The organism is Brevibacterium siliguriense (assembly GCF_900105315.1).
GTDB classification, from domain to species: Bacteria; Actinomycetota; Actinomycetes; order Actinomycetales; family Brevibacteriaceae; genus Brevibacterium; species Brevibacterium siliguriense.
The window spans coordinates 1,896,045-1,952,274 of sequence record NZ_LT629766.1 but is presented as its reverse complement, the minus strand read 5'-3'; the positions used below and the strand labels follow the sequence as shown (position 1 = coordinate 1,952,274).

Here is a 56,230-nt window from a genome sequence, read left to right as displayed (position 1 = left end):
CGGAGAGGCCGGAGCCGAGTTCGCGGCGGGCGAGGATCTCGTCGATGTCGTCCTGGCGGACGCCGAGGTCTTCGCCGAGGGCCCAGTAGGCGTGCATGATCGGGTTGATGTCGACGAGGAAGCGTTCGAGGACGTCCCTGGCACCGGGCGCGCGGGGGTCGAAGTCGATTCCGCCCTTGGCTCCGCCGACGGGGACGTAGCTGCGGCCCTTGCGCAGGTGGATCGCCTCTTTGCGTGTCATCCCCTGTGCGAGTCCGCGCACTTCCTCGAGTGTGCAGCCTTTGCGCATGCGCAGTCCCCCGAGGCGGTGCCCCGCACGAGAGTGTCGATGACGACATAGCCTGCCGCGCCGGTGGCGGGGTCCTGCCAGGTGATGTCCATGAACATGGGGCCTCCAGGGAGAGTCGGGAGCAGATGGCATCTGATCGTTACTGAATCGCGGTTCAGTAACGCATATGACTCAAGTCTGACGGCACGATGGTCACCGCGTCAAGGGCGCTAGGATCAGGGCATGCCTACAGTGCTCATCACCGGCTCAGGCCGAGACAGCAGCATCGCCGCGGGAGTATCCGCACGGCTGGCCACCGACGGCTGGACGGTTTGTACGAGTGACCTGGATGCCGGTGACTATCCGTGCGATCTGTCGTCTGCACAAGAAGCAGAGAAGCTGGTCGGCAGGGTGCGCAGAGATCACGGCACCATCGACGGGTTGGTGCTCAGCCACGCTCACGGTGAAGAGTCCGGAATCCTCGACACCACAGCGAAGAGCTTCGACCGCCACTTGGCCGTGAATGCTCGTGCGTCGCTGCTGCTCATCGCGGCCTTTGCCAGGCAGGTCAGCGAGTCGGGAGGCGCGATCGTCGCCTTCACCAGCGATCACACGACAGGCAATCTGCCCTATGGTGCTTCGAAGGGTGCGCTCGATCGCATCGTCATCTCAGCCGCACGAGAGCTCGGGCCGAAGAAGATCTCGGCGAACGTCGTCAATCCTGGGCCGATCGACACGGGTTGGATGGATGACGAGACGCGGACCGGGCTGGCTCCCTATCAGCCGCTCGGCCGTATGGGCACTCCCCATGACGTAGCTGGAGTGACGGCGTTTCTGCTCTCCGCAGAGGGCGGGTGGATCAACGGCCAAATCTTCTCAGCGGACGGCGGCTTCTCCGCTCGCTACTGATGGAAAGTTGATAGTGGCAGAAAGTCTGTTCTCGTCGACCATTCCGGACCTTTCGCCACTATGAACTTCCGAGCATGTGCGACGATGAAAACATGTCCTCACCTCGCTTCGAGCCATCGCTCGTTCCGGAACTGCTCGTCCGCGATCTCGGTGAGAGTCTCGACTTTTAGTGTGAGCTCTGCGGGTTCGTGGTCGACTGCCAACGACCAGAAGAGAGATTCGCCTACATTTCCCTGGACTCAGCTCACGTCATGCTGGAGCAGACAGGTGTAGGCCGAAATTGGGTCGCCGGTGACTTGGAAAGGCCGTTCGGACGGGGACTCAACCTTCAGGTCACAGTCTCAGATGTTCGGGACATCGAGTACTCTCTCAACGAAGCCTGCTATCCCCTTTTCATGCCGACCGAATCAAAGTGGTATCGAATCAGCGACAACGAGGAAGCCGGTGTTCGACAGTTCGTAGTTGCAGATCCTGACGGATATCTCGTCAGGTTCCAAGAGTCGCTTGGTCACCGAAGCACTGCGTCGTGCATCGATGTTGAAAAGGGAGATGCGTGATGTCCGGAATCCATCATGTCGAAGTCTGGCTCGCGGAGTCAACAAATGACTTTCGCGAATGGCGCTGGCTGCTGGAGAGAGTCGGCTTCACTCTCACGGCGGAATGGGAGAACGGGCAATCTTGGGAAGGCGACGGCGCTTATCTGTCGCTGACAACTTCACCGAACACGACAGCAGAAACCCACGACCGAAGACGACCGGGAATCAACCACCTTGCGTTCAAAGCAGGAAGTCCGGCGGAGGTCGATTCGATCATGGACGACGCGGAATCACAAGGCTGGTCACCGCTCTATCACGATCGCTACCCTCACGCTGGCGGACCGGGCCACTACGCCGGATGGTTAGTAAACACCTCAGGCTTCAAAACCGAAGTCGTTGCCGACTACTAGCCAGTCACCTCAGCACCATCCGGAGGCGATTGTTGGGTCAATCCACGGCGTTCTGGACGCGTAGAACGCCGCAGAGCGACCCAACAATCGCCCTCACCCGAGTTCACGCGAGAGGAAGTCGTCGACCCACGTCGTCAGCACTGCGGTGTCGACGGCGGCGGGATTGACCATCACCTGGATCGCCAGGCCGTCGAGGAAGGCGAGGACTCGAGTCGCGCACGCCTCGGTGCCGCCCGTCGGGGCTGAGCACTCGCCCCCGGCGATGGCTTCGTCCATGAGGCGCACGAGGATCGACTTCCACTCCTGGTCGAGAGCGGCGAACGTGGACCGCAGACCGGCGTCGAAGAGTCCGGCCGACCAGGCATCGATCCAGATCTTCCAGCTGCGCGAAGAGCCGCTGGGCAGGTACCAGCCGACGACGTCCCGCAGCTGCCCGAGCGCCGATGATCCTCGCCTCGCCGAGGCGACTCCCGCCCTGGGATCTGCGTCGCCGTCCCCCTGCGCCTCCGTCCCGGCGGCCAGCTGCCGGGCATGGTCGATGTCCTGTCGACCCGCATAGTCGAAGGCCTCGGCGACGAGGGCCTCCTTCGTCTCGAAGTGGTAGATGACGAGGCTGGCGCTCAGGCCCAGCCGTGCGGCAACGTCGGAGACGCGCAGCGCGCGCAGACCCGTGGCTTCGATCTCTTCGACCGTGGCAGCCAGGATCTCCTCCCGGCGGACCGCTGCGCTCTTCCTCGCCATCTCTCTGCTTCCCTTCACGTCCCTGCCAACGGGCGTCCCGCGTCCGAGGCCGAAACCCTGAACGCGGTGACGCGCTCAGGGCAGTTCGACCTCGGCGGCCGGCCCGACCAAGGCCAGAGCTTTGGGCCGCGACAGCAGTCGTCCGGCCATCTCGCTGACATCCTCGGCGGTGACCGAGCGGACACGTTCGATAAGGTCCATCGGCGATTCGAGCGGCAGCCCGAAGATCTCCGACCGCGCGAGACGATTCATCCGCGCCGCAGAGGACTCGAGTCCGAGCACCATCGACCCCGACAGTTGGGACACGATCTCGTCGAGCTCGAACTGGCTCGGAGTCTCCTGTGCCAACCGATCCCATTCGCTCACCGCCAGGTCGACAACGGCTTGAGCGTTCTCGGCCGTGCAGCCGGCGTAGATGCCGAAAGTGCCGGTATCCGTGAACTGGCTGGCAACGCAGTTCACGGCATAGGCCAGTCCGCGCTCCTCTCGCACGCTCTGGAACAGTCGCGACGACATTCCGCCGCCGAGCATCGTGAGCATGACCGAGTAGATGAACCGGTCGTTATCACCTTCGGGCAGGCCCTCGCAGCCGAGCATGATGCCGAGCTGCTCGATGTCTTTGACGGTGTGCGACTTCCCGGAGTGGAACTCCGGACGCACTCGGGCTGCGCCGCCCAGGTGCGAGCCCTTCTCGACCACAGCACCCGACCACACATCGGCACGGGATCCGAGCCCCGCCTCGGCGAGGGAATCCTCAACCATCGCGAGGACCTCTTCATGGGTCGCGCCACCTGCGGCAGCGATGACCAGACGAGGCGGAATGTACGTCGACTGATAGTGATCGATGACCGTGTGGTGGCCGAGCACGCGGATCTGATCCTTCGTCGCACCCACGGGCCGGGCCAGCGAATGCGAACCGAAGACCAGGGAATCGAAGTTGTCGAAGAGGACGTCTCCGGGATCATCGGCGGACATGGCGAGCTCTTCGATGATGACACCGCGCTCGCGTTCGAACTCCTCAATATCGAGTTGGGAGTTCGAGACCATATCGACGAGCAGCCCAGTGATATTCGGCAGATCCGTCACGAGGCACCTGGAGTAGTAGCAGGTGAGCTCCTTGGCGGTGATCGCGTTCGAATCCCCGCCGGTGCGGTCGAAGGCCGCGGCGATGGTCTTCGCATCGCGGCTGCCGGTGCCCTTGAACAGCATGTGTTCGAGGAAGTGCGTCGACCCAGCGGTCTCGGCGGATTCGTCACGGGACCCGGCTGCAACCCAGATCCCGATCGTCTCCGAGGCGAGGCCCGGCATGTGTTCGGTGGTCAGCGTCAAACCACCGGGGAGGACAGACCGATCGATTCGGCTGCCCTCCCCGATGTGCGAACTGCTCAGTATCAGTTGTCTGATCCCTCTTCGTTCTCGTCTTCGTCGGTGACCGGAGCCAGCGAGAGCTTGCCCCGGTCGTCGATCTTCGTGATCTCGACCTGGACCTTCTGGCCCACTCCGACGACGTCCTCGACGTCCTCGACGCGCTTGCCGTCATTGAGCTTCCGCAGCTCGGAGATGTGCAGCAGACCGTCCTTGCCCGGGGTCAGGGAGACGAATGCGCCGAAGCTCATCGTCTTGACCACGGTGCCCAGGTAACGTTCGCCGACCTCGGGAACCTGCGGATTCGCGATCGCGTTGATCATCGAACGGGCGGCCTCGGCGGCCGGTCCGTCGGTGGCACCGATGAGGACGGTTCCGTCGTCTTCGATGCTGATGTCCGCGCCGGTGTCCTCCTGAATCTGGTTGATCATCTTGCCCTTGGGCCCGATGACCTCACCGATCTTGTCGACGGGGATGTTCACGGAGATGATCCGCGGTGCCGTCGGTGCCATCTCGGCCGGGGTGTCGATGGCCTCAGCGATGACGTCGAGGATGACCATGCGGGCTTCGCGGGCCTGCTTGAGCGCGGCACCGAGCACCGAGGCGGGAAGGCCGTCGAGCTTGGTGTCGAGCTGGATCGCGGTGATGAAGTCACGCGTACCGGCGACTTTGAAGTCCATGTCGCCGAAGGCGTCTTCGGCACCGAGGATGTCGGTCAGAGCCGCGTAAGCGGTCTGCTCGCCCTGATCGGTGGAGATGACGTCGGAGACGAGACCCATAGCGATGCCGGCGACGGGCGCCTGCAGCGGCACACCGGCCGAGAGCATGGCCAGCGTCGAGGCGCAGACCGAGCCCATCGAGGTCGAACCGTTCGAGCCGAGAGCCTCGGAGACCTCGCGGATCGCGTACGGGAAGTCCTCGCGCTTGGGCAGAACGGGCACGAGTGCGCGTTCGGCGAGAGCACCGTGGCCGATCTCGCGGCGCTTCGGGCTGCCCACACGACCGGTCTCACCGACCGAGTAGGGCGGGAAGTTGTAGTGGTGCATGTAGCGCTTCGTCGTCTCGGGTGAGAGCGAGTCGATGGTCTGCTCGAGCTTGAGCATGTTGAGCGTGGTGACACCCAGGATCTGGGTCTCGCCGCGTTCGAAGATGGCCGAACCGTGCACGCGCGGGATCACGTTCGTTTCGGCGGTGAGCGGACGGATGTCCTTGAGCCCACGACCGTCGATGCGGACCTGCTCGGTCAGGATGCGCTTGCGCACGACCTGCTTGGTCAGCGCGTTGAGAGCGTTCGCGATCTCCTTCTCACGGCCTTCGAAGCGCTCACCGAGCTTCTCGAAGAGCTCGTCGAGGAGGACGGCGCCTGCGGCTTCGCGCTCCTGCTTGTCAGCGATCTTGAAGTTCTCGGCCTGCTTCGCCTCGGCGAGTTCCCTGACGGCCTCGAAGACGTCGTCCTCGTAGTCGCGGAAGACGGGGAACTCGACGGTCGGCTTCGCGGCACGATCGGCGAGTTCGGACTGCGCACGGCAGAGCTCGGCGATGAACGGCTTCGCAGCTTCGAGACCTTCGGACACGACCTCCTCGGTGGGGGCCTGAGCGCCGGTCTTGATCTTGTCGATGGCGTTGTCGGTGGCTTCGGCCTCGACCATCATGATGGCGACGTCATCACCGACCACGCGACCGGCGACGACCATGTTGAACACGGCGTCCTCGAGCTGCGAGTAGTTCGGGAACGCGACCCACTGGCCGTCGATGAGCGCGATGCGCACACCGCCGATGGGGCCGGAGAACGGCAGACCCGAGAGCTGGGTCGACATCGATGCGGCGTTGATGGCCAGGGCGTCGTAGATGTGGTCGGGGTTGACCGACATCACGGTGACGACGACCTGGACCTCGTTGCGCAGGCCCTTGACGAAGGACGGGCGCAGCGGGCGGTCGATGAGGCGGCAGGTGAGGATCGCGTCGGTCGAGGGGCGTCCCTCGCGACGGAAGAACGAGCCGGGGATGCGGCCCGCGGCGTACATGCGCTCTTCGACGTCGACGGTCAGGGGGAAGAAGTCGAAGCCCTCACGGGGGTTCTTTCCGGCCGAGGTGGCCGAGAACAGCATGGTGTCGTCGTCGAGGTAGGCGACAGCGGAGCCGGCGGCCTGCTTGGCCAGCCGACCGGTTTCGAAGCGAATGGTGTGTTTGCCGAAGCTGCCGTTGTCGATATGGGCAACGGCGGATTCAGGGTTGAGTCCCACGTAGTCTCCTAGTTTGTGCCGGTGCGCGGCGGTCATCTTCAGACCTGCGGTGCACGAAGGAGGTCCCTCGACGCGATGAGGCAGCGCTCTGCATTGCGCAGTGCGAGACCCCGCGCCCTTCCGGCGGAATATTGGCAGTGGACGATGCATGGATCCACGCCGGTCATCGATCGGGGCCCACGGAACCGGTGCCGGCAGCCGCTTGCATCTGCAAGCCGGTGTCGGCGCGCATTCCTCCGGAGGCCACTACCGAAGACCGAAACGTCCATGGCATGTGCGTCCACGCATGAGTCTACCGCAGAAGCACGAAAGCGCCCCACCGAGAGGTGGGACGCTTCCGAGCAGCTATCGACGGTGATCGGGCGGTGCCGATCAGTCGACTCGAATCAGCGGCGCAGGCCGAGGCGCTTGATGAGCGAACGGTAACGCTCGATGTCGACCTTCGCCAGGTACTTGAGCATGCGACGACGCTGGCCGACGAGGAGCAGCAGGCCACGACGCGAGTGGTGGTCATGCTTGTGATCCTTGAAGTGCTCGGTCAGGTCGGTGATCCGGCGGGTCAGCAGTGCAACCTGAACCTCGGGAGAACCGGTGTCGCCCTCGTGAGTTGCATATTCCTTGATGATCTCTTGCTTCACAGCGGTATCGAGAGCCATGGAGTTCTCCTTCGTGTCGTTGCGCGGCGCAGGGACCGGAAGTCTCTGCACTATGGGACCGCGGCCGGTGAAAACGGCAGAGATCAGCTTATCAGGTGTGCAGGACTTCGCGCACATCGGCGATGTCTTCATGCATCTGCACGATGAGGTCATCCAGCCCGGTGAACGCGACCTGCCCGCGGATGCGGGAGACGAATTCGAGAGTCATCTCACGGTCATAGACGTCGAATTCTCCGAATTCCTTGTCGAGCACGTACGCCTCGACGCGTCGGACCTGCCCTTGGAAGGTCGGATTCGTACCCACGGAGATCGCGGCCGGGTACGACTGATCCTCACCGGAGAACGTCGCCCATCCGGCGTAGACGCCGTCGGCGGGAACGAGCCCGTCGGGATTCTCGGACAGGTTCGCCGTCGGGAATCCGAGGTCGCGGCCACGGGCATCGCCGTGGACGACGGTGCCGTGGAGTGCGTGGTAGCGCCCGAGCTGATCAGCCGCCTCGGCGACATCACCGGCGGTGAGCTGCTCGCGGACCCGGGAGGACGAATACCGTCCCCCGCGCCCGACCTCATCGATCGTCTCGGTCCGGAACCCGAATTTCTCGCCGAGGCGGCACAGAGTTTCGATCGTGCCTTCATTGTCCTTGCCGAAGCGGACATCGTCGCCGACGACGACGATCTTCGCCCGCAGGGCTTCGACGAAGTATCTGCGCACGAACTCCTCGGCCGACTGTGCGGCGAAGTCGAGGTCGTAGGGCTGGATGAGGAGGCCGTCGATTCCGGTGGCGGCGATGAGATCGGCGCGCTGCCGAGTCGAGGTGATCATCACGGTCGGTTCCTCGGGGCGGTGGACCGTGCGCGGGTGCGGGTCGAAGGTCATCGCGATCGAGCGCAGGCCCTCCTGCCTGGCCAGGCCGGCGACAGTAGTCAGCACCGTCTGGTGCCCGCGGTGCACGCCGTCGAAGTTGCCGAGGGTGACGACGGTGCCGATAGCATCGACCTCGACTTCACCGAGTCCGTGATACAGCTCCACCAGACATTCGCTCCTTCCGTGCACCGATTCAGATTATCGCAGAGATCTTCTGCCTCCTAACCGGCACCTCGCCGAGCCAGGAGGACCGGGGAGGACTCGGTCAGGCCACGATCGCCCAGCCGATGACACCGAGGAGGGAGGCCAGGGCGATCGAGACGAACGTGCCGATGATGAACCGCTCACCCGCAGCCGCCGAGGACTTGATCTCCGCGAAGCGTCCGAGCCCTTTGACCGCAATGACCACGGCCATGAGCTCGGGGCGACCGAGCACGATCGCTCCGGCGATGAGAGCGCGTTCGACGATGCCGATCCACAGCCCTCCGCGCAGGACTTCAATGTCCTCGGCTCCCGTCCGTTCGGGTTTGGCCCCCGGGCCCTTGTGGGTCAGGCGGAGGAAGAGCGGAACGAGGGGCCAGCCGATGAGGGCCGCGACGAGCGCGGCCGCAACGGCAACGAGCACTTCAGTCCACACGTGCGGTTCCTTCCGACTGAGTGACGCGGTGGCGGGAAAGGTGGTATTGAGCCAGATGCTCGGCACCGGCGACGATGTCGGCGGGGCCGGCTGCCAGCACGCGGGAGACGGCCTGCTGTGAGACGTCGAACTCTGCGGCGATCTCGGCCTGAGTGGCATCGGGATTGTCGAGCCGGAGGCCGACGTAGCCCCGGGAGTGACTGCGCAGCTCGGACAGTGTGCTGACGAGGAGGCGCAGGGCCGCCTCCGCCAGACCACGGTGCTCTCCGTCCGAGTCGGCACTCACAACGAGGTGGGCGGGGGCGGATTTGGCCGCCTCGACCGCCTGCCGGGCTGCATAGAAGGCCGCTCCCCTGCCCTCAGTGGTCGACTCCGGCAGGGGCCTTTCGACTTCACCGATCCCGATGCCGATATGCCAGTCGGAGTCGATGGCGATTCGGCGCACCGCCTCGGCGACGGCATCGGGAGCATCCAGGACTCCCTGGACCTCGTCACCGATGGTGCGGGCGAAGGGAACGACCGTGTCGATCGGAGTCAAGACGTCGAGGATCCGCGGCACCGCGTCGGCGGTCGACCGCGAATCCTGCTGGTCGATGGTCAGGACGAACATAGGACAAGTAGACCAGATGACAGAGCAAGATACAAGAGTTTAAGTTGTAATCGACTGATACAACTGATTTCGTTGTCCTTCTGCCGGCGATTGGCGCCGGCTCAGGCGAGGTCGATGGCGAAGGCCGTCAGCGACTTCAAGCCACCGCTCCGACGCACTTCCGCCACGGAGACGAGCTCATCGTCACAGACCACGGCGACTTCTCGGTTCTCCGTATCAGCGGCGACGGTGTCGGTGCTCGGGTCCGAGCTGCCGAAATCGGTACGCGGGTCGGCACGCCAGTCGCCGGCGGCAACGGTCTTGCCCTGCATGAGCGCTTTGGCCCGATCGGCATCGACGGTGACGACGGGCAGAAGGGTGCGGGCCGCCTCGGCGAGTGAGATGAGGGTGGGTGCGGGAACATCGAGATCTTCGGGAAGTGTCACAGCCTGGTCGATGTGGAAATCGCCGACGCGAGTCCGCCTGAGCGCGGTGAGGTGGCCGAAGATGCCGAGGTCGGTGCCGATGTCGCGAGCCAGGGCGCGAACGTACGTCCCGGACGAGCAGTCGACCTCAACATCGACATCGATATGACCCTCTTCTGCAGCGAAGCGGATGTCGATGATCTCGAAGGCCGAGACCTCGACGCGGCGAGCCTTGAGTTCGACATCCTCACCGGCGCGGACGCGGGCATAGGAGCGCTTGCCGTCGACCTTGATCGCCGAGACGGCGCTCGGCACCTGGTCGATGGGTCCGCGCAGCTTGGCCACAGCGGCCTGGACGGCCGCAGCGTCGATCCGAGCGAGATCGGTCGGGTCGGCGAAGCGATCGGGTTCGGAGTCGGCGTCATCCGTCGGGGTCGACGACCCCAGACGGATGGTGGCGAAATAGGTCTTCGAGACCCCTGTGATATAGGTCAGCAACTTGGTGCCGCGGCCGAGGCCGAGCACGAGGACGCCCGTGGCCATCGGGTCGAGAGTGCCGGCGTGGCCGACCTTCTTCGTCCCGAACCAGCGGCGGATGCGGGAGACCACGCCGTGGGAGCTCAGTCCCTGCGACTTGTCGCAGACTAGGACGCCTTGTGGGGAAGAGTCGCTCACTGGGTCAGACGATCAGTTGAAGGACGCGTGCACGTGGTCGAAGTGGTTGGCGGTCGCGGACCCGCGATCCTCCATGCCCTTCCACCCCTGTCCGGGCATCCAGATGCGCTGCTTCCAGATGACGTACTTGACGTTCAGCGCGCCCTGGTTCTGGATGAGGTAATCGGCGATGCGGTCGCCGGTGGAGCCGGTGATCATGATATCGACGGCTTCACCGGTGTTGTGATCCGAACCGGTGCCGGGGCGACGTCCGCCGAAGGTCTTGACCTCGGGGAACTTCGCGCAGACAGCACGGTAGCCGTTGACGGCGTTCGGCAGCAGACCGGATTCGATCGAGGAGGAGACGCTGCACGGCGGAGCCGAAGTGTCCGAGGAGGTGCCTTCGCCTTCGCCGGATGACTTCTCGTCGCTGGACTTCTCGTCGGAGGACGAATCATCGCTCGCCTCCGAGGTTGAGGACTCGGCGGTCGGACTGGGCTTCGGCGGAGCCTTGACCTCGAGGTCGGTCTTCGAGGTCTTGTTCTTGTACTTCGGGTCGTCCTTGACCTTCTCCAGGTACTCTTCGCCGGCCTTCTTGCGTTCGGCGTCGAGCTCCTTCTGGCTCACGGACGAGGAAGTGGTCGACTCCTCGGGAGTCGTCGTTGCGGCTTCGGTCGTGACGTTGCCGGACTCGGGCGGTCCCATGACAACGGTCGAACCGACGACAGCGGCGGTCGCGGCCGCCGGAACGGCGATCGCGGCGACGACAGGACGCTGCTTGACGGTCGCCAGCACGGAAGTCGCCGAGGACGGCGCATTCGCTGCGCGTCGGCCAGCGGGGCGCTTGCCGGGAGTCAGGTCCCGGATCAGCTGCTTCGCGAACGACGGCTTCGGTGAGGAGTGCTTACCCAATGCAGAATTCCCTTAACAGAGTCGTAATCATTTCGTTACCGCAAAAAGTCTACGACATCTCGGAAAGATAACAAAACTGTTACGAGAACTTTTTTTTCTGACGTGACGAAGCTCAGATCGGGCCTCAATTCGCCGATCGGCCGTTCTCCCCCGGTGACCAGGTGCGAAGCCGGGATCGGCCAGATGGGACGATCAGTCCTCGTCGGCGGCGTCGTTCTTCTTGTACGGGTCGGATTCACCTGCATGCTGTGCGTTCTCGGCCAACCCGGCCACACGAGCGTCGTCGGCGGCGGCCTGAGCGAGCAGTCCGTCCAGACGGGCGGCCGCCTCGGGGACGGCATCGGCGATGAATTCGAGACTCGGGGTCAGACGGATCGTCAGTCCCTTGCCGACCTCCGAGCGGATGAAGCCCTTGGCCGATTCGAGGGCATGACCGGTGCCGACGAGATCCTGGTCATCGCCGTAGACGGTGTAGAAGATGGTGGCGTGCTGCAGATCGCCGGTCACACGCACATCGGTGACGGTGACGAAGCCGAGGCGGGGATCCTTGAGCTTGCGCTCGATGGTGCTGGCGACGATGACCTTGATCTGGTCGGCGATCTTGCGGGCCCGTGTCGAGTCTGCCATGGTGCGTGTCCTTCTGTTTCGGGGCCGAAGCTTCTCTCCGGCCCTATATTAGCTGTGGAATCGAACCGGCTCCGGCCGGTCCCCATCTCCTGGGGCCGACCGGAGCCTCCGACTCACGGTATGAGTCCCACCCCCGCCCTCGTCTGCGCTGCTGCGCTGAAGATTCATCGGGGGCGACTCTCTCCGCGACCGATCAGTCGCGCGGCTTCTCCTGCATCTCGAAGGTCTCGATGATGTCGCCGACGCGCAGGTCATTGAACTTGCCGAGTCCGATACCGCACTCGTAGCCTTCGCGGACCTCGGTCGCATCGTCCTTGAACCGACGCAGCGATTCGATGTGGACGTTGTCGCCGATGACGATTCCGTCGCGGGTGACGCGAGCGGTCGAGTTCCGCTTGATGAGGCCGTCGCGGACGATCGAGCCGGCGATGTTGCCGAACTTCGACGAACGGAAGACCTCGCGGATCTCCGCCGTACCGGTCTGGACCTCTTCGTACTCGGGCTTGAGCATGCCCTTGAGCGAGGACTCGATATCGTCGATCGCCTGGTAGATGACCGAGTAGTAGCGGACGTCGACGCCTTCGCGGTCGGCCAGGTCGCGAGCCTTCGCTTCCGGACGGACGTTGAAGCCGAGGACGATCGCGTTGTCGACCGTGGCCAGGTTGATGTCGTTCTCCGTGATCGCACCGACGCCGCGGTGGATGATGCGCAGGTCGACGTCGTCGCCCACATCGATCTTGAGCAGCGAATCCTCGAGTGCTTCGACAGCACCGGAGACATCGCCCTTGAGGATGAGGTTGAGCATGTCGACCTTGCCCTCAGCCAGAGCCTTCGTGAAGTCTTCGAGGCTGATGCGCTTGCGGCCGCGGGCCTGAGCGGCGTTGCGCTCGATGGCGTCACGCTTCTCAGCGATCTGGCGAGCCGTGCGATCGTCATCGGTGGAGATGAACGAATCACCGGCGCGCGGCACGGACGACAGACCGAGGACCTGCACGGGACGTGAGGGTCCTGCCTCCTCGACGACGTTGCCGTTCTCATCGAACATCGCACGCACACGTCCGTAGGCGGTGCCGCAGACTATGGCGTCGCCCTGACGCAGGGTGCCGGACTCGACGAGGACGGTGGCAACCGCACCGCGACCCTTGTCGAGCTTGGCTTCGATCGCGATGCCGCGAGCGGACTTGTCGGGGTTCGCTCGCAGGTCCAGAGCCGCATCGGTCGTCAGCAGAACGGATTCGAGCAGCTGGTCGATGCCCTCGCGCTTGAGCGCGGAGATCGGCACGAACATGGTCTCGCCGCCGTATTCTTCGGCCACGAGGTTGTATTCGGTCAGCTGCTGCATGACCTTGGCGGGGTTGGCGCCTTCCTTGTCGATCTTGTTCACAGCCACGACGATCGGCACATCGGCCGCCTGAGCGTGGTTGAGAGCTTCGATCGTCTGCGGCATGACGCCGTCGTCGGCGGCGACCACGAGGATCGCGAGGTCCGTCGACTTCGCACCACGGGCACGCATGGCGGTGAACGCCTCGTGACCGGGGGTATCGAGGAAGGTGAGCTTGCGATCCTGGCCCTCGTGGTCGACCTCGACCTGGTAGGCACCGATGTGCTGAGTGATTCCGCCGGCCTCGCGGGAAGCGACATTGGCCGAACGGATCGCATCGAGCAGCTTGGTCTTACCGTGATCGACGTGCCCCATGACGGTGATGACCGGCGGACGTGCCTGCAGGTCCTCGTCGTCCTCTTCCGCGGCTTCGGCATCGAGGTCGATGTCGAAGGTCTCCAGCAGCTCACGGTCTTCGTCTTCGGGCGAGACGATCTCGATCTTGTAGCCGAGCTCTTCGCCGAGGACCTCGAAGGTCGCCTCGTCGAGGGACTGGGTGATCGTGGCCATCTCACCGAGGTGGAAGAGCACGGTCACGAGGTTCGTCGGATCGGTGTTGATCTTCTCGGCGAAATCGGCCAGCGAGGAGCCGCGACGCAGACGCAGCGGCGTATTGCCGTCTCCGCGCGGAACGGTGACGCCGCCGACCGACGGAGCCTGCATCTGCTCGAGCTCTGCGCGCTTCGCCCGCTTCGACTTGCGTCCCTTCTGACGCGGACCGCCGCCGCGGCCGAATGCACCCTGCGTGCTTCCGCGACCGCGACCTGAACCGCGACCACCGGGACCGCCGCCGGGTCCACGACGAGGACCGCCTGGACCGCCGCCCGGTGCACCGGGTGCGCCGCCGGGGGCATTTCCGCGTCCGCCGCCGCGACCGCGGCCGGGAGCGGGCTTGTTCAGTGCCGAGTTCTTCAGCATCGACGGGTTGGGGCGAGGTGCGCCCGGGCGAGGTGCCGGACGGGGACCGCCCGAGGAATCCTCACCAGCGCCGCGCGGCTTCTGACCGGGCTTCGGCATTCCCTGCGAGGGTGCGAACGGGTTGTTGCCGGGGCGTCCGCCCTGGCCACCCTGGCTGCCCTGACCACCCTGACCGCCGGAACGACCGCCGGGCTTGGGTCCGCGGCCAGGCTTCGGCATTCCCTGCGAGGAGGCGAAGGGGTTGTTGCCGGGGCGTCCGCCCCCACGGCCACCGGGCTTGGCCGCGCCCGGCTTGGGTGCTCCCGGCTTCGGGGCTCCGGGCTTCGGGGCGCCGGGCTTCGGCGCGGCGGACGGCTTCGGGGCGCCGGGCTTCGGCGCCGAGGATGCAGTCGGCTTCGCTTCGGCAGCAGGCTTCGCTTCGGCTGCGGGAGCCTCGGTCGGTTCCGCGGCCTTCGGAGCGGCCGGTTTGGCGCCGGGCTTCGGCGCGGACTTCGCGGCGGGTTTGGGTGCGGGCTTCGCACCGGGCTTGGGGGCTCCGGGCTTCGCGGCCGGCTTGGCGGCCTTCTTCGCGCCACTGGACTTCTCACCACCAGCGGGAGCAGAATCGGCGAATGCCTCCTTCACGCGGCGCACGACGGGCGCTTCGAGCGTCGAAGAGGCGGAGCGAACGAATTCGCCCATGTCCTGGAGCTTTTCGAGGACGTTCTTACTTGTTGTGCCGAGCTCTTTCGCGAGCTCATGGACACGGGGCTTTGCCACAGTTCTCCTGTCCGGGTTCTTTCCCGGTCAGGAAAGAACCTCATCAATGAAGAGCAGTACTCATTTCACTGCTCTCTCGAATTCCGTTTGGGTGTCATCGTGCGACACTCACAACTTGTCATCCATTCGGCTACCCGTTCTGTATGGGTTCGGTATCTATCCTCGGGAGATCCGAGGCGGTGATCTTCGTTCGAAAGGATCGAGCGAAGGCGGCAGTGGTCAGGGCCTTGTTCAGGCACTTCACATCAGGGTGCACCCACGCACCACGTCCCGGCAGTGTCGCTGACACATCGTGGACGACGGCGGGGTGCTGGTCGGGGCGGAACACGAAGCGTGTCAGCTCGTCCCGACCGGCCTTCTGCCTACAGGCGATGCACGTCCTTTCGGGTCCATCACCAACATTCACAATCAATGATTCTACAGTACCGGCACCCCGCGCGCGCCAAGGGGGCCAGTGGTGCGAATCACTGCATGAGGCTACTCGCCTGCGACGATGTCGATCTTCCAACCGGTGAGCTTCGCCGCCAGGCGGGCGTTCTGCCCTTCCTTGCCGATGGCCAGGGAGAGCTGGTCGGTGGGGACGACGGCACGTGATTCCTGAGCAGCGGCATCAAGGATCTCCACGCTCTTGGCCTTGGCCGGCGACAGCGCGTGGGCGATGAATTTCGCGGGGTCGTCGGAGTAGTCGACGATGTCGATCTTCTCCTGGCCGAGTTCGTTCATCACCGCGCGTACGCGCGAGCCGAGTTCGCCGATGCACGATCCCTTCGCGTTCACACCCGGCTTCGTAGCGCGCACGGCGAGTTTCGTGCGGTGGCCGGCCTCGCGGGCCAGCGACACGATCTCGACGGTGCCGTCGGCGATCTCCGGGGCCTCATGGGCGAAGAGCCTGCGCACGAGGTTCGGGTGGGTGCGTGAGACGGTGACCGAGGTGCCCTTCGCACCCTTGTGCACATCGGCGATGTAGACGCGCAGGCGGGTGCCGTGGGCGTAGGTCTCGCCGGGGACCTGTTCGTGCGGCGGCAGCACGGCTTCGACGTCTCCGATGTCGACCTGGACCATCTGCGGGTCCCGACCCTGCTGGATGATGCCGGAGACGATCTCGCCCTCACGGCCTTTGAACGTCCCGAGCAGGGATTCGTCTTCGACATCGCGCAGCCGCTGGTGGATGACCTGACGGGCGGTCTGGGCGGCGATGCGGCCGAAGCCGGTGGGGGTGTCGTCGAATTCGCCGATCGGATTGTCGTCATTGTCGAACTCCACGGCGAGGATGCGCACCTCACCGGTGGACTTGTCGAGTTCGGCACGGGCGTCTGGCCAGGCCCCTTCGGTCTTCTGGTAGGCGAGGAAGAGAGCCTGTTCGATGAGTTCGACGAGGGTTTCCAGCGGAATCTCACGCTCTCGTTCGATGACGCGCAGAACATTGAGGTCGATGTCCATGTTTTAGTCCTCTCCGGCTCAACCGAGCATTGAATTGTCTGTGTTCACTTATGCAGGCGTAACAGTCTATCCCAGTCTGCGCCTGCTCTGTGCCTGCGAAGGGGCCATCGCACCGCATGCAGAGCGTGAGGTGCGCCTCAGCGGAACTTCAGTTCCACCTGGGCCTTGCGGATCTCGCCGAGGTCGACCGTCTTCGTCTCCTTGCGCTGGGGGTCAGTTCCCGTGATCGAACTCTCCCCCACCTCGGCGAGGTCGAGCTTGAAGGTGTCCTTCTTCGTCGTGATCTCCAGGCGCCGGCCGATGACGCGTCGGAAGTGGCGTGGGGTCTCGAGCTTCCGGGTCGCGCCGGGGCTCGTGACCTCGAGCTGGTAGGGCCTGTCCCGGAAGATCTCGACCTCGTCGAGGGCGTCGCCGACGATCTTCGTTGATTCGGCGATCTTCTCCATCGACATCGGATCGGTGCTCGATTCGTCGAGGTCGACGACGACGGTGAGCGTGCGCCGAGGTCCGGCTGCTACCGCTTTGACGGTCTCGAGGTGGAATCCCGCATCCTGAAGGGGCGGGGAGAGCAGGCCCTTGATCCGCTCGACGTCTTCGTCCATTTCTCCTCCATATCTCTGGCCTCTCCCCTCGCCGAGGCGGGGCGAGGGGCCGGCGCACCGTGCACGTGTGCGACCGTCGTGTTCTCACCCACCCTAAGCGACAGCCGCCGTCGAGGTTAAGCCTTCGTGCCGGTTCGGCGGGGTTGTCGAGTCTCGTTCCGAGGTCGGTCTGGAGTCGAGCGCGCTGTCGGGCGGTGGTCGGTCTGCCGCCCCGGGGCTGTGACCGGCCATCCGATAGGATTGCCGTATGCGTTTTCCCGTCAGTCGCCGCAGCCTGCTCACTGCCGGCGTCGGCGGGCTGAGCATCGGCCTGCTCAGCGCCTGCGGCCTGCGCCTCGATGAGGATCCCGAGATCCCCACACTGGATTCGACCCAGCAGCTGCGCAATCGTCTGGCCCGCATCCTCGACTCCACCTCCACCGGCGTTGGAGACCCCGAAACCGCTGGTGAGGACCTCGCCGATTTCACTGCAGCGGTCGGACCGGTATGGAATCCGCCGAGTGAGTTCGCCACCGAGGCGCCCCCGACCGAGAAGGACCGCACGTTCGTCCAGGCTGCCGAAGTGGCCTCCCGTGCCGTCTTCGAAGCCTCGTCGTCCTTGGGCTCGGGTCTCATTCCCGTCCTGGCCGATGTGGCCACAGGTCTGGCCCTGGTCGCCGGGTCCAAGAAGCCGGAGATCATCACCACCGCCGAGGAACTCATCCGCGCCGGCCGTGAGGAACTCGATCAGACCGAGCCTGGGAAGCAGAAGAAAACTGAAGACAAGAGCGAGGCCGGCGACGAGAAGCGGACCGACCGCACCAAGACCTTCAACGCGGTCCTCAATCAGTCTCGGGCTGCAGCCTACGGCTATGAACGGCTCGCCGTGAATTTCCATTCGATGTCGCGCGAACGCAAGTCTGCTCTGGCTCGGCTCGAATCCTTGAGCGCTCTGTCCGGGGAGATGCTCGAATTCCTCGGCGAGGACGCGGCTGATCCGGCCGCCTCGGCGTGGAAGCTCGACCCCACCCCGACGGATGCGGAGTCGGCGAAGGATCTCGCGCTCTCTCTTGAGGACGGCATCGCCTCCGCACTTCTGCCCTGGTTGGACGCGGACGCCTCGGCGATTCTCAGGCTCTGGGAATCGGCCCGGACCCGTTCGGTCTTCGCCGCTGCGCAGCCGTTGCGTTTCACCTATGACGAACCCGGGCAGGCGGAGGTGCACGAGTGAAGGTTCCACCTGTTCTCCACCGTGCGACGCGCGAGATCATCGGCGAATATCGCACCGATTCGTGGGTTGCGGCGCTCGACTATATGGCCAATGAGGTCCTCGATCGGTGGAAGCTGCGCTTCGACGATGTGCCGGGGGCGCCGTGGGCGGGCTGCGAGTCCTTGGTGATTCCGGTGCTCACTCAGGAGAACTATCAGGGGGTGCTGCGGTTCGCCGCGCCCACCTCCGCGCATACGGCCGCGCATGCGCAGGCCCTGCGGGCGCTGAAGATGTGGAATGGGCACGGGGCGGTCCGGGTCATCCGGGATGATCGCAGCTTCCGGGTCACTCTGCAGGAACGCCTGCGCACGAAGGACAATCTGTCCGTGCTTCCTCTGTCCGATGTCCCGCCGGTTTGGGGTGCCCTGCAGCGGTCCTTGGAGATTCCGGCGACCTCGGAGTTCCTGCGGGTCCAGGATGTCGTGGCCGGGTGGCTGAACTCGTTCGATGCTGATGCCGCGCTGCTGACCGGGTGGTCGGAGGCCGGGCCGCACGATTCCCTGCTGCTGTCGTTCGCCCGCAATTGGATGCAGACCCTGGCCTCGTCGGATGAGCATTGGCTCATCCATGCCGATCTGCACTACTACAACATCCTCGCCGGCAATCCGGATCCGACGGGCATCTCGACGTGGAAGGCCATCGACCCGCAGCCCTTGGCCGGCCCGACTGCGTACACCTTGGCCCCGATCCTGTGGAACCGCCTGGCCGAGATCCCCTCGGATCATCCGCAGGCGCAGGCGGCGTGGCTGCGCGGCTTCGCCACGGATCTGGCGCTGTGTGCCGGGGTCGATCCGCAGTACGGGATGGGTGCGACCGTGGCCCGGGAGATCACGAACATGTTCTGGTACCTGCGCGCGGCCTCCGGCGGTTCGACCTCGGGCTTGGCTGATGCCGCCCGTTCCCTGTGGGTGGCCCGTGCGCTGTCCGGTGCCGACGTCGCCGGGGTCAACGCTCACGCCCTCAAACCCATCGGCTGACCCCTCTTACTACCTGACAGCGGCCCAGCAACCTCACGCGAGGTATCTGGGCCGCCGTCGGGTAGCAATTAGTGGATGAGGGAGGAGACTACGTCGAATCCGAGTTTGAGGATCAGCGCGGAGACGACGATGACGAAGATGACGCGGACGAACCCGGAGCCCCTCGCCAGCGCTGTGCGGGCGCCGAAGACTCCGCCCGTGACATTGCCGATGGCCATGATCACGCCGAGCAGCCAGACAACCTGGCCGTCGGGGATGAAGTAGACGAGCGCTCCGAAGTTCGTCGCCCAGTTGATGACCTTCGCCGTCGCCGAGGCCTGCAGGAACGAGAAACCGATGATCGAGACGAACGCGATGACGAGGAACGATCCCGTTCCCGGCCCGAGCACTCCGTCGTAGATGCCGATGACGAGCCCGATCAGCCACGACAGCGCGTGGTGGCGTTTCGACGATTCGCCGAATCGCAGAGTGGCGTCGGCCCCGAGGCTCGGGTTGAGCACAGTGAAGATCCCGACTCCGATGAGCGCCACCAGGATGATCGGGGTGAACGCCTCGCTCGGCACCAAGGTTGCGAGTTTCGCCCCGAGCACGGCGCCTAAGAACGCCGAGGCGGCCGCCGGGATCGTCGCCGACCGGTCCGGGGTGATCTTGCGCAGATAGGTGAGTGCCGAGGCGGTCGTGCCCGCAATCGACCCGATCTTGTTCGTCGCGACCGCTTGGACGGGGCTCATCCCCGGCACCAGCAGCAGCGCGGGCAGCTGGATCAGTCCGCCCCCGCCGACGACAGCATCGATCCACCCGGCCAGCACTCCCGCAGCGAGCAGCCACAGGACCATCGTCCATGTGACGTCGATGCCTCCGGCGAGGGCTTCGAACACCGAGGCGGCTCAGTCGTTCTGGTCGGCTGCGACCGCCGCGTCGGCTGCGGCTGCGGCCTTCGCGTACGCCTCCCGCACCCGTGCCACGGTGGAGGGGACCACCTCGGCGACGGGCTGGTCGGACTTCTCCCCGGCCAGACGGTCGCGCACCTCGACGACGCCGTCTTTCAGACCGCGGCCGGCGACGATGACGGTGGGGATGCCGATGAGCTCGGCATCGGCGAACTTGAACCCGGGTGAGACCTTGTCGCGGTCATCGAGCAGAACGCTGACGCCTTCGGCTTCGAGTTCGGTCGTCATCTTCTCGGCGGCTGCGGCGATCTCCTCACCCTTGCCGGCGACGATGATGTGCACATCGGCCGGGGCCAGGTGCTGAGGCCACAGGAGTCCGTCCTCTGAGTGATATTCCTCGGCGATGCAGGCCATGACGCGGGTGACGCCGAGGCCGTAGGAGCCCATGGTCACGGTCGTCGCCTTGCCGTTCTGGTCGAGGACCTTGAGGTCGAGGGATTCGGCGTACTTGCGGCCGAGCTTGAAGATCTGACCGATCTCGACACCGCGGGCCAGCTCCAGCGGTCCGGAGCCGTCCGGTGCCGGGTCGCCGAGGACGACCTGGGCTGCTTCGATCGTGCCGTCGGCGACGAAGTCCCGTCCTGCGACGAGGTCGAAGACGTGACGGCCGGGCTCGTTGGCTCCGGTGATCCAGCGGGTGCCGTCGACGACGCGGGGGTCGAGCAGGTAGCGGATCTTCGAGGGCGCTTCGAGGCCGAGAACCGGCGCGTCGAACGAGTTGCCGGGTCCGATGTAGCCCTTGACGAGCTCCGGGTGGGCGGCGAGATCCTCAGGCGTCGCGGCTTCGAGGTCGACCTCGCCGTCGCCGAGCATTCCGGTGCCGGCGGCCCGGTCGAGGTCGACTTCGCGGTCGCCGGGCAGGCCGATGACGATGATCTCGCGGGTGCCGTCGGGGTGGGTGACGGCGCAGACGACGTTCTTCAGCGTGTCTGCCGCGGTCCATTCGCGATCGGTGCGCGGGTGCGATGCGTTCGCAGCGGCTACGAGAGTTTCGATGGTCGGGGTGTCAGGGGTGTCTTCGACATGCGCGGCGGGCGACTGCGAGTAGGGAATCGCCTCGGGCACGATCGAGGTCACAGCCTCGACATTCGCGGCATATCCGCCCGGGGACTTCACGAAGGTGTCCTCGCCGACCTCGGAGGGATAGATGAACTCTTCGGTTCCGGATCCGCCCATGGCACCCGGGGTCGCCTTGACCGGCAGGCACGGCAGGCCGAGGCGGGCGAAGGCACGCAGGTAAGCCACGCGCATGGCCTCGTAGGAGGCGTCGAGTCCGGCGTCGTCGATGTCGAAGGAGTAGGCGTCCTTCATGATGAACTCGCGGCCGCGCAGCAGACCGGCGCGGGGGCGGGCCTCGTCGCGGTACTTCGTCTGGATCTGGTAGATCGACAGCGGCAGGTCTTTGTACGAGGAGTAGAGGTCCTTGACCAGGAGGGTGAAGACCTCCTCATGGGTGGGAGCGAGGATGTAGTCGTTCTCACGGCGATCCTTGAGATGGAAGAGGTCGGGACCGAAAGCCTCCCAGCGGCCGGACTTCTTATACGGGTCGGCGGGCAGCAGGCCCGGGAAGTGGACCTCCTGGGAGCCGGCGAGCGCCATCTCTTCGCGCACGATCGCCTCGATCTTGCCGAGCACGGCCAGTCCCAGCGGCAGCCACGTGTAGATTCCCGGTGCTGACCTGCGGATGTATCCGGCACGGTGCAGCAATTTGTGGCTGGCCACCTCGGCGCCGACCGGGTCCTCCTTCTGAGTTCGCACGAACAGGGACGACATGCGCAGGGCCATGGGTAAATCTCCTCAACTTGTCAAGACTCAGATCGAACACTATCGCACGCGGGCGAACCGGAGGGAATCGGTGCGGGCGCGGATTCGTCACCTGGGAGAAGAGAATTAGACTGGGGGCTGCAGCACCGAAGCCCAGCATCGGTCGGGGCCAACCAATTCCCCGCCCGGTTCCCGCTTACATGACGAGTCCGAACGATACGAAGAGCATGCCTGATCCCAGCCAACTCACGCAGTTCCCGCGGCCCTCGGTCGCGGTCGACACCGCGGTCCTCTGCCCCGTGCCCGGTCGTGGCCTGCATGTTCTCATGACCCATCCCGGGGACGGAGTGTGGCAGCTGCCCGGGTCGATCCTGCGTCCCCAGGAACGCCTCGCAGAGGCGGTCGCCCGCTGCCTGCGTGAGAAGGCTCGCCTTATCGACCGCGCCCCCGTCCAGCTGCACGTGTTCGACCAGCCCGACCGTGATGATCGCGGCTGGGTGATCTCCGTGGCCCACCTCGATGTGCTCTCCGCCGCTGATGTCGGGCTCGCCGAGGACGACAGTCCAGGTGAGCAGGGTGCTGGTGGGCAGAGCACAGACGACACCCCCACCGAGGCGGTCGTCCCCGAGCCGTCCGACGCTGAACTGGCAGAGTCGGATTCCGATCACCCGGACTTCCCCGTCCACAGCCGGAAGCTCGTGCCCGTCCACGACGTCCATGAGCTCAGCGCCGAACATCAGGAGATCGTGCGCGTGGCCGTGCACCGGTTGCGGGCATTCCACGAACGCACCCCGGACCCCTTCGGGCTGTTGGAGAAGGAGTTCTCACTGCGGCAGCTGCGCGAACTCCACGAGATCGTCGCCGGGGAGAGTCTGCAGGCCGATACGTTCCGCCGCACCATGCTGCCGCTGCTCGACCCCACCGGGGAGGCCGTCAGTCAGGGACGGGGTCGTCCCGCGCAGACATTCACGAGGCGCTCGGCTCTGGCGCTGCGCGCCGACACCCGATTGCAGGTGCCAGAGGATCGCCGACGGGAGTGACATGACCGAGATCAACCGAGACGCGGGCAAACACATGCGTGTCGACGTGTGGCTGTGGACGACGCGGATGTTCAAGACCCGCAACCTCGCCACTCAGGCCTGCCGCGGCGGTCACGTTCAGGTCGATGGCCAGCGGGTCAAGGCCGCGCAGAAGGTCAGCATCGGCCAAGAGGTGCGGGTGCGCAAAGCAGGGTCCGAGTTCATCTGGAAGATCACCGGTTTCATCCCCACGAGGATGCAGGCCTCCGTGGCCGTCCAGTGCTATGAGGACCTCACTCCCCCGCCCGATCCGGCGCTGCGCGGCTTCGTGCCCCGGCGTGACAAAGGATTGGGACGTCCGACGAAGAAGGACCGCCGAGAGATGGAGAAGTTCCTCGGCGATATGGCCAAACCACAGTCGCGCAACCGCCGCGACTGATACCTCGACCGCTCAGTACATGACGGTGGCGAAGGTGCCGACATGTTCGAAACCGACGCGGGCGTACATGCGCAGCGCCGTCTCGTTGTAGTCGTTGGCATACAGGCTCACCGTGGAATGCCCCTTGTCACGAGTACGTTGGACGACCGCCGCCATGCCCGCGGCCCCAAGACCCTGGTTGCGCACCTCGGGATGGACCCACACTCCTTGGACTTGGACGATGCGACGGGCGCGGATGCCGATATCGGCCTTGAACAGCACCTGTTCGTCCTGTTCGGTGGCTGGCCAGCGGGGCACTGCGCCTCCCTGAGGCAGGGTCGAAGAGATCCGGGCGTAGCAGTTCTTGCCGCGGATGATCCCTCGCACCCGAGACAGGTATCCGGCGGTGCCGTCCTCGATCGGTGAGAATCCGACCTCTTTGGTGAACATGTCGACACTGGCGGGAAACACTGCGCCGAGGTCGTCAAGGGTCACCCGGTGCACGTGCTCATCGGGCGTGACCTGAGGATCGGAGCTGATGGCCAGCAGCGGCTGCCGTTCGCGTACTCCGCGCGGTCGGCCCCAATTGAGTCGCTGCTGCAGGTCGAGGATGACGGACCGGCTGCCGATGAGTGAGCAGGACACACGTCCGTCGGCATTGAGTTTGCGAGCGAGCAATTCGTTCGTCGCCGGGGTCGCCGCGACCGGGATGATGTTGCCGCCAACCCAGTAGGCGGCGACGGGCCGGTCACCATCGAAGATTCCGTACAGAGTTCCGGCCGGGGAGCCCAACCGGGCTGTGCCAGTGACTTCGAGCAGGGAGATGAGGTAGACGTTCTCGCAGGGGTTGCGCGCAAGCAGGTCCGTCAGCCACCGAGTGTGCTGATGTTCCAGTCGTGCGATCCTCAGCGCCATGTGCCCCTGAACTCTTTCTCCGCCGTGAGCATGGGCCAATGACTGGACCATGACTCTGTTCGTCCTCACAAGGTATCGCACCTACCCGACGGTGACTTCAGGCGGCCCCGAGGCGGTACCGGATGGCTGCTCCGCGGCCTCCTCGGCGATGCGGTTGGCCTCATGGATGAGTGTCTCGACGATCTCGGATTCGGGCACGGTTCGGATGACCTCGCCCTTGACGAAGATCTGCCCCTTGCCGTTGCCGCTGGCCACACCGAGGTCGGCATCGCGGGCCTCACCGGGGCCGTTGACGACGCAGCCCATGACGGCCACACGCAGCGGCACCTCCATGCCTTCGAGGCCTTCGGTGACGCGTTCGGCGAGCGTGTACACGTCGACCTGCGCACGCCCGCACGACGGGCAGGAGACGATTTCGAGCTTCCGTGGCCGCAGGTTGAGGGATTCGAGGATCTGGTTGCCGACCTTGACCTCCTCGGCGGGAGGGGCGGACAACGACACTCGGATGGTGTCTCCGATGCCCTCGGCCAGCAGGTGACCGAACGCCGTGGCGGACTTGATCGTACCCTGGAAGGCGGGTCCCGCCTCGGTGACGCCGAGGTGAAGCGGCCAATCCCCGCGTTCGGCGAGCAGCTCGTAGGCACGGACCATGATCACCGGGTCATGGTGTTTGACGGAGATCTTGAAGTCATAGAATCCGTGCTCTTCGAACAGGGACGCCTCCCACAGCGCGGATTCGACGAGCGCCTCGGGCGTAGCCTTGCCGTACTTCTCCATCAGCCGTTTGTCCAGCGATCCGGCGTTGACGCCGATGCGGATGGACACGCCTGCCTCGGCGGCGGCCTTGGAGATCTCTTTGACCTGATCGTCGAATCTGCGGATGTTGCCGGGGTTGACGCGGACCCCCGCGCAGCCGGCGTCGATGGCGGCGAAGACGTATCTGGGTTGGAAGTGGATATCGGCGATGACCGGGATCTGGGATTTGCCGGCGATGATCGGCAAGGCTGCGGCGTCGTCGGCGGTGGGACAGGCCACGCGAACGATATCGCAGCCGGCTGCGGTGAGTTCGGCGATCTGCTGCAGGGTCCCGTTGATGTCGGTCGTCTGCGTCGTCGTCATCGACTGCACGCTCACCGGGGAATCGGATCCGACCCCCACTTTTCCGACGTTGATCTGCCTCGTCTTCCTCCGCGGAGCGAGCACGGGAGGCGGCGGGGTGGGCATTCCGAGATTGACCGATGTCACGAAGGATCCCTTCAGTCAGGCTGATGACCAGCCGCAATGTCCGAGTCGGCGCCGATGCGGGACTCAGATTGTGCGAACCATCACCATTGTAGGACCTCCCACTGACACACGGCTGTCCGCCTACAGAGCGCACCCCGTGACCCCGTCCGACGGTAGTGTGAAGATGACTTGACGTCTGCACGAAGGAGCGACCCTGTGAGCACACCCGGATTCGTCGAACCCGATATCGAGGCGATGACCGCGGCTCTCGATGCCGAAGCACAGAAGCTCGACGACCAAGGTGGATCCCTGGCCTGGGGAATCTTTCGCCGAGGCGGCCCCGCCCGAGCCGTGAACGCCGACGTTCCGTACCGGATCGCTTCGATGACGAAGTCCTTCACTTCCGCAGCCATCGGGATCCTCGCCGCGGACGGGCTCGATCTCGACGTGCCGTTCGGACAGCTGCTCCCGGAACTGGTCGATACGGCCATCGGCGACCGCACCTGCCGACAGGCTCTGACGATGAGCACCGGCTTCACGAAGGACGACCCCTGGGCGGACAGGATGGAGGCGATGACGCCGGCCGAGCTCACCGATTGGCTGCACCGAGGCGCGATCGCCTGCGCCCCGGCCGACACCGGCTACGAGTATTCCAACCTCGGCTATGCCCTGCTCGGCATGGTCGCCGAGACGGTCACGGGCCGGCCGTTCACCGAGTTCGTGTCCTCGGAAATATTCGGTCCCCTGAGGCTCATGCGCACCGGTTTCGACCACACCGATTTCCCGGACCTGGCGACCGGGTACCGTGTCGACCTCGACGGTGGCCTCCACCCGGCCGAGCTCACCGGTCCCGGGGTCTTCTCCCCCATCGGCGGGGTCATCTCCACCGTGAACGACATTCGCACATGGATGGACACTCATCTCGACGCCCTCGAACGCATGGACACCTTTGCTGCCGGGTCCCGGTCGCGGATCCTCACCGACAGCCAGCAGCCACGTCGAACCATGGAGATCCAGACAAGCGAGCATCACGCGGAGACACTCAGCTACGGATACGGGCTCGAAACTCGTCTGGACACGCGGTTCGGCCGCGTCGTCTGCCATTCCGGCGGCTACCCTGGGTACGGCTCACACATGCGCTGGTTCCCCGACCTGGGACTGAGCATCGTCGTCCTCGGCAACACGACGTACTTTCCGGCGCAGCGCGTCGTCCAAGACGCACTCGACCGTGGATGGGCGGCAGCCACGGGACAGCAGGGCACTCGGCTGGAACGACGAGCCACTTCGGCCCCGGTGCCCCGCTATCCAGCGTCTCAAGCCCAGATCGACACCGTGATTGCGGCGGCGAACCTCGTCAACGAATTCGACGACACCGTCGCCGAGGCGATCTTCTCGATGAACATGGACCTCGACGAACCCCGCGACGAGCGGCGGGAGCGCTTCACCCGGTGGCGGGCGGAGAAGCAGCTCGACCGTCCCCTCACCGAGGCGGACCTCACGATGGTCTCCCCACTGCGCGGGATCGTCACGGTGCCGGGTAAGGCAGAGGCGAAGGCCACGATCACGGTCGGGCTCAACCACCTCGGCGAGGTGCAGGCGATCACCCTGAGTTCCTGAAAGGACTCGGCTCCTCACCGGGCTCGGCCTCTGAGCGGACAGATCACGCTCAGCCGCAGACGACTCACGCCGTCATTCCACGACGAAGCTGCACAAACCTAGCCGACAATGCCCGGCCTGTGTGTCCGATTATCCGCCCGCCTAACCGCCGGAGTTGAAGATCGCGTCGAGGGTGATGGGTTTGACGAGGTCGACGTAGACGAGCAGCGCCGTCATGCACAGCATCAGTCCGATGCACACATACGTCAGCGGCAGCAGCTTCGCCGTGTCGAAGGGGCCGACCAGTCCGCGTCCGCGCCACCGATTGATGCGGCGGCGCGCACCTTCGTAGAGTCCCACGGCGATATGTCCGCCGTCGAGGGGCAGCAGCGGGATCATGTTGAACGCGAAGAGGAAGATGTTGAGCGAGCCGAGCATGCCCAACCCCATCTGCGCCTTGTCGATAACGTCGATCTTGTCGGTGGACACGATCTCGCCGGCGATGCGTCCGACGCCGACCATGCCGACGAGTCCTTCGGCGTCGCGGTCCTTCGTGCCCACAGCCACCTCGCCTATGTCGACGAGCTTGACCGGCAGTGTCAGTATCGCGTGGAAAACTCCGCTCACCTGGTCCCACACGGCACCCGGGAACTCCCCTAGCGGCAGGGACTGACGTTCCTGTACAGGCCCGACGCCAAAGAATCCCTGGGTCTCGGTCTGCGGAGTCCCGTCCGGGTTGAGCATGGCCTTGCCCGACTCGTCGACCTTCGGTCGTTCGGTGGCGATGATCGGCACCGTCACAGTCTGAGCCTTGCCGTCGCGGATGAAATCGACGTCGACGCGTTCGCCGGCGTGGTCCTTGATGACCGAGGACAGTTGGTCCCAGTCCTTCGTCTCGGTACCGGCGATCGCGGTGATCTCGTCACCCGGTTTGATCCCGGCCTCCCACGCAGGGGTGAGCTGATCGTCGTCACGGCACGTGTTCTGCTCGGAGGCGGGACGCTGCTGCGCTTCGGAGGCGGGCACCGCACATTCGACGACGGTCTGGACGGTCGTCGTCGGAGTGATCACACCGATGCCCAGCAGCGAGATCGCCATGATGAGGATGCCCAGGACGAGGTTGACCAGAGGACCGGAGAACATGACAACGAGCCGTTTGGGCACGCTGAGCGCATAAAACGTCCGGTGCTCCTCCCCCGGCTCGATCTCCTGATTCGAGAACTCCCGGGCATCGGCCATCGTGTCCTCGAACAGCCGCCCCTTCCGCTTCTTCCGGTCCCGACGCAGCGGAGCGGCCTCGTCCATCTCCTCGCCGAGGCGGCCCTGCGTGACATCGTCCGTTGAGTCGAGTGCAGCGCCGGGTTCGCCGAGGCGACCCGCCGTTTCGTCGGCCCTGCCGTCGATTTCGCCGTTCGCAACTCCACCGGCACTGCCGCCCGTCTGCGCAGCGATGGCTCCCTCATGGCGGGCCTTCGTCGCTTCCTCGGGCGGATACATTCCCGGCATGGCGATGAACCCGCCGAGGGGGAACGCTTTGATGCCGTATTCGGTCTCACCGCGGCGGAAGGAGAACAGGGTCGGTCCGAAGCCGACCATATAGTGCGTGACTTTCACCCCGAACTTCTTCGCCGGGGTGAGGTGGCCGAGTTCATGCAGCGCAATCGAGATCGAGATGCCGATGAGGAAGAGGATGATCCCGACAATGTAGAGCACAACTGTCATCGGCGGCCTCCGCTCTGTTCGGCGACGTCGGCGCGGGCGAAGCCCCTCGCCCATGCATCTGCGGCCAGCACGGTCTCGACCGTGTGGTCGGCCGCAGGTTCGTGAGCGGCCAGTGCCCGGGCCAGGCCCTTGTCGATTCCAGTGAAGGCGATGTCACCGGCGATGAACGCTGCGACGAGTTCCTCATTGGCGGCGTTGAGCACCGCCGGAAAGCTGCGTCCCTTCCGGCCGGCGTCGATGGCCAGGCCGAGAGCGGGGAAAGCGAGATGGTTGACCGGTTCGAACGACCAGTGCATGGGCTGTCCCCAGTTGTGCGGGACGGCGCCAGAGGTCAGTCGCCTCGTCGTTCCGTCGTCCTGGGTGCCCAGAGCATAGGAGATCGGCAGGCGCATGTCCGGTGGGGAGATCTGCGCGATCGTCGAGGCATCGGTGAACTCGACCATCGAGTGGATCTGCGACTGCGGATGCACGACGACTTCGATGTGGTCGAAGTCGATGTCGAAGAGCAGATGGGCTTCGATGACTTCGAGGCCCTTGTTGACCAGGGTCGCCGAGTTGATGGTGATCATCGATCCCATCTCCCAGGTGGGATGGTTGAGTGCCTGGGCGGGAGTGACCCGACGCAGGGCGTCGCGGGTCATCCCGCGGAAGGGCCCGCCCGAAGCGGTGATGATGAGCTTGCTGACTTCCGCGTGCGTGCCTGCGCGCAGCGCCTGGGCGATCGCGGAGTGCTCACTGTCGACGGGCACCAGCCGGGCCCCGGAAGCACGGGCGGCTTCGAGGACGATGGACCCGCCGATGATGAGGGATTCTTTGTTCGCCAGGGCGACATCCGTGCCGCGTTCGAGAGCTGCCAGGGTCGCACCGAGGCCGGCGGCACCGGTGATCGCGTTGAGGACCATGTCCGCGGCCAAGCCCGCTACCGCCTCGGCGGCGGTGTCCCCGAGGTGGATGGCTTCGACGGGATCGGCGATCCCCCGTGCAGCAGCCAGCTCGGTCAGACGCTCACGCACCTCGGCCTCGCCGCCGGCGGGTGGAGTCGTGAGACCGATGACGGGGACGTGGAAGTCGAGGGCCTGCTCGAGCAGAAGGTCGAGCTGGGTACCGGCTGCCAGGCCGAGAACCGCGTGCTCGTCGCGGTGTTCGGCAAGGACGTCAAGGGCCTGGGTGCCGACCGAACCAGTTGAGCCGACTACAATGAAACCACGTTTACTCACGCCAACCGATGATGCCAAAGTTCTCTGGGAAATGACTCGACACGGACTCGTGTGTCGCCCGTCGGACCTTGGTCATCTAAAGGGCTTCGGAACACCGGCCCTCCACCGTGTTCCGGCAGAACTGTGAGTGAAGAGAATCAATGGCGAAAGAGAAGGATATGAGCAAGACGCTGAGCCCTGACGACATTCTTGGACTGGATTCGGTCTTCGAATCCGATGACCTCGAATTCGCATCGATCGTGAAGAAGTGGCTGGACGAGAACGTCCGTGAGAAGATCGGCGACTACTTCCTCGACGCCACCATCCCCGCCCGCGAACTGGCCGAAGGACTCGGCGAGCTCGGTCTGCTGGGCATGCACCTCGACGGGTACGGCTGCGGCGGCTCGACCGCGACTCAGTACGGACTGGCCTGCCGTGAGCTCGAAGCCGTCGACTCCGGACTGCGTTCGCTCGTGTCCGTGCAGGGTTCGCTGGCGATGTTCGCCATCCACCACTGGGGATCGGAAGCGCAGAAGGAAGAATGGCTGCCGAAGATGGCCGCCGGCAAGGCCATCGGCTGCTTCGGTCTGACCGAACCCGATGTCGGCTCAGACCCGTCGGGCATGAAGACGACCGCGAAGAAGGACGGATCCGACTGGATCCTCAACGGCGCGAAGATGTGGATCACGAACTCCCCGGTCTCCGACGTCATGGTCGTGTGGGCCAAAACCGAAGAGGTCGACGACAAAGGCAAGAACGTCGTCCGCGGCTTCGTCGTGCCCTCGAACACCGAAGGTGTGCAGACCCCGGAGATCCACCGCAAGATCTCGCTGCGCGCCTCCATCACCGGTGAGATCGTCCTCGACAACGTCCGCCTCCCCGAGGATGCGATGCTGCCGAAGGCCAAAGGACTCAAGGGGCCTCTGTCCTGCCTGTCCGAGGCACGCTACGGCATCGTCTTCGGTGTCACCGGTGCCGCTCGCGATGCGCTGCTCTCCGCGCTGGAGTACACCGGCACCCGCGTGCAGTTTGATCGTCCGCTGGCATCCTTCCAGATCACTCAGCAGAAGCTGGCGAAGGCCTTCGGCCAGTATTCGCAGATCACACTGCTCGCCGCTCACCTGGGCAAGCTCAAGGACTCAGAGAAGGGTGTGCGTCCGGAGCAGATCAGCCTGGGCAAGATGGTCAACGTCGATACGGCGATGAATGTCTGCCGTGACCTGCGCGCCCTGTTCGGCGGGTCGGGCATCACGAGCGAGTATCCGCCGCTGCGTCACGCGGTCAACCTCGAGACCGTGCTCACCTACGAAGGCACGCACGAAGTGCATCAGCTGACCTTGGGTCGCACGATGACAGGAATCAACGCCTTCGCCAACTGAGCGACATCGCCTAGGCGCCTCTGAGCGCAGAGCGACTCACCGACTGGCTCAAAGTGCGGGCGCATAGCCTTTGTGCACTGCGCGTGCCCTTTGAACCAGTCGGTATGCGACCGGCCGGCTGAAATCACCCGATTTCAGCCGGCCGTTGTCAGTTCCTGTGTCCTCGCCGCAGTTCGAGGACCACGGTCTGATCATCCTCGCCGAGGCGGTTCTGGGCTTCCAGCCCCCGCTCGGTGGCGAAACCGGTGGCCTCGGCAGCCTGGTCCCGCCCGAGTTCGATGAGCAGCACACCGTCCGGAGCCAGCCAATCCAGAGACTCGGCCATGAGCCGTCGGACGAGGTCCAGTCCGTCAGGCCCGCCGAAGAGGGCGGTGCTCGGTTCGAAGTCGAGGGCTTCACGTGGCAGGAAGTCGACGGCGGTGACGGGCACATAGGGTGGGACGGCTGCGATGACGGAAATGCCGCAGCGCAGCTCGTCGGGCAGTCCGTGCAGACAGTCGAGAGCATGCCCTGACACAGCGGCACCGGACTCCTCTGCCCGTGCGGAAGCTTCCACGTTCGTCACGGCGCACCGCACGGCCTGCTCGTCAGCATCACCGACGTGCATGGCCGCCTCCGGCACCGAGGCGGCCACGGCAGACGCGACAGGCCCGACCCCGCAGAAGGCTTCGAGCACATCGGGTCGTGGGACGGTTCGGGCCCCTGATTCGGCGCTACTCCCCCGTTGGTCAGTCACCTGCCTGACGGCGGCCACGGCGCGCTCGGCCAACAGCCGGCTCCGCTGCCGCGGCACGAACAGGCCCGGCCGCACCTGCAGGCGCATCCCGGCGAAGTCGACCCAGCCGACGATCTGTTCGAGGGGTTCACCGGCAACACGGCGGGTTGCTAATTCATCGAGTCTCAGCGTGGAGGCATCGACGGCAGGCACAGAACCATCGCCGGCAAAACCAGCCGCCGCTTCAATGAGGATCGCCGCTTCGTCTTCAGCGAAGACGCAGCCAGCCGCGCGCAGCGTTTCCACAGTCTCTGGGAAGCGCCGACAAGCACGAGTCCGAGCGTCGTTATCGACTCTCGGGCCGATGCCCCTGGAATGCCCGGGGTCAGGAGGCAGAGAGAACCTCGGTGCGATACCAGTCGAGGCTCGATCCCGCAGCGATCTCACCGCCATCGGTGACCAGCAGCGTGTGATCGGGTGCCAGCGGCACGACGGCGGCGAATTCGACTCGGGAGTCACGCATCGCCTGATCGAGGTTCGCGGTCTCGGAGCCGATGGTCACTCCGACGCCCTCGAACCGCGAACGAGTGACCCGCACGGACGCACGGCCCGGCTCGATCGGTTCGGCTTCGATCGCGTGCAGGACGACCGCTCCCCGGGCAGAATCAGCGCCGCCACCTGCAGTGCCAACACCAGGCGTCGCTCCATCGGTCCCTGCACGCACATCGACGACGAGTCCGATGCGGGCGGCAGCGAGCAGACCGAGCGCCCGCGCCAAAGGCGGGACATCCTCGGCGATGGTGAGCCTGGCACCGGACTCAGGAACCACGCCCATGGCACGCAGCACTCCGGCGAGCTTCGAGCTGCGGTCGAGCACCTCGGCGCGGTCGAGCTCAATGGGTACGGACAGCGCCTTGATCAGGCGGGGATCCGTGACTTCACGACCGTCGACAAGCGGCTTCTCCGGAGCCGGCCCGGTCAGCACGATGTCTTCGGCATTGCCCATCGCGATCGGGAAGTCGAGGAGTTCGTACACCGGGTTGAGCGTGCCGGGATCGGTTGCGGTCGGGACCGCGAAGTAGTGGAAATCAGTCAACAGAGGCCATCACTTCGACGACGCGGTCGATGAACGCATCGACCTGGTCTTCGTTGTACGCTTTCTTGCCTTTCGCGGTCTTGAACAGCACGCGGCGGACCTGGTCGACGCTCATCGCCACTCCCTGCGTGAAGTACGAGTTGACCTTGTCGCACATGTCGTCGACCTGGACGATGTCGTAGCCGATGACCCCGGGTGGCGGGTTGTCGAAGCGCTCTCCGGCCTCGCGGACCAGGCGTCCCCGCAGGGACGCTGCCACACGGGTGAGTTCGGAGACCCAGGCATCCTGACCGGACTGGGCGATCAGGCGATCGCGCGCCTGCTTGGCGAAGGCGTCTTCGAGACGGTCGAGTGCGGCGTCGACGACGGCGACGTGGTAGCCCTTGCGGACGAGGTCGAAGCCGACCGTGCGCACCGCGCGGGAGTCGAGGTCGCCGGGCTGCGGCGTCGGCCGCTCAAAGGACTCACGTGCACGCTTGAAGAAGCTGTCGACCTGCTTGGGGTCGTATCCGTTCTTCCAACCGGACATCCGAGGGAAAGTCGTGTCCGCCATGTCTCCTCCAGAGGCGAGTGGCTGTCGTGTTTCCACCATGATAAATGGAAGCCGCAGAAATTGCGTGGCCGCGGTCGGCGAGGGCCGATCCGGGCGTCGATCAGTCGGCTGCGGCGAGCTGTCCGCAGGCGCCGTCGATGTCGGATCCGCGGGTATCACGGATCGTCGTCGGAATGCCCTGATCGATGAGGCGGCGGACGAATTCGTCGGCGACGTCCGGTTCGGAGGCCGTCCACACCGATCCCGGAGTCGGGTTGAGCGGGATCGGGTTGACGTGGACCCAGCCGCGTCCGCGGGCGTTGAGCTTCTTCGCCAGCAGCTCAGCGCGCCAGGCGTGGTCGTTCATGTCCTTGATGAGCGCGTATTCGATGCTCACCCGCCGACCGGTCACCTGGTAGTAGTTATAGGCGGCGTCGATGGCCTCGTCGGCCTTCCAGCGCGTGTTGACCGGGATCATCTCATCGCGGAGCTCGTCATCGGGCGCGTGCAGGCTGAGCGCAAAGGTGACGGGGATGTCCTCGTCGGCGAGTTTGTTGATACCGGGCACCAGACCGACCGTGGAGATCGTGATCCGCCGGGCCGACATGCCCAGCCCTTCGGGGCTCGGTCCGACGAACCGGCGCACCGCGTTCATCACCCGCTTGTAGTTGGCCAGGGGTTCGCCCATGCCCATGAAGACGATGTTCGAGACCCGTTCGGGTCCGCTCGCCGAGGCCGCCGTGGCCTCGCCGTCGAATCCGGACTCCCCTGCCGCTTCGTCATCGTCGGCTTCCGCGCCGAGCGCGGTCTCGCCAGCGGCGGGCATATCCGACTTCGGGGCCTCGGCGAGTTCGCCGGCGGCGATGACCTGGTTAGCGCGGATGACCTGTTCGACGATCTCGGCCGTGGACATGTTCCTGGTCAGACCCTGTTGGCCGGTGGCGCAGAACGGGCAGTTCATTCCGCAGCCGCACTGACTGGACACGCACAGGGTGACGCGGTTGCGGTAGCGCATGAGCACGGATTCGACGAGGGCTCCGTCGAAGAGGCGCCACAGGAACTTGATGGTATCGCCGTTCTCGGTGCGCAGACGGCGCACCTCGGTGAGCAGGTGCGGGAAGAACCGTTCCTGGATCTCGGCCCGCTTGTCCTTGGGCAGATCCGTCATCGCCTCGGTGTCGGTGACGTAGTGGCTGAAGTAATGGGTGGAGATCTGCTTGGCCCGGAAGGCGGGCAGCCCCATCTCCTTGACCGCGTCCATGCGTTCGTCCATCGTCATATCGGCCAGATGCTGTGGCGGCTGCTTGACCCGTGCGGACTTGAAGTTGAGAAGGGGACGACCATCGCGCATCGGGGTCTTCGATGTCGTGCCGTCGGCATGTTCGACGACGGGCCTGGTCTGCCTTCTGCCTGCTTGAGAACTCACACGGCCATTGTCTCATGATGGAGCAACCGGTGCCGAGAGATCGAGGTCATAGTCGCCGATGACGCCGGACCCCTTCAGCTCTTCGAGGTAGCCCCGGAGCGCAGCGAGGATGGGATAGGTGCCGAAATCGAAGGTCTTGTCCCTCAGTTCGGGGAACCGACGGGATTCCGCAATGATCGTCCTGATCAGCGCAGAGATCGGTGGCCGGACAAGCAGGTCGGAATGGGCCTGGCCGAGAAGGACCAGCCCGTCGACAGGATCGGCAGAGACGGGTTCCGGAAGCTCGAGAGTCTCGCGGCGCCCAGCGCCGAGCACTGCAGCTTCGAATAGGTCGGCTCTAGCTGGAAACGGCTTGAACAGAGTGGCCTTCGACACGCCCACGATGTCGGCGACACGCGTCAGCGAGGTTCTGTCATAGCCGTGTTCGAAGAGCAGCTCGGCCGCGGCATCGACGATCGCCGAACTGTTGTCGGCAGCAATGCGCTGGTGATAGGAAGAGATCTTTCGTGCCATCCACTCATCGGCTCACCACTTTTCAATGACGAGGAGGCGACAATGGCGAAGACATTCGTTCACGCCACAGTCACACTTGACGGATTCATGGCAGATCCAGACGGCGGGATCGGCTGGATGGAGGGCCTGCCGGCGGTCGACGAGGATTTCGCAGTCGTCCGCGAGGCGATGGACCGTATCGGGCCATCGGACCGGCGGGCTGATCAGAGGTAGCCGGGCAGCACCGAGAAGAGGACTAGAGCGACTGGAGCGGTCGGCAGGATCGAGTCGAGGCGGTCCATCACACCACCGTGGCCGGGCAGCAAGGTGCCCATGTCCTTGAGTTCGAGGTCGCGTTTGATCATCGATTCGCTGAAGTCGCCGAGGGTGGCGAAAGCGGGAATGACCGCACCGATGACCAGACCGGTCCAGAACGGAGCGTCGACGACCGTGACCGCCAGAATCGTTGCGACGACGGCGGCGAAGACGGTCGACCCGAGGTAGCCCTCCCAGGACTTCTTCGGGGAGATCCGCGGGGCGATGGGGTGTTTGCCCCACAGCACACCGAAGACATAGCCGCCGGTGTCGGAGGCGACGACGGCGGAGAGGAAGATGATGACGTAGAAGTTGCCGTCCGGTTGAGTCAGCAGGTAGACGATGAAGCAGGCCATGAGGCCCACATAGGTGAGGGCGAAGAGCGAGAGCGAGACGTCTTTGACTGCGTTCTTCCGGCGCTCGACCATCGTGAAGAGCATGACTGCCCCGGCGCTGGCGGCGAAGGTCACCCAGAGGGCTTCGCGACCGCCGATGAAGGTCGCGACGACCATACAGGCGGCCGAGACCATTGTGGGGACGCGGGAGACCAGGGATCCGGAACGCGACAGAGCGTTCGCCAGCTCCCACATTGCGGCGACGATGCCGACGAGGATGATGAAGAGGAAGGAGATCGGCAGGAAGATCAGCGAAGCGAGGACCACTCCGCCGATGAGCAGTCCCATGCCGATCGCGGCCGGCAGGTTGCGACCGGCCCGTCCGTAGTCCTTCGGTTCCGGTTCGGCTTCGGCGGCAGCCGCCTCGGCGGTGGGATTCGAATCCGGATCGTCGGGAGAATACGGCTTATCCGAATGGCGCAGGTCTCGACGTTTCGGGAAAGGGGTCTCAACCCGCGCGGCCTCGCCTGACGGATCCGGCTCCCCGAAGGGAGCCGGATCTGTCGCGGGGCTGTCGGACCCTGTCACTGCGATCATCAGACCTCGAGCAACTCAGCTTCCTTCTGCGCAAGCAGCTTGTCGACGCTTTCGACCTTGCTCTTCGTCAGATCGTCGAGCTCGGAGATGCTGCGAGTGACCTCGTCCTCGCCAGCTTCGCCGTCCTTCTTGATACGCTCGAGCGTCTCCTTGGCGTGGCGACGGATGTTGCGGATCGAGACCTTGCCGTCTTCAGCCTTGCCCTTGACGATCTTGACGTATTCCTTGCGGCGCTCCTCGGTGAGGTCCGGGAGGACGACGCGGATGACATTGCCGTCGTTGGCGGGGTTCGCACCGATGTCGGAGTTGCGCAGAGCGTTCTCGATGTCGCCCAGCGTGCCCTTGTCGTAGGGGGTCACGAGGATCGTGCGAGCCTCGGGCGTCTGGAACGAGGCGAGCTGCTGCAGCGGCGTCGGAGCACCGTAGTAGTCGATCTCGATATCGGCGAACAGTGCGGGGTTGGCGCGGCCGGTGCGGATCGACGCGAAGTCTTCCTGCGTGAATTCGACGGCCTTGTCCATCTTCTCTCTGGCTTCGGCCAGTGTCTCTTCAATCACGGTTGCCTCTTTCCATCTCTTAAAGCTTTGAGTTCATTCTATGGGTCATCGCTGGAAAATGCCGCACCGAATCCTCACAGGAGTGTTCTCACCTGCGTGGATGCGCGGCACGCAGGCTGCCTCGGTGTCAGCGGTTCCACGCTGTCGGGATCCGCCTGCAATCAGCTTCGGGCCGCCTCGGTGGAGGTGAGCCTCAGTGGACGACCGTGCCGATCTTCTCACCGATGATGGCTTTGCGCAGGTTGCCCTCGCCTTCCATACCGAAGACGTGCATCGGCAGCTTGTTGTCCATGCACAGGCTGAAGGCGGTCGCGTCGACGACCTTGAGGCCGCGCTGCAGGGCATCCTGGTAGCTGATCTCGGCGATCTTCTCGGCATTCGGATCGACCTTGGGGTCGGCGGTGTAGACGCCGTCGACACCGTTCTTGGCGATGAGGACCTCATCGGCGTGGACCTCGAGTGCGCGCTGAGCGGCGACGGTGTCGGTGGAGAAGTACGGGAGACCGGCACCGGCCCCGAAGATGACGACGCGGTTCTTCTCCATGTGCCGCATGGCGCGGCGGGGAATATAGGATTCGGCGACCTGCGACATCGGGATCGCGGTCTGCACGCGGGTGTCGACACCCGTCTGTTCGAGGAAGTCCTGCAGAGCCAGGCAGTTCATCACGGTGCCGAGCATGCCCATGTAGTCCGCGCGGGTGCGGTCCATGCCGCGCTGGGAGAGTTCGGCTCCGCGGAAGAAATTGCCACCTCCGACGACGATGCTGACCTCGACATCCTCGGTGGTGGGTGCGACCTCACGCGCGACTGCGGCGACGACGTCGGGATCGACGCCGATCTTGCCACCGCCGAAGACCTCACCGGAGAGCTTGAGCAGAACACGGCGGCGATGAGTGCGCACCGCGCGACTGGCGTAGCTGGATTCGTGAACAGGGGTGCTTGTCATGGAGTCCTTCTTCCGTGCGGGCAGGTCTGTACCCGGTGGGATATTCACTGTGATCGGGCGTCTGGGACAGTCTAGCGAAAAACGGGGTCGGACCGATCGGTCCGACCCCGCTCCTCGGGTGAGTTCTCACTCACTCGGTGTACCTGGGAAGCAGAGACGTGTCTGCTTCGCGGTCAGTGGTGTATCAGGCTCCGACGCGGTAGCGCAGGAAGCCTGTTGCCTTGACGCCGGCAGCCTCGAGCACCTTGGCCACGGACTGCTTGGGATCCTTGGCGAATCCCTGGTCGAGCAGGCAGTTCTCCTTGAAGAAGCCGTTGACGCGGCCCTCGACGATCTTCGGCATAGCCTGCTCGGGCTTGCCTTCGTTCTTCGCGGTGTCTTCGGCGATGCGACGCTCGTTCTCGACGAGCTCGGCGGGAACGTCTTCGCGGGAGAAGTACTTCGGAGCCATGGCGGCGATGTGCACAGCGACATCGTGTGCCACGGTCTCGTCGTCACCTTCGAATGCCAGCAGCACGCCGACCTGCGGTGGCAGGTCCTTGTTGGTGCGGTGCAGGTAGGAGGCGATCTTGGCGCCTTCGAGGCGACCCACGCGACGCAGGTCGACCTTCTCACCCAGGGAGGCACCGGACTCGGTGATGAACTGGGAGACGGGCTTACCGTCGGTCTCAGCGGCGAGCAGAGCCTCGGCCGAATCGGCCTTGTTGGCCACGGCCAGCCCGAGGACCTCTTCGGAGAGCTTGACGAACGGTTCGGACTTCGCAACGAAGTCAGTCTCCGAGTTGAGCTCGATCATGGTGCCGACTCCGCCTTCGACGGAGGTCGCGACCAGACCGTCGGAGGTCGAGCGGCCTTCGCGCTTGGTGGCGCCCTTGAGGCCCTTGATGCGCAGGGCCTCCATGGCCTTCGCCTGGTCGCCGTCGGACTCGTCGAGAGCCTTCTTGACGTCCATCATTCCCGCGCCGGTCTTCTCGCGCAGTGCCTTGATATCAGCGGCAGTGTAGTTTGCCATTCTTTCTCCTCAGGATGGTGGAGTTAAACGAAATCAGGACTCGGTCGACTCGGTGGAGTCGGCAGCTTCAGCGGCAGGTGCAGCCTCAGCAGCAGCTTCGGCAGGCTTCTCATCGGTCTTGCCTTCGAGGAGCTCGCGCTCCCACTCGGGCATGGGCTCAACGGCGGAGACGTTCTTCTCACCGGTCGAGTCGTCCGAGGAGTGGCGGGCGATGAGGCCCTCAGCCACGGCGTCGGCGACCACGCGGGTCAGCAGCGAGACCGAGCGGATGGCGTCGTCGTTGCCCGGGATCGGGTAGTTGACGTCGTCCGGGTCGCAGTTGGTGTCGAGGATGCCGATGATCGGGATGCCCAGCTTCTTGGCTTCGTCGACCGCGAGGTGTTCCTTCTTGGTGTCGACGATCCAGACGGCGGACGGGGTGCGCTGCATGTCGCGGATACCGCCGAGGGTCTTCTCGAGCTTGTCCTTCTCGCGACGCAGGATGAGCAGTTCCTTCTTGGTGTGCGAGGAACCGGCAACGTCGTCGAAGTCGATCTCTTCGAGTTCCTTCAGGCGGCGCAGACGCATCGAGATGGTCTGGAAGTTCGTGAGCATACCGCCGAGCCAACGCTGGTTGACGTAAGGCTGGCCCACGCGCTGAGCCTGCTCCGCGATGGATTCCTGGGCCTGCTTCTTGGTGCCGACGAAGAGGATCGAGCCGCCGTGGGCCACGGTCTCCTTGACGAATTCGAAGGCGTTGTCGATGTAGCCCAGCGACTTCTGCAGGTCGATGATGTAGATGCCGTTGCGCTCGGTGAAGATGAAGCGCTTCATCTTCGGGTTCCAACGACGGGTCTGGTGTCCAAAGTGAACGCCGCTGTCGAGCAGCTGGCGGATGGTGACGACGGCCATGCCGACGCCCTCCTTTCTGTGCACCCGAGGGTGCTTTTACGTCACGCGCACGCGCAGTCGTTCACGGTCCGCGCCCGATCGGGCGCTTCTCGATTCGACCAACATGTGCGTCGATGACATTTTCGGTTGATTCCTGGTACCCGGTTCGTCCGCCCCACAGGCACACCTGATGGCTGCCTGCACCATGGGAAGGAGAAGAATTCGGATACGCGTAGTCAGAAGACATGCTTCTGCTGGTCTTAAGTCTATCCCGGTCGGGCAAGCCATTTCCAATCGGGATCGGTCCCTCGCCGAGGCGGCCCACCGGCCCGTATCAACGCATCGACTCGTGCGTCGATCGGTGTGGATCGTCCGGTGGGGCAAGAGTCGACGCGAACGGTTCGTCTCGGTCGTGGGGAGCCGAACGGCTGTCGTTTCGATCAACTCAGCCACCGATTCCTGTGGACGGCCGTCTGACTCGCACGTCAGTGCCCTGTGGAGCGAGAGGGTTCGTCCACAGCGGTGATTCTCATCCGTGACTCGGCGGTGCGCCAAGGGCTTGCATGCTCCTATGACTCTCTTCGCGCTCGACCGTCTCCGGCAGCTGTCCGATCTCCGAGCGAGACGCTCGGGCCCCGGCTCACCGCAGTCACTGTTTGTTGCCGTGATCGTCGCACTGGGGCTTGTGCTCATGACCACTCCGCTGGAGGCGAGCGCCGCATCCGAGTCTGCGTCGACAACGGCGACGAGCGGTTCGCAGAGGAGCGCTCCGACGAATTGGGTCACCCCGGTGCCGGCGATGGAGATCATCGAAGCCTTCGATCCGCCGGACAAGCCGTGGCTGAAGGGACATCGCGGAATCGACGTGTTCGCAGTCGAAGGCGAGCCGCTGCGGGCACCGACGGGAGGGACGATCCGCTTTGCAGGAACGGTCGCGGGAATGGCCACGGTCAGCATCCTCACCGAGACCGATCATGTGCTCACCTTCCAGCCGGCCGCGACATCGTTGGAGAAGGGTGAGAGTTTCGCTGTCGGTGAGCAGATCGGCACGGTGGGCAGCGGTAGCCACTGTCAGCGTTCGTGCTTGCATATCGGGGCGTGGCCGTCCGAGAGCGATAAGAGATATGTCGACCCGGGCAAGTTCTTCGGTCAGGAGCAGTCGGCACTGCTGCCGCTGTCGCGGAAGCCTGCGAAGGAGCCGGAGGGCGGCGGGGATTCGACGACTTCAGGCGCCGGGGCGTGGGGCGGTCACAGCAATGGTCGGATTCCTGCCTCGGCGATGTGCCAGCTGAGGACGGCACCCGGGCAGATGCTGCGCTGTGATGCTCAGGCGGCCTTCGATCGGCTCTCGAAGGCGTTCGAGGCTCGGTTCGGTGCCCCGATCTCCGTCACCGATGCCTATCGGGACTATGCGACGCAGGTGATTCTCAAGCGGCGGAAGGGGCGGATGGCTGCGACACCGGGAACGTCGAATCATGGGTGGGCGCTGGCGGTGGACCTCGGCAGCGGGATCAATTCCTTCGGCACCGCACAGCATCAGTGGATGCGGGCGAATGCTCCGAAGTTCGGGTGGATCCATCCCGGCTGGGCGAGACAGACGGGGTCTCTGCCCGAGCCGTGGCACTGGCAATTCCGGAAATGAAACGCCTCGGTCAGTCCGACGCTTCCCTCACCACGCTGTACGCAAATGACATCACGGTGAGTCTCACGCTCGCGGGTGTGCTCGACGGTAGGTGTCCTGCAGTCGCTGCATGGACACGTGGGTGTAGATCTGAGTGCTGCTCATGGTGGAGTGGCCGAGCAGCTCTTGGATCTGCCTCAGGTCGGCACCGCGGTCGAGCATGTGCGTGGCCGCCGAGTGTCGCAGTCCGTGTGGTCCGATGTCGGGGGCGCTGGGGTCGTCGGATCCGTAGCGGTGAACGAGTTCGCGCACCTGACGTGCACCGATGCGTCCCCCGCGGACGCCGAGGAACAGTGCGTCGCCGCTATGGGGACCGACGAACAGTTCACGGGTGTCCAGCCAGTCGTCGAGGGCGTTGCGTGCCGGGGTTCCGAAGGGAACACGTCGTTCTTTGCTGCCCTTGCCGAGCACGGTGATCATCGATGCCCGGTGATCGATATCGCTGCGGTTGAGTCCGGTCAGCTCCGAGACTCGCACGGCGGTGGCGTAGAGAATTTCGAGGATCGCGGCATCGCGGATGCGTTTGGCCGCATCGAGCGGGTCGCTCTTGCCTCCCCACGCGTTGACGCCCGTCGTGGAGTCGTCTGTAGACGCGTCACCCGTGTCCGTTCCGTCGTCTGCGGCGTCGTCTTTCCATCTCAGTCCCTCGCCACCATCTCCGGTTCGGGGCCGTTCAGCGGCGGAGATGAGGTCGGCGGCCTGTTGAGGTTTGAGCACCGTGGGCAGACGGGAGTCCTTCTTCGGTGTCCGCAGGCGCGAGGCCGGGTTGTTCGGCAGTCCCAGATTGCTCACGCCGTACGCGAAGAAGGAGCGCACGGCAGCGATCTTGCGAGCCACCGTCGATTTCGCGGCACCGGCATCATCGAGGGCGATGAGCCACGACCGCAGATCTTCGAGTTCGACGTCTGCCAGTTCGATACGCCGTCCGGAAGCCTGTCGTGAAACTCCATCACCATCCGACGAGCGCTGTCCGCCGTCAGACGAGGTCCGCTCCGAGGCATTCGTCGGGACTCCTGAACCGGTGCTGCGGCGGAGCTTTATCGAGTGCACGGCATGGTCGAGGAAATCGGAGACGTCGGCGACATAGGCGCGGCCGGTGTGCTCGGAGACGTCACGAGACCGCAGGTGGTCGGCATAGCCGGCCACCAACTCGGGTACGGTCAATGATGTGCTCACGTCCCCAGGATACGTGGATGGGCGGACTCAGCTGCGCGACTTGTGCAGCTTCACCCATCCTGTGTCGCGGCGTTCGGCCAATCCAGCCAGGTCGAGTGCGCTCAGAGAGCTGAGCGCTTCGGCGATCGTCAGCCCTGCTCGAGAGGCGATGGTGCCGACGTCGAGCGGCTTCGACACGGTGAGCGCATTCAGGCAGATCTTCTCCCTCTCGTCGAGCGCTTCGCGGGGATCGAACGACGACGGGCGATCACCATTCTCTGAGGCGCCAGCTGCTGCCGTCGCAGAGAAGTGCGCCGGGGCGCCGTCGTCCATGAGCGCGATGACATCGTCGCTGCAGGTGACGAGTTCCGCTTCATGTTCACGCACGAGCTTGTGTGCCCCGGTCGAGGACGCCGAATACACGGATCCGGGAAAGGCCGCGACCTGCCGGGAGAGCTCGAGGGCATGCCGAGCGGTATTGAGTGCCCCACTGCGCCAACCGGCTTCGACGATGACGCTCGCCTGCGATGAGGCGGCGATGAGTCGGTTGCGCAGCAGGAACCGGTGACGCATCGGCGTCATTCCCGGTGCTGTCTCGGACACGATGGCACCGGTGGCGAGTATCTGGTCGAACAGTTCGGCATTGGCCGCCGGGTAGAAGCGGTCAACTCCCCCGGCCATGAATGCCACCGTCGGTGCTTCGCGCGCAATGGCGGCACGGTGGGCGGCCGCGTCGATGCCGAACGCACCACCGGACACGACGGTGATTCCCCGGGAGGCAAGATCCCACGCAAGGTCCGAGGCGCATTTGGTCCCGTAGTTGCTGGCTGCCCTGGCGCCGACGACGGCAACAGCACGAGACAGCACGGTGTTGAGTGAAGCGGCTCCTCGCACCCACAGGCCCAATGGTGCTGCGGGACCGAGGTCGTCGAGCATTCGGGGCCACTCATCGTCATCGGGAATGACCAGACGACCGCCGATTCTTGCGATCAGGTCCAGATCATTCCCGCTCGTCTCAGTTTCCCCGGCTCGCACCGCCCACCGGTCGATGGCTTCTGTCATCTGCCCGTGTTCGGCCGCCTCGGTGCCGGTGGCGGCCAGACTCTGCACAGCTCCGCGCGCGGTGGTCTCACCACGGCCGACGGCCACGATGATCGAGTGGGCGGCAACCGGACCGATCCCGTCGACGAGCCGCTTGAGCAGACCATCACCGGGCTCACCGATACGCAGAAGTGAGGCGATAGCCGCGCGAACGTCATCTTGTCTGGTCACGGTCATGACTCCTGTGTCCTCAGGGCGAGCGCCATTCTCATCGTGTCCGGATCGGGTCCTGGCATCCCGGCCAGATCGGCCAGAGTCGTTGCCACCCGCAGCACCCTGTCATAACCGCGCATGGTGATCCGACCGGTGTCCAGCGCCCGGTCAAGATCGGTCAGGTCGGCCGGTGTGAGGGCGAAGTGTTCGCGCAGCCAGGTCCCGGGCGCTTCGGCATTGAGCCTCCAGTCGCAGCCGGCGTAGCGTTCCGTCTGCCTGTTCCGCGCTTCGAGCACTCGGGCGGCAACCGTGGTGCTGGTCTCCTGGTCCTCGCCGAGCCGGAGGTCTGCGGGAGAGACGGGGAACAGTTCGAGCTGCAGATCGACTCGGTCGAGCAGCGGCCCGGACAGCCGGTTGCGATAGCGGCGTTTGTCCAAGGGCGTGCACCGACAGTCCGTACCGGCTCCGGCCATCCCGACCCCGCAGGGGCAGGGGTTCGCGGCCATGATGAGTTGGAAGGACGCCGGAAGCACCATCGATCCCCACGCACGGTGGATGTGGACGCGACGAGATTCCATCGGCTGCCGCAGAGCTTCGAGCACGTCGCGGGAGAATTCCGGTGCTTCGTCCATGAACAGCACTCCGCGGTGGGCGCGGCTCAGGACACCCACCGTTCCGGGGCGGCGTCCGCCGATGAGCGCCGAGGCGGTGCTGCGGTGGTGGGGCGCCTCGAACGGCGGGCGGTGATCGAGTCCGTCGCTGCCGTCGAGTTCTCCGCGCAGGGAGCGGACGGTGGCGACTTCGACGGCTTCATCGTCCCCGAGGGGCGGCAGGATTCCCGGGAGGCATTGGGCCAGCAGGGTCTTTCCGGCGCCGGGAGTGCCGCGCATGAGGAGGTTATGTCCGCCCGCGGCGGCCACTTCGAGACCGAAACGCCCTTCGGCTTGTCCTTGGACTTCACTGAGATCGTGGAGTTCCGGGGAGACGGTGACGGGGCGGTCCATTTCCAGTACTGCCGGCAGTGCGGGTACCGCCATCGAGCCCCCATAGGCATTGACCACTTCGGCCAGGGATGCAACAGGGAGGACTCTTCCCCGTCCGATGAGCCGCGCTTCGTCGGCATTGCCGATGGGGACGATGAAACGGTCGAAATTGGCCTGCAGCGCTGTGTGCAGCGAGGGGAGCACTCCGGTGACGGGACGGATCCTGCCGTCGAGTCCGATCTCACCGCAGTGGATGATGTTTCCGGTGTCGTCATCGGTGATCAGCGACAGTGCTTTGAGCACGGCAACGGCGATGCCGAGGTCGAATCCGGTGCCGATCTTCGGCACAGTTCCAGGGGTGAGATTGATCGTCAGATGTTCTGTGGCGACGGGCTTGCCAAGGTAAGCCAGGGCCGCTCGCAGTCTCTTGCGTGATTCGCTCACAGAAGCATCCGGCAATCCGACGATGTCGATTCCGGGCAGCCCAGCGCTCACGCTGGCTTCGATCGACACGATCTTCCCCGTCAGCCCCCACAGTGCCACGGCCGAGGCCCGCCCGATGATGCGGCCCGAAGCTGCGGGTTCGGCATCCTCGACATAGTCCGGCTCAGACGCTTCCTCCCGCCCCGGGGTCTCCTCACTCATGAGTCGACCTGGATGTTCGGGCAGTGGAAGTACTGAACGCGCGGTTCCATGAGGATCCCGAGCGCATCGATGCGCGTTGAGGGAAAGTATTCGTCTTGACCGCTCAGCCAAATGCCTGCAAGTGTGCGGATGCGGACGAGCTTGGTGCGGGTCACGGCCTCCAGAGGTGACCCCAGCATTGCCGTGCGTCGCGTCTTGACCTCGACGAAGACCGCGGTATCGCCGTCGCGGGCGATGATGTCGAGCTCACCCCGAGCGCACCGGAAGTTGCGTTCGAGAACGACCAGACCGGCGTCTTCGAGGAACTCAGCGGCGAGGTCCTCTCCCCTGTTGCCGAGCGCCTGTTTGCGCAGGCCCTTGGCAGTCCTCGTGTTGTTCCCGGTGCGTGTCCGACCTGCCGTGCGTGTCCGACCGGGTGTTCGTATCCGTCCCATGTCGGCCAGATGACCATGGCGGCAGTACTCAGGGGAAGAGCAGAGAAAGGGCCTGTGGATGAGGTCCGCCCATCCACAGGCCGATGACGCTCAAGTCAGGGACCCGTCCACAGCAATCGGTGTTCGAGTGCGACCACCCTGACTTCGGCGATGAGCAGAGGAAGCGGTCTCAGCCGCGGATCGCCGTCGGCGGTTCGAGATCGGATTTCGCGATCTCCTCGATGTTGACGTCCTTGAACGTCAGCACGTGCACGGTCTTGATGAACCGTGCAGACCGGTAGCTGTCCCACACCCAGGCATCGCGCAGGGTGAGTTCGAAGTACACGTCGCCGGCATCGTTGTGAGCCTTGAGATCGACGTGGTTGGCGAGGTAGAAACGGCGTTCGGTCTCGACGACATAGGCGAAGAGTCCGACGACGTCCCGGTATTCCTTGTACAACGCAAGCTCGAGTTGTGCTTCGTAGTCGTCAAGATCATCGGCACTCATGACAGGCCCTCCTTCGCTCCTGTGTCCGCGCTCAGGCGGAAGCTTCTCCGGTGGTGGATGCTGGGACCGAGTTCGGTGATGCCCTGCCGGTGCTTCGCCGTCCCGTATCCCACGTTTGATTCCCAACCATAGTGCGGATGGGCTTCGGCCAGTGCGATCATCGTCTCGTCGCGTGCCACTTTCGCCACGATGCTCGCTGCCGCGATCGCCGGAACGGAGCCGTCGCCTTTGATCACAGTGCGCACCGGCGGCAGTTCGAGGTCGGCACAGTCACCGAATATCCCCAGGGTGTCGAGGGTGAGTGGGGCCGAGAGCCAATCGTGTCGACCGTCGAGGAGGACCATCGTCCTCCCCGGGAATTCCCCCACCGAGGCGTCCGCCCATTCGTGGAGCATCGAGAGCATAGCGCGTCGTCCGGCGAGGTTGAGAGCCATCGTCATCCCCACCTCGTCGAGTTCTGCGGGGGTCGTCGACCCCACTGCCGCGGCGGCCGCCCACGATCGCACACGGTCGGTGGCCTCCTGCCGCGACTGTGCGCTCAGCTGCTTCGAGTCATGAATGCCTGCGGGCACCTCGGCGGCGGTGAGGGTGCGAAGGTCGAACAGGGCGACACCCACGCTGACGGGTCCGGCCAGGGCGCCGCGGCCCACCTCGTCGACGCCGATGACGAAGTCGAATCCCTCGCTCAGCAGTCCTCGTTCGACGCTGAGGTCGGTCAGTCCACGTGCGGCCATCAGTTCCCGGTGACTCCCGCTGGGGTGTCCGGCACGTCGGCGAAGACCTCGTCAGGGGTCGAGACCCAGCTGAAGTGCTTGAACGGCCAGTTGATGAGGAACACCGTGCCGACCACGTCGTCCTCGGACACATAAGGGTCCGTGTCCGTGTGGTACCGGGAGTCGGCCGAGTTGCTGCGGTTGTCGCCCATCACCCAGTAATGGCCTTCAGGCACGGTGACTTCGAATTCGACCTCCGAGGGTGCGGTGCCCTCATCGAGGTAGGTCTCGTCGATCGGTTCGCCGTTGACCAGCAGACGTCCTTCGGCGTCGCAGCACTTGATCGTGTCACCGCCGACGCCGATGACGCGTTTGATGAGCTGATTGCCCGAGTCCGAGGGAGCCAGGCCGATGAATTCGAGGATCGGATTGGGTGTGTATTCGGCGGTCTCGGCGGCCGAGAGCCAATGGTCCGGGTCGTCGAAGACGATGATGTCGCCGCGGTCAGCGGGTCCGAAGCGGTGAGCCATCTGATTGACGAGCACCCGGTCATCGACCTGGAGGGTGGTCATCATGGATTCGGACGGGATGTAGAACGAACGGACGACCCACGTCTTCAGCGCCGTCGAGATGAGCAGGGCGATGACGATGATCGCCAGGGTCTCCAGCAGCCCGCGCGTGAACCGTTTCGAGGCGGGTGGCGGGGAAGCTTCGGATTCGCTTGTCATTCGTTCGCTTTCACATCTGACCAGGTCTGCGGCTGTGGACTGAACCGAGCGTATCAGCACGACTGTCGCCTCACACTCAGCCGCAGTGCAGTTCCGTGCGAACGCTCAGAACTCCTGGCCGCTGCTGAGCCGATGACGATCCCCTCGCCGAGGCGGTACTCAGTCGATCGAGGAACCGTGCCCGATCACGGGGCCGATGACCCGGTCGATGGGGATGAATCCCCCACCGGGGCGTCCCAGCAACGACCGTGAGTCGGCGGAATCGTTGCGGTTGTCGCCCATCACCCACATGGTGCCCTCGGGGACTTCGATGGAGAACTCCACCGCCGAGGCGGGCCTGGGCGCATAGTCTTCGTTCAGAGGTTTGCCGTTGAGCAGCAGACGCCCCTTCGCATCGCAGCATTCGAGGGTGTCACCGCTGACGGCGATGACTCGTTTGACGTAGTAGACGTCTCTGGGTCCGAGTCCGATCCACGATCCGATCTTCTGCAGAGGGGTGGGCAGTGCATCGTCGACGAACGATCCGCGACCGTCGAAGACGACGATGTCTCCGCGTTGGAGGTCTCCACGCAGGGCATCCGGACGCCACACTGTGATCGAGTCGTCGACCTTCAGGGTCGGCTCCATCGAGGCACTGGGAATGGTGAAGCGCTGGATGACGAATCCGCGGATCGAACCGCCGAGGACGATGATGACGACGACGATCGCCGCGATCGTCTTCCAGAACCGTGCCGAAGACAGAAGACGCGACCCGAAGGTCGCGTCTTCATGTCTGTTCGGCACTGTGTGATCGTCTCCCACAGTGCCGGGCAAATCAGGCCTTTTCGCGGATGCGAGCAGCCTTGCCGCGCAGTTCGCGCAGGTAGTACAGCTTCGCACGGCGCACGGCGCCGCGGGTGAGGACCTCGATCTTGTCGACGTTGGGCGAGTGCACCGGGAAGGTACGCTCCACACCGACGCCGAAGCTGATCTTACGAACGGTGAAGGTCTCGCGGACGCCGTCGCCCTGGCGACGGATGACGATTCCCTTGAACACCTGGATACGCGAGCGCGAACCTTCGATCACCTTGACGTGAACGTTGAGGGTGTCGCCCGGACGGAATTCGGGAACGTCAGACTTCAGCGAGGCTGCATCTACAACATCGAGCTTCTGCATTGTGGTTTCTCCTGTGGCCCCTGCTTCAGGTCGAGGACACGCATATCGGACCGGTGAACCGGTAGCTGGATCGTCTGTCGGGATCACTCCCCGTCGACCCGCCGACTCGATGCGACGGGCCACCCTGGGCACCCATCCCCCTGAAGCAGGTGAGTGCCAACAAACGCGACGCTCTATTCTGTCACGGGTGAGCGCTCAGACTCAAACCGCTCCAGGGCCGCCAGGTCGTCCTTGTTCAGGCCATCGAGCTTCTCGAGCAGATCCGGCCTGACTTCTGCTGTGCGTTCGAGACGTCGGTCACGTCGCCAGCGTGCGATCGCGGCGTGGTTGCCGCTGAGCAGGATCTCAGGCACTTCACGTCCGCGCCAGCTCGCCGGTTTCGTATAGATGGGGTATTCGAGCAGTCCGTCTTCGTGGCTCTCCTCTGTCAGAGACTCGGGGTTGCCGATGACACCGGGGATGAGGCGACTGACCGCTTCGATCATCACCATCGAGGCGACTTCACCGCCGTTGAGGACGTAGTCGCCGATGCTCATGGGCAGCAGGTCGAAGTGCTCTCCCGCCCAGTCGATGACGCGCTGGTCGATTCCTTCGTAGCGTCCGCAGGCGAAGACGAGATGTTCGCGACCGGCGAGGTCTTCGGCGATGCGCTGGTCGAACACCTGCCCGGCCGGGCTGGGCACGATGAGCGTCGGTTTGGATCCGATCGCAGCTTCATCGTCCCGGCCACCGTCCGGGCTGCTGCCTTCCACGGCGCTGCCGCGTCCCGCGAGGATGTGTTCGAGGGCCAGGGCCCAGGGTTCGGCCTTCATGACCATTCCCGCTCCCCCTCCGTAGGGCGAGTCATCGACGGTGTTGTGCCGGTCGAAGGTGAAGTCCCGCAGGTCGTGGACGTCCAGGCTCAGCTGCCCGCGGTCGACGGCTTTGCCGATGAGCGAGAGCTGCAGACCGGCGAGGTATTCGGGGAAGATCGAGACGACGTCGATCGACATCTGCGGTGCGGCCGCCTCGGTGGCGGTGCCGTTGTCAGTCATCGGGGACGATTCGCTCATTCGGCGTCGAAGAGGCCGGCGGGCGGGGTGACGGTCATGCGACCTGATTCGATGTCGACGTCGGGCACGATCTCGGTGACGAAGGGGATGAGGACAACGTGTCCGGCAGTGTGCTTCATGTGGAGGAGATCCTGGGCGGCGCCGTTGGTGACGTCGACGATCTCACCGACGAGGACGTCATTCTCATAGACCTTGAGTCCGATGAGGTCATCGAGGTACCAGGCGTCGGATTCGTCTTCCTCCTCGTCCGCCTCGGCGAGGATGAGGGTGTTGCGGATCTCCTCGGCGCGGTTGCGGTCGGGGACCTCGTCGAAGGCCAGGAGCAGTCGGTCGCGGTGCCATCGCGCGGACTTCAGCGTCAGCGGTCCGACATCGGGGTCGGTGGCGAAGGTCGCTCCGGGGTTGAGCCGTTCCTCTGGCCGGTCGGTGCGCACCTCGACGGTGAACTCGCCCTTGATTCCGTGCGGCTTGCCCAGCCGGGCGATCACCGTGTCCATACTGCTCCTCGAAGTCTGCTGTCGCTGTCTGTCCGGCCGATCAGGCATCCGGATGACTGCGTGTTCGGTCAGCCGGCGGATCGCCGTGTTCTGGCACCAGTGTAGTCCGGGACGGTTAAGTGAATGCACGAGAGGGGATGCAGCGCATGTGCACTGCATCCCCTCTCGGATGTTGGAATTACGCCTCGATGAGGTCCACTCGCACCGACTCACGGCCGGCCAGCGAGTTCATCACGGTGCGCAGGGCCTTGGCGGTCCTGCCTGCCCGGCCGATGACCCGGCCGAGGTCCTCGGGGTGAACCCGGACCTCGAGGGTCGTGCCGCGCTGCGAAGAACGCGAACGAACGGAGACGTCATCGGGATGATCGACGATTCCGCGGACCAGATGTTCGAGCGAATCAGGCAACATCTCAGGCTTCAGCGCTTTCTTCAGCGGCCTCAGATGATGCTTCGGCTGCTTCCTCGGCCGGAGCCTCAGCAGCATCAGCGGACTTGCCGCCCTTCTGCGTGATGGCTTCCTTGATGACCGATTCAGCGTTGGGAGCCACGTAGGCTTCCTTCTCCGGCTGCGGCTTCACGGTGTTGACCGCTTCACCCTCGCCCTTGAACTTCTGCCAGTCGCCGGTGAGCTTGAGCAGGGCCTTGACCTGATCGCTCGGCTGCGCACCGACGGAGAGCCAGTACTGAGCGCGCTCGGAATCGATCTCGATGACCGAAGGCTCGCGGGTCGGGTGGTAGATGCCGATCTGCTCGATGGCCTTACCGTCGCGACGGGTCTTCGAATCAGCGACGACGACGCGGTAGAAGGGTGCACGGATCTTGCCCATGCGGGTCAGACGAATTTTGACTGCCACTTTAGTGGTGTCTCCTTTTGTGTTCTGTGTGCACAGCTGTACCAGAAGAATCGTGGGGTTGATCTGCTGGAAGCCGCGGCTCGGACTATCACTTCGGCGCGGATGAGAGGGCCCGGACCGAGAGCAAAAGTACAAGAGTCAATTGTGCCAGAAGGCGCTACTTCTTGCCACCTGGGAAGATTCCGCCGAAGCCCTTGGGCAGGTTCGCCGGATCGAATTCCTCGTCCTTGCCCAGATCGACTCCGCCGAAGGCCGAACCGACCGGATCCTGGGTCTTGCCCGCCTTCTTGTCAGCCAGCGCCTGCGCTTCCTGCGCGCGCTTGGCCGGATTGCCCGACTGACCGCCCTTGCGGCCCTTCTTCTTCCCTGCGGGTTTCTTCTTCTTTCCGCCCGCGGCACCAGGCATTCCGCCCATTCCGGGCATCTGCGGCATACCGCCGCCACCGGGCATTCCGGGCATGCCACCGCCGCCGCGGGTCATCGAACGCATCATCTTCTGCGCCTGGGTGAAGCGTTCCATGAGCTGGTTGACCGCGGTGACTGTGGTGCCGGCGCCCTTGGCGATGCGGGCTCGACGGGAGCCGTTGAGGATCTTCGGGTTGGAGCGCTCCTGGGGTGTCATCGATCTCACAATCGCTTCGACCCGGTCGACCTCACGCTCGTCGAAGTTCGCCAGCTGCTCCTTGTACTGGCTCATGCCGGGCATCATGCCCAGCATCTTCTTCATCGAGCCCATCTTCTTCAGGCCCGCCATCTGCGTGAGGAAGTCGTTGAGGTCGAAGTCCTCGCCGGATTCGACCTTCTTCTTGAGCTTCTCGGTCTCTTTTTCGTCGAAGTTCTTCTCGGCCTGTTCGATGAGCGTCATGATGTCGCCCATGTCGAGGATCCGATCAGCCATCCGGTCCGGATGGAACTGTTCGAAGTCCTTCATCGACTCGCCCGTCGAGGCGAACATGATCGGCTTTCCGGTCACCTCGGCGACGGACAGCGCGGCACCGCCGCGGGAGTCACCGTCGAGCTTCGAGAGTACGACACCGGTGAAGTCGACGCCGTCGAGGAACGCCTCAGCGGTCTTCACCGCGTCCTGACCGATCATCGCATCGATGACGAAGAGGACTTCGTCGGGGTTGACCGCGGTGCGGATGTCCGCGGCCTGCTGCATGAGCTCCTCGTCGATGCCGAGACGGCCAGCCGTATCGACGATGACGACGTCATGGAGTTTGGACTTCGCGACGTCGATCGAGTCGGTGGCGACCTGGATCGGATCGCCGACACCGTTGCCCGGTTCCGGGGCGTAGACCACAGCACCGGCACGTTCACCGACGATCTGGAGCTGGTTGACGGCGTTGGGGCGCTGCAGGTCGGCTGCGACGAGCATCGGCCGGTGGCCCTCGGACTTCAGCCAGTGGGCGAGCTTTCCGGCCAGGGTGGTCTTACCGGCACCCTGGAGACCGGCGAGCATGATGACCGTCGGCGGGCGCTTGGCGAAGTTGAGACGACGGGTCTGACCGCCGAGGATGCCGACGAGTTCGTCATTGACGATCTTGACGACCTGCTGGCCGGGATTGAGTGCGCCCGAGACCTCCTCGGACAGGGCGCGTTCGCGGATCCGGCCGGTGAAGGCGCGCACGACAGGCAGGGCGACGTCGGCGTCGAGCAGGGCACGTCGGATCTCACGAATGGTGGCATCGACGTCGGCTTCGGACAGCCGGCCCTTACCGCGCAGATTCTTGAAAGTCGCGGTGAGCCTGTCGGACAGAGAGTTAAACACGTACAAGCCTTCTTCACGATGGTTTGGTCGACTCTCTAGACTAGCAACTCACCCGCGTTCGGCTGAAACTGCGCACGCTGGCAAACCCCCGTGAGCTCCTTCACCGAGGCGGTCGTCAGCAGTTGCCGCCGACCGCCGCAGGTCACCGGAAGGAGTAGGCCTGCTCCGCGTGCTCGAAGGCGTCGATCCCTTCGAGTTCCTCGCGGGGGTCGATCCGCAGTCCCATCGTCGACCGCAGCACCAGCGAAATGGCCAGTGTGACGAGGCCGGCGAAGACGATGGCCACGAGGCAGGCGAGCACCTGCGCGATGAGGAGTTCGAGTCCGCCTCCGTAGAACAGGCCTGCCGGCCCGTCCTCGTGTGGGAAGGCGAAGAATCCGATCATTGCCGTGCCGATGATTCCGGCCACGAGGTGGACGGCCACCACATCGAGCGCATCGTCGTAGCGCAGACGATTCTTCGCTTCGACGGCGAAGATCGCTCCCGCACCTGCGGCGATGCCGATGAGCACGGCGGCGTAGGGATCGACGTTGGCACATGCCGGGGTGATTGCGACGAGGCCGGCGATCGCTCCCGAAACGCTGCCGATGCTGGAAGGCCGTGAGGCCCGCAGCCGTTCGATCATGATCCAGGTGATCATGCCGGCAGCCGGTGCGACCAGGGTGTTGATCCAGATGAGGCCGCCCTGTTCGATCGTCGAGGCGGCACCGCCGTTGAAGCCGAACCAGCCGAACCACAGCAGGGCCGCGCCGAGCACGGTGATCGGAATGTTGTGTGGTTTGTGAGGGGTCGAGAAGCGGGCACGGCGGCCCATGACGACGACGAGGACGAGCGCCGAGATTCCGGCATTGATGTGGACGACGGTGCCGCCAGCGAAGTCGATGGCCGGGCCGAACAGGCTGCCGATCGCACCGGATTCGCTGAGCAGCCCGTCGCCCCAGACCATGAACGCCAGCGGGCAGTACACGATGGTCACCCAGGCGGCGGAGAAGACCAACCAGGTGGAGAATTTCGCTCGGTCGGCGACCGCACCGGCGATGAGCGCGATCGCGATCATCGCAAACGTCGAACCGTAGCCGATCGAGATCAGCGAGGCGGGATCATCGGTCACGGCACCGGTGAGTCCGAGCTGGGACAGCGGGTTGCCGACGAGCCCGGCGATCGAGTCACCCGAGCTCAGTCCGTATCCGTAGAGCACCCAGACGAGCCCGCCGACGGCCATTGCGGAGAAGACCATCATCATCATGTTGATGGCCGAGGTGATGCGCGTCATCCCGCCGTAGAAGAACGCCACACCCGGGGTCATGAGCAGGACCAACCCCGCTGCGACCATCATCCATACGTTCACTGCATCGAGTTCCATGTCGTCTCTCATCTGTCGAAGCCGGTTCCGTATCGAACCGCGCAGAGACAGTTTCCATGACGCATGTCACAGTGATGCTTCGCCCATGTTTCGTGAATATGACAAGCCGGGCCTCCCCCAGCAGATACAAGGGTGAGACCCGGCAGAATCAGTATGCGAAATCAGTCGAGCAGCGCGTCGACGAACCCTTCTGCGGTGAATGGCGCCAGGTCGTCCGCACCTTCGCCGAGGCCGATGAGCTTGACCGGAACTCCGAGCTCACGCTGGACGGCGACGACGATTCCGCCCTTCGCGGTGCCGTCGAGCTTGGTGAGCACGATTCCGGTGATGTCGACCGCCTCGGCGAAGACCTTCGCCTGCTGCATGCCGTTCTGTCCGGTGGTCGCGTCGAGGACGAGGAGCACTTCGTCGATCTCGTGGCCCTCCCCCAGCGGGCGGGTGGCCACTCGCTTGACCTTGCCGAGCTCGTCCATGAGTCCGCGTTTGTTCTGCAGACGTCCGGCGGTGTCGATGAGGACGACGTCGGTGCCGTCGGCCTGCCCCTGTTCGACGGCCGAGTAGGCCACCGAGGCTGGGTCGGCCCCTTCTTCCTTGCGGACGGTTTCGACGCCGACGCGTTCACCCCATGTGGCCAGCTGTTCGGCCGCGGCGGCACGGAAGGTGTCTGCGGCACCAAGCAGCACGGTCTTGTCCTCGGCGACGAGCACACGAGCGATCTTGCCCACCGTCGTCGTCTTCCCGGCACCGTTGACGCCGACGACGAGGATGACGGAGGGGTCATCACCCTTGCCGGTGTCGGCAAGCGAACGGTCCATCGTCGGATCGACGAGTTTGATGAGCTCTTCGCGCAGCAGCCCGCGAACCTCTTCAGGATCCCGGGTGCCGAGCACCTTGACGCGTTCGCGCAGGCGGTCGACGAGTTCGGTAGTCGGTTCGACGCCGACGTCGGCGAGGATGAGCGTATCCTCGATCTCCTCCCACGTGGATTCGTCGAGGTTGTCGCGTGAAAGGAGGTTGAGCAGTCCGCGCCCGAGCCCGGTGTTCGACTTCGCCAGGCGTTCGCGCAGGCGCACGAGGCGGCTGGCCGGTTCGGTGGGGACCTCGGAACCGCGCGCTTCGGCTTTGTCCTTCTCGACCGCCTCGGCGACTTCATCGATGCTCAGCTCACCGGTGACTTCCGCATCGATGCCTTGCTTGTCGTCGAAGCCCTTCTTGCGG

Annotated in this window: 58 protein-coding genes (2 of these 58 only partly in view); 11 read left to right on the top strand and 47 right to left on the bottom strand. The window is 64.7% G+C overall.

Annotated elements, in window-relative coordinates; genetic code table 11:
• Positions 1–289, bottom strand: partial view of a glutamate dehydrogenase gene (locus BLU88_RS08635; protein ID WP_231939691.1) — the 5' end (the start) only. It extends 809 nt beyond the left edge of the window; only the first 289 of its 1,098 coding nucleotides appear in the window; it begins with the start codon at positions 287–289; its stop codon lies beyond the left edge, outside the window.
• Positions 290–511: 222 nt separating this feature from the next.
• Here BLU88_RS08635 and BLU88_RS08630 point away from each other — a divergent pair, with 222 nt between their 5' ends.
• From BLU88_RS08630 to BLU88_RS08620, 3 genes are all read left to right on the top strand, one after another.
• Positions 512–1,177, top strand: coding sequence for an SDR family NAD(P)-dependent oxidoreductase (locus BLU88_RS08630; RefSeq protein ID WP_092012497.1), 666 nt, complete (start codon positions 512–514; stop codon positions 1,175–1,177).
• A 251-nt stretch (positions 1,178–1,428) separates the two neighbouring features.
• Positions 1,429–1,734 carry a VOC family protein gene (locus tag BLU88_RS08625; protein WP_197678212.1) on the top strand — a complete coding sequence of 102 codons (306 nt, stop codon included), beginning with the start codon at positions 1,429–1,431 and terminating at the stop codon, positions 1,732–1,734.
• Positions 1,734–2,123: a VOC family protein gene (locus BLU88_RS08620; RefSeq protein ID WP_092012494.1), complete on the top strand. Its 390-nt coding sequence runs from the start codon at positions 1,734–1,736 to the stop codon at positions 2,121–2,123. The genes BLU88_RS08625 and BLU88_RS08620 overlap by 1 nt, the downstream gene beginning before the upstream one ends.
• A gap of 93 nt (positions 2,124–2,216) precedes the next feature.
• On the opposite strand, the gene BLU88_RS08615 is transcribed toward BLU88_RS08620, so the two are convergent.
• The 14 genes from BLU88_RS08615 to BLU88_RS08550 form a co-directional block, all read right to left on the bottom strand.
• Positions 2,217–2,864: a TetR/AcrR family transcriptional regulator gene (locus BLU88_RS08615; protein ID WP_092012491.1), complete on the bottom strand. Its 648-nt coding sequence runs from the start codon at positions 2,862–2,864 to the stop codon at positions 2,217–2,219.
• A gap of 75 nt (positions 2,865–2,939) precedes the next feature.
• Positions 2,940–4,193, bottom strand: a complete 1,254-nt coding sequence (locus BLU88_RS08610) for a M16 family metallopeptidase (protein WP_231939690.1) — start codon at positions 4,191–4,193, stop codon at positions 2,940–2,942.
• 62 nt (positions 4,194–4,255) lie between these two features.
• Entirely contained in the window at positions 4,256–6,472 is a 2,217-nt protein-coding gene (locus BLU88_RS08605) for a polyribonucleotide nucleotidyltransferase (RefSeq protein WP_092012488.1), read from the bottom strand.
• 386 nt (positions 6,473–6,858) lie between these two features.
• Complete coding sequence (gene rpsO, locus BLU88_RS08600; RefSeq protein WP_039210907.1) at positions 6,859–7,128, bottom strand: 30S ribosomal protein S15; 270 nt, start codon at positions 7,126–7,128, stop codon at positions 6,859–6,861.
• Positions 7,129–7,219: 91 nt separating this feature from the next.
• Positions 7,220–8,158, bottom strand: coding sequence for a bifunctional riboflavin kinase/FAD synthetase (locus tag BLU88_RS08595; protein WP_092012485.1), 939 nt, complete (start codon positions 8,156–8,158; stop codon positions 7,220–7,222).
• A 100-nt stretch (positions 8,159–8,258) separates the two neighbouring features.
• Positions 8,259–8,630 (bottom strand): hypothetical protein, encoded by a 372-nt coding sequence (locus BLU88_RS08590; protein WP_092012482.1) that lies wholly within the window; start codon positions 8,628–8,630, stop codon positions 8,259–8,261.
• Entirely contained in the window at positions 8,620–9,240 is a 621-nt protein-coding gene (locus BLU88_RS08585) for a hypothetical protein (protein WP_092012479.1), read from the bottom strand. The genes BLU88_RS08590 and BLU88_RS08585 overlap by 11 nt, the downstream gene beginning before the upstream one ends.
• A 101-nt stretch (positions 9,241–9,341) precedes the next feature.
• Positions 9,342–10,319, bottom strand: a complete 978-nt coding sequence (truB, locus tag BLU88_RS08580) for a tRNA pseudouridine(55) synthase TruB (protein ID WP_092012476.1) — start codon at positions 10,317–10,319, stop codon at positions 9,342–9,344.
• Between the two features lie 12 nt (positions 10,320–10,331).
• Positions 10,332–11,210: a ligand-binding protein SH3 gene (locus BLU88_RS08575; RefSeq protein WP_092012474.1), complete on the bottom strand. Its 879-nt coding sequence runs from the start codon at positions 11,208–11,210 to the stop codon at positions 10,332–10,334.
• A gap of 192 nt (positions 11,211–11,402) precedes the next feature.
• Entirely contained in the window at positions 11,403–11,837 is a 435-nt protein-coding gene (gene rbfA, locus BLU88_RS08570) for a 30S ribosome-binding factor RbfA (RefSeq protein ID WP_092012470.1), read from the bottom strand.
• A 193-nt stretch (positions 11,838–12,030) separates the two neighbouring features.
• Entirely contained in the window at positions 12,031–14,895 is a 2,865-nt protein-coding gene (gene infB / locus BLU88_RS08565) for a translation initiation factor IF-2 (RefSeq protein ID WP_092012467.1), read from the bottom strand.
• Positions 14,896–15,025: 130 nt separating this feature from the next.
• Positions 15,026–15,301 (bottom strand): YlxR family protein, encoded by a 276-nt coding sequence (locus tag BLU88_RS08560; protein WP_092012464.1) that lies wholly within the window; start codon positions 15,299–15,301, stop codon positions 15,026–15,028.
• A 71-nt stretch (positions 15,302–15,372) separates the two neighbouring features.
• Positions 15,373–16,335: a transcription termination factor NusA gene (gene nusA / locus BLU88_RS08555; RefSeq protein WP_092012461.1), complete on the bottom strand. Its 963-nt coding sequence runs from the start codon at positions 16,333–16,335 to the stop codon at positions 15,373–15,375.
• Positions 16,336–16,472: 137 nt separating this feature from the next.
• Positions 16,473–16,937: a ribosome maturation factor RimP gene (locus tag BLU88_RS08550; protein ID WP_092012458.1), complete on the bottom strand. Its 465-nt coding sequence runs from the start codon at positions 16,935–16,937 to the stop codon at positions 16,473–16,475.
• A gap of 247 nt (positions 16,938–17,184) precedes the next feature.
• Between BLU88_RS08550 and BLU88_RS08545 the strand changes: the two genes are divergently transcribed.
• Together BLU88_RS08545 and BLU88_RS08540 are read left to right on the top strand one after the other, a co-directional pair.
• Entirely contained in the window at positions 17,185–18,147 is a 963-nt protein-coding gene (locus BLU88_RS08545; protein ID WP_092012455.1) for a hypothetical protein, read from the top strand.
• The gene (locus BLU88_RS08540; protein WP_092012452.1) at positions 18,144–19,163 is read left to right on the top strand and encodes an aminoglycoside phosphotransferase family protein; all 1,020 of its coding nucleotides are present in this window, start codon (positions 18,144–18,146) and stop codon (positions 19,161–19,163) included. The genes BLU88_RS08545 and BLU88_RS08540 overlap by 4 nt, the downstream gene beginning before the upstream one ends.
• 68 nt (positions 19,164–19,231) lie before the next feature.
• Here BLU88_RS08540 and BLU88_RS08535 read toward each other — a convergent pair whose 3' ends face one another.
• Together BLU88_RS08535 and BLU88_RS08530 are read right to left on the bottom strand one after the other, a co-directional pair.
• On the bottom strand, positions 19,232–19,999 hold the full coding sequence (locus BLU88_RS08535) for a TSUP family transporter (protein WP_092017337.1): 768 nt from the start codon (positions 19,997–19,999) through the stop codon (positions 19,232–19,234).
• 51 nt (positions 20,000–20,050) lie between these two features.
• Positions 20,051–21,898, bottom strand: a complete 1,848-nt coding sequence (locus BLU88_RS08530; protein WP_092012449.1) for a proline--tRNA ligase — start codon at positions 21,896–21,898, stop codon at positions 20,051–20,053.
• Between the two features lie 206 nt (positions 21,899–22,104).
• Between BLU88_RS08530 and BLU88_RS08525 the strand changes: the two genes are divergently transcribed.
• Both BLU88_RS08525 and BLU88_RS08520 read left to right on the top strand, forming a co-directional pair.
• Complete coding sequence (locus BLU88_RS08525; RefSeq protein ID WP_092012446.1) at positions 22,105–22,917, top strand: NUDIX hydrolase; 813 nt, start codon at positions 22,105–22,107, stop codon at positions 22,915–22,917.
• Position 22,918: 1 nt separating this feature from the next.
• Positions 22,919–23,335: an RNA-binding S4 domain-containing protein gene (locus BLU88_RS08520; RefSeq protein ID WP_092012443.1), complete on the top strand. Its 417-nt coding sequence runs from the start codon at positions 22,919–22,921 to the stop codon at positions 23,333–23,335.
• 12 nt (positions 23,336–23,347) lie between these two features.
• On the opposite strand, the gene BLU88_RS08515 is transcribed toward BLU88_RS08520, so the two are convergent.
• Both BLU88_RS08515 and ispG read right to left on the bottom strand, forming a co-directional pair.
• Positions 23,348–24,229, bottom strand: coding sequence for a GNAT family N-acetyltransferase (locus BLU88_RS08515; RefSeq protein WP_092012440.1), 882 nt, complete (start codon positions 24,227–24,229; stop codon positions 23,348–23,350).
• An 81-nt stretch (positions 24,230–24,310) separates the two neighbouring features.
• On the bottom strand, positions 24,311–25,474 hold the full coding sequence (gene ispG / locus BLU88_RS08510) for a flavodoxin-dependent (E)-4-hydroxy-3-methylbut-2-enyl-diphosphate synthase (RefSeq protein ID WP_092012437.1): 1,164 nt from the start codon (positions 25,472–25,474) through the stop codon (positions 24,311–24,313).
• A 195-nt stretch (positions 25,475–25,669) separates the two neighbouring features.
• Here ispG and BLU88_RS08505 point away from each other — a divergent pair, with 195 nt between their 5' ends.
• Entirely contained in the window at positions 25,670–27,070 is a 1,401-nt protein-coding gene (locus BLU88_RS08505; RefSeq protein WP_092012434.1) for a serine hydrolase domain-containing protein, read from the top strand.
• Positions 27,071–27,211: 141 nt separating this feature from the next.
• On the opposite strand, the gene BLU88_RS08500 is transcribed toward BLU88_RS08505, so the two are convergent.
• On the bottom strand, positions 27,212–28,771 hold the full coding sequence (locus BLU88_RS08500; RefSeq protein WP_092012431.1) for a M50 family metallopeptidase: 1,560 nt from the start codon (positions 28,769–28,771) through the stop codon (positions 27,212–27,214).
• On the bottom strand, positions 28,768–29,988 hold the full coding sequence (dxr, locus tag BLU88_RS08495; protein WP_092012428.1) for a 1-deoxy-D-xylulose-5-phosphate reductoisomerase: 1,221 nt from the start codon (positions 29,986–29,988) through the stop codon (positions 28,768–28,770). The genes BLU88_RS08500 and dxr overlap by 4 nt, the downstream gene beginning before the upstream one ends.
• A 158-nt stretch (positions 29,989–30,146) precedes the next feature.
• Between dxr and BLU88_RS08490 the strand changes: the two genes are divergently transcribed.
• Complete coding sequence (locus BLU88_RS08490) at positions 30,147–31,346, top strand: acyl-CoA dehydrogenase family protein (RefSeq protein ID WP_092017334.1); 1,200 nt, start codon at positions 30,147–30,149, stop codon at positions 31,344–31,346.
• Positions 31,347–31,494: 148 nt separating this feature from the next.
• On the opposite strand, the gene BLU88_RS08485 is transcribed toward BLU88_RS08490, so the two are convergent.
• From BLU88_RS08485 to BLU88_RS08465, 5 genes are all read right to left on the bottom strand, one after another.
• Positions 31,495–32,367 carry a class I SAM-dependent methyltransferase gene (locus BLU88_RS08485; RefSeq protein ID WP_092012425.1) on the bottom strand — a complete coding sequence of 291 codons (873 nt, stop codon included), beginning with the start codon at positions 32,365–32,367 and terminating at the stop codon, positions 31,495–31,497.
• A 79-nt stretch (positions 32,368–32,446) separates the two neighbouring features.
• A complete protein-coding gene (locus BLU88_RS08480; RefSeq protein WP_092012421.1) occupies positions 32,447–33,157 on the bottom strand; it encodes a hypothetical protein in 711 nt (236 codons plus the stop codon).
• Positions 33,150–33,710 carry a DivIVA domain-containing protein gene (locus BLU88_RS08475; RefSeq protein WP_092012418.1) on the bottom strand — a complete coding sequence of 187 codons (561 nt, stop codon included), beginning with the start codon at positions 33,708–33,710 and terminating at the stop codon, positions 33,150–33,152. Before BLU88_RS08475 ends, BLU88_RS08480 begins: the two co-directional genes overlap by 8 nt.
• A gap of 100 nt (positions 33,711–33,810) precedes the next feature.
• Positions 33,811–35,040, bottom strand: a complete 1,230-nt coding sequence (rlmN, locus tag BLU88_RS08470) for a 23S rRNA (adenine(2503)-C(2))-methyltransferase RlmN (protein WP_092012415.1) — start codon at positions 35,038–35,040, stop codon at positions 33,811–33,813.
• An 87-nt stretch (positions 35,041–35,127) separates the two neighbouring features.
• The gene (locus tag BLU88_RS08465; protein ID WP_092012411.1) at positions 35,128–35,628 is read right to left on the bottom strand and encodes a TetR/AcrR family transcriptional regulator; all 501 of its coding nucleotides are present in this window, start codon (positions 35,626–35,628) and stop codon (positions 35,128–35,130) included.
• A gap of 42 nt (positions 35,629–35,670) precedes the next feature.
• Here BLU88_RS08465 and BLU88_RS18125 point away from each other — a divergent pair, with 42 nt between their 5' ends.
• Positions 35,671–35,841, top strand: a complete 171-nt coding sequence (locus tag BLU88_RS18125) for a hypothetical protein (protein WP_157689043.1) — start codon at positions 35,671–35,673, stop codon at positions 35,839–35,841.
• On the opposite strand, the gene BLU88_RS08460 is transcribed toward BLU88_RS18125, so the two are convergent.
• From BLU88_RS08460 to rpsB, 5 genes are all read right to left on the bottom strand, one after another.
• On the bottom strand, positions 35,832–36,854 hold the full coding sequence (locus BLU88_RS08460; RefSeq protein ID WP_092012408.1) for a phosphatidate cytidylyltransferase: 1,023 nt from the start codon (positions 36,852–36,854) through the stop codon (positions 35,832–35,834). The genes BLU88_RS18125 and BLU88_RS08460 overlap by 10 nt on opposite strands.
• Positions 36,854–37,411 carry a ribosome recycling factor gene (frr, locus tag BLU88_RS08455; RefSeq protein ID WP_092012405.1) on the bottom strand — a complete coding sequence of 186 codons (558 nt, stop codon included), beginning with the start codon at positions 37,409–37,411 and terminating at the stop codon, positions 36,854–36,856. The genes BLU88_RS08460 and frr overlap by 1 nt, the downstream gene beginning before the upstream one ends.
• A gap of 193 nt (positions 37,412–37,604) precedes the next feature.
• Positions 37,605–38,357: a UMP kinase gene (pyrH, locus tag BLU88_RS08450; protein ID WP_092012402.1), complete on the bottom strand. Its 753-nt coding sequence runs from the start codon at positions 38,355–38,357 to the stop codon at positions 37,605–37,607.
• Between the two features lie 184 nt (positions 38,358–38,541).
• A complete protein-coding gene (gene tsf / locus BLU88_RS08445) occupies positions 38,542–39,369 on the bottom strand; it encodes a translation elongation factor Ts (RefSeq protein WP_092012399.1) in 828 nt (275 codons plus the stop codon).
• Between the two features lie 33 nt (positions 39,370–39,402).
• Positions 39,403–40,260, bottom strand: coding sequence for a 30S ribosomal protein S2 (gene rpsB / locus BLU88_RS08440; protein ID WP_092012395.1), 858 nt, complete (start codon positions 40,258–40,260; stop codon positions 39,403–39,405).
• A gap of 550 nt (positions 40,261–40,810) precedes the next feature.
• On the opposite strand from rpsB, the gene BLU88_RS08435 reads away from it, so the two are divergent.
• The gene (locus BLU88_RS08435) at positions 40,811–41,881 is read left to right on the top strand and encodes a D-alanyl-D-alanine carboxypeptidase family protein (protein WP_092012392.1); all 1,071 of its coding nucleotides are present in this window, start codon (positions 40,811–40,813) and stop codon (positions 41,879–41,881) included.
• Between the two features lie 63 nt (positions 41,882–41,944).
• Here BLU88_RS08435 and BLU88_RS08430 read toward each other — a convergent pair whose 3' ends face one another.
• From BLU88_RS08430 to ftsY, 16 genes are all read right to left on the bottom strand, one after another.
• Positions 41,945–43,096 (bottom strand): tyrosine recombinase XerC, encoded by a 1,152-nt coding sequence (locus BLU88_RS08430; RefSeq protein WP_092012389.1) that lies wholly within the window; start codon positions 43,094–43,096, stop codon positions 41,945–41,947.
• 27 nt (positions 43,097–43,123) lie between these two features.
• Positions 43,124–44,353, bottom strand: a complete 1,230-nt coding sequence (gene dprA / locus BLU88_RS08425; protein WP_092012386.1) for a DNA-processing protein DprA — start codon at positions 44,351–44,353, stop codon at positions 43,124–43,126.
• Positions 44,350–45,957: a YifB family Mg chelatase-like AAA ATPase gene (locus tag BLU88_RS08420; RefSeq protein WP_092012383.1), complete on the bottom strand. Its 1,608-nt coding sequence runs from the start codon at positions 45,955–45,957 to the stop codon at positions 44,350–44,352. Before BLU88_RS08420 ends, dprA begins: the two co-directional genes overlap by 4 nt.
• Positions 45,954–46,391, bottom strand: coding sequence for a YraN family protein (locus tag BLU88_RS08415; RefSeq protein ID WP_092012380.1), 438 nt, complete (start codon positions 46,389–46,391; stop codon positions 45,954–45,956). The genes BLU88_RS08420 and BLU88_RS08415 overlap by 4 nt, the downstream gene beginning before the upstream one ends.
• Before the next feature lie 169 nt (positions 46,392–46,560).
• The gene (locus BLU88_RS08410) at positions 46,561–46,878 is read right to left on the bottom strand and encodes a DUF2469 domain-containing protein (protein ID WP_025777313.1); all 318 of its coding nucleotides are present in this window, start codon (positions 46,876–46,878) and stop codon (positions 46,561–46,563) included.
• A complete protein-coding gene (locus BLU88_RS08405) occupies positions 46,875–47,612 on the bottom strand; it encodes a ribonuclease HII (RefSeq protein WP_092012377.1) in 738 nt (245 codons plus the stop codon). The genes BLU88_RS08410 and BLU88_RS08405 overlap by 4 nt, the downstream gene beginning before the upstream one ends.
• A complete protein-coding gene (gene lepB / locus BLU88_RS08400; protein ID WP_092012374.1) occupies positions 47,612–48,319 on the bottom strand; it encodes a signal peptidase I in 708 nt (235 codons plus the stop codon). The genes BLU88_RS08405 and lepB (BLU88_RS08400) overlap by 1 nt, the downstream gene beginning before the upstream one ends.
• A 159-nt stretch (positions 48,320–48,478) precedes the next feature.
• Entirely contained in the window at positions 48,479–49,102 is a 624-nt protein-coding gene (gene lepB / locus BLU88_RS08395) for a signal peptidase I (protein WP_092012371.1), read from the bottom strand.
• 31 nt (positions 49,103–49,133) lie between these two features.
• Positions 49,134–49,475 (bottom strand): 50S ribosomal protein L19, encoded by a 342-nt coding sequence (gene rplS, locus BLU88_RS08390; RefSeq protein ID WP_025777317.1) that lies wholly within the window; start codon positions 49,473–49,475, stop codon positions 49,134–49,136.
• A 173-nt stretch (positions 49,476–49,648) separates the two neighbouring features.
• The gene (gene trmD / locus BLU88_RS08385; RefSeq protein ID WP_092017332.1) at positions 49,649–50,467 is read right to left on the bottom strand and encodes a tRNA (guanosine(37)-N1)-methyltransferase TrmD; all 819 of its coding nucleotides are present in this window, start codon (positions 50,465–50,467) and stop codon (positions 49,649–49,651) included.
• A gap of 56 nt (positions 50,468–50,523) precedes the next feature.
• A complete protein-coding gene (rimM, locus tag BLU88_RS08380; RefSeq protein WP_092012368.1) occupies positions 50,524–51,024 on the bottom strand; it encodes a ribosome maturation factor RimM in 501 nt (166 codons plus the stop codon).
• Positions 51,025–51,202: 178 nt separating this feature from the next.
• Positions 51,203–51,433: an RNA-binding protein gene (locus BLU88_RS08375; RefSeq protein WP_039210974.1), complete on the bottom strand. Its 231-nt coding sequence runs from the start codon at positions 51,431–51,433 to the stop codon at positions 51,203–51,205.
• A gap of 1 nt (position 51,434) precedes the next feature.
• Positions 51,435–51,878, bottom strand: coding sequence for a 30S ribosomal protein S16 (gene rpsP, locus BLU88_RS08370; RefSeq protein ID WP_092012365.1), 444 nt, complete (start codon positions 51,876–51,878; stop codon positions 51,435–51,437).
• Between the two features lie 157 nt (positions 51,879–52,035).
• Positions 52,036–53,649 (bottom strand): signal recognition particle protein, encoded by a 1,614-nt coding sequence (gene ffh, locus BLU88_RS08365; RefSeq protein WP_092017330.1) that lies wholly within the window; start codon positions 53,647–53,649, stop codon positions 52,036–52,038.
• Between the two features lie 142 nt (positions 53,650–53,791).
• On the bottom strand, positions 53,792–55,012 hold the full coding sequence (locus BLU88_RS08360; RefSeq protein WP_092012362.1) for an ammonium transporter: 1,221 nt from the start codon (positions 55,010–55,012) through the stop codon (positions 53,792–53,794).
• Between the two features lie 161 nt (positions 55,013–55,173).
• Positions 55,174–56,230, bottom strand: partial view of a signal recognition particle-docking protein FtsY gene (ftsY, locus tag BLU88_RS08355; RefSeq protein ID WP_092012359.1) — the 3' portion only. 86 nt of this gene lie beyond the right edge of the window; the window shows 1,057 of its 1,143 coding nt (coding positions 87–1,143); the start codon falls outside the window, past its right edge; the stop codon is at positions 55,174–55,176.

What these genes read in the sequence shown, in the direction of transcription:
- BLU88_RS08630 (WP_092012497.1), top strand. Translation starts at nt 512, where the DNA reads ATGCCTACAGTGCTCATCACCGGCTCAGGCCGAGACAGCAGCATCGCC.
- BLU88_RS08625 (WP_197678212.1), top strand. Translation starts at nt 1,429, where the DNA reads ATGCTGGAGCAGACAGGTGTAGGCCGAAATTGGGTCGCCGGTGACTTG.
- BLU88_RS08620 (WP_092012494.1), top strand. Translation starts at nt 1,734, where the DNA reads ATGTCCGGAATCCATCATGTCGAAGTCTGGCTCGCGGAGTCAACAAAT.
- BLU88_RS08615 (WP_092012491.1), bottom strand. Translation starts at nt 2,864, where the DNA reads ATGGCGAGGAAGAGCGCAGCGGTCCGCCGGGAGGAGATCCTGGCTGCC.
- rpsO (WP_039210907.1), bottom strand. Translation starts at nt 7,128, where the DNA reads ATGGCTCTCGATACCGCTGTGAAGCAAGAGATCATCAAGGAATATGCA.
- BLU88_RS08585 (WP_092012479.1), bottom strand. Translation starts at nt 9,240, where the DNA reads ATGTTCGTCCTGACCATCGACCAGCAGGATTCGCGGTCGACCGCCGAC.
- rbfA (WP_092012470.1), bottom strand. Translation starts at nt 11,837, where the DNA reads ATGGCAGACTCGACACGGGCCCGCAAGATCGCCGACCAGATCAAGGTC.
- nusA (WP_092012461.1), bottom strand. Translation starts at nt 16,335, where the DNA reads ATGGACATCGACCTCAATGTTCTGCGCGTCATCGAACGAGAGCGTGAG.
- BLU88_RS08550 (WP_092012458.1), bottom strand. Translation starts at nt 16,937, where the DNA reads ATGGACGAAGACGTCGAGCGGATCAAGGGCCTGCTCTCCCCGCCCCTT.
- BLU88_RS08545 (WP_092012455.1), top strand. Translation starts at nt 17,185, where the DNA reads ATGCGTTTTCCCGTCAGTCGCCGCAGCCTGCTCACTGCCGGCGTCGGC.
- BLU88_RS08535 (WP_092017337.1), bottom strand. Translation starts at nt 19,999, where the DNA reads ATGGTCCTGTGGCTGCTCGCTGCGGGAGTGCTGGCCGGGTGGATCGAT.
- BLU88_RS08530 (WP_092012449.1), bottom strand. Translation starts at nt 21,898, where the DNA reads ATGGCCCTGCGCATGTCGTCCCTGTTCGTGCGAACTCAGAAGGAGGAC.
- BLU88_RS08525 (WP_092012446.1), top strand. Translation starts at nt 22,105, where the DNA reads ATGCCTGATCCCAGCCAACTCACGCAGTTCCCGCGGCCCTCGGTCGCG.
- BLU88_RS08520 (WP_092012443.1), top strand. Translation starts at nt 22,919, where the DNA reads ATGACCGAGATCAACCGAGACGCGGGCAAACACATGCGTGTCGACGTG.
- BLU88_RS08515 (WP_092012440.1), bottom strand. Translation starts at nt 24,229, where the DNA reads ATGGCGCTGAGGATCGCACGACTGGAACATCAGCACACTCGGTGGCTG.
- BLU88_RS08500 (WP_092012431.1), bottom strand. Translation starts at nt 28,771, where the DNA reads ATGACAGTTGTGCTCTACATTGTCGGGATCATCCTCTTCCTCATCGGC.
- BLU88_RS08490 (WP_092017334.1), top strand. Translation starts at nt 30,147, where the DNA reads ATGAGCAAGACGCTGAGCCCTGACGACATTCTTGGACTGGATTCGGTC.
- BLU88_RS08475 (WP_092012418.1), bottom strand. Translation starts at nt 33,710, where the DNA reads ATGGCGGACACGACTTTCCCTCGGATGTCCGGTTGGAAGAACGGATAC.
- rlmN (WP_092012415.1), bottom strand. Translation starts at nt 35,040, where the DNA reads ATGCGCGATGGTCGTCCCCTTCTCAACTTCAAGTCCGCACGGGTCAAG.
- BLU88_RS08465 (WP_092012411.1), bottom strand. Translation starts at nt 35,628, where the DNA reads ATGGCACGAAAGATCTCTTCCTATCACCAGCGCATTGCTGCCGACAAC.
- BLU88_RS18125 (WP_157689043.1), top strand. Translation starts at nt 35,671, where the DNA reads ATGGCGAAGACATTCGTTCACGCCACAGTCACACTTGACGGATTCATG.
- BLU88_RS08460 (WP_092012408.1), bottom strand. Translation starts at nt 36,854, where the DNA reads ATGATCGCAGTGACAGGGTCCGACAGCCCCGCGACAGATCCGGCTCCC.
- pyrH (WP_092012402.1), bottom strand. Translation starts at nt 38,357, where the DNA reads ATGACAAGCACCCCTGTTCACGAATCCAGCTACGCCAGTCGCGCGGTG.
- tsf (WP_092012399.1), bottom strand. Translation starts at nt 39,369, where the DNA reads ATGGCAAACTACACTGCCGCTGATATCAAGGCACTGCGCGAGAAGACC.
- rpsB (WP_092012395.1), bottom strand. Translation starts at nt 40,260, where the DNA reads ATGGCCGTCGTCACCATCCGCCAGCTGCTCGACAGCGGCGTTCACTTT.
- BLU88_RS08435 (WP_092012392.1), top strand. Translation starts at nt 40,811, where the DNA reads ATGACTCTCTTCGCGCTCGACCGTCTCCGGCAGCTGTCCGATCTCCGA.
- dprA (WP_092012386.1), bottom strand. Translation starts at nt 44,353, where the DNA reads ATGACCGTGACCAGACAAGATGACGTTCGCGCGGCTATCGCCTCACTT.
- BLU88_RS08420 (WP_092012383.1), bottom strand. Translation starts at nt 45,957, where the DNA reads ATGAGTGAGGAGACCCCGGGGCGGGAGGAAGCGTCTGAGCCGGACTAT.
- BLU88_RS08415 (WP_092012380.1), bottom strand. Translation starts at nt 46,391, where the DNA reads ATGGGACGGATACGAACACCCGGTCGGACACGCACGGCAGGTCGGACA.
- BLU88_RS08410 (WP_025777313.1), bottom strand. Translation starts at nt 46,878, where the DNA reads ATGAGTGCCGATGATCTTGACGACTACGAAGCACAACTCGAGCTTGCG.
- BLU88_RS08405 (WP_092012377.1), bottom strand. Translation starts at nt 47,612, where the DNA reads ATGGCCGCACGTGGACTGACCGACCTCAGCGTCGAACGAGGACTGCTG.
- lepB (WP_092012374.1), bottom strand. Translation starts at nt 48,319, where the DNA reads ATGACAAGCGAATCCGAAGCTTCCCCGCCACCCGCCTCGAAACGGTTC.
- rplS (WP_025777317.1), bottom strand. Translation starts at nt 49,475, where the DNA reads ATGCAGAAGCTCGATGTTGTAGATGCAGCCTCGCTGAAGTCTGACGTT.
- trmD (WP_092017332.1), bottom strand. Translation starts at nt 50,467, where the DNA reads ATGTCGATCGACGTCGTCTCGATCTTCCCCGAATACCTCGCCGGTCTG.
- rimM (WP_092012368.1), bottom strand. Translation starts at nt 51,024, where the DNA reads ATGGACACGGTGATCGCCCGGCTGGGCAAGCCGCACGGAATCAAGGGC.
- BLU88_RS08375 (WP_039210974.1), bottom strand. Translation starts at nt 51,433, where the DNA reads ATGTTGCCTGATTCGCTCGAACATCTGGTCCGCGGAATCGTCGATCAT.
- BLU88_RS08360 (WP_092012362.1), bottom strand. Translation starts at nt 55,012, where the DNA reads ATGGAACTCGATGCAGTGAACGTATGGATGATGGTCGCAGCGGGGTTG.